Raw genomic sequence first — 52,935 nt, 5'->3', positions numbered from 1 at the left:
TTGACCACGCCGGCGATGGCGTCCGAACCGTACAGCGACGACTGGCCGCCCGGCAGGACTTCAATGCGCTCGACGATGTCGATCGGAATGCCGCTGATGTTGTTGAACGTATCGCCGCCGTTGTACAGCGCCGGATACGACATCATCGGACGGCCGTTGATCAGGTACTTGGTGTAACCCGGGTTCAGGCCGAACATGCCCGAGGCTTCCGCGCCCTGGGTGAAGGACGCCGAGGTCTGGCCGCCCTGGAGGCCGCCGGTGGTCAGCGAGGACTGCTGGAGGACTTCGGCCACGCTGGTGAAGCCGCGGGTCTGGATGTCCTGCGCGGTGATGGACATCACCGGCGTCTGGGTTTCGATATCGGTCTGCGGAATCAGCGAGCCGGTGACGGTGACTTTGTCCAGCGTCGTGGCTTTATCCTGTGCCATGGCCGGAGCGGCTGCGGTGGCGATCAGGGCGGAGAACAGTGCAGCGGCGAGCGTGTTGCGACGTGCGGTGGTGCTGTAATTCATTGATAGTCCATAGAACAAAACAGAAAGCACTGACGCCAATGATTCCCTCCCGGAACGCGCGGAAAACGCTCAACGTAGTGCGTTTCGACCGTAACATGAACTTAACGAAAATTGCATGGTTTCGTAGCAATCGGGATTTTCAGTCAGGTGCAGTCAAGGTTGTATAGTGTTGCGTCCAATTGTTGTGTTCCCGGAGTGCCCGCAGTGAGTGCCAGCCAAGTGCGTCGTCCCCACGCCAGCCAAGTGCAGAAGGGGTTGTCGCCGCATCCGCGCGTGCGCAACGTGATCGCAGTCGGGTCGGGCAAGGGCGGGGTCGGCAAGTCCACCACCGCGGTCAACCTGGCTGTCGCACTTGCCGCGCTCGGCGCGCGCGTGGGCCTGCTGGATGCCGATATCTACGGCCCCAGCGTGCCCGCCATGCTCGGTCTGAGTGGCCGTCCGGAAAGCCCGGACAACAAGTCGATCGAGCCGATGCGCGCGTTCGGGGTGGAGACCATGTCGATCGGTTACCTGATCGAGGACGAGACGCCGATGATCTGGCGCGGGCCGATGGCCACCTCGGCGATGACGCAGTTCTTCAATGACACGCTGTGGGACGACCTGGATTACCTGCTGATCGATCTGCCGCCGGGCACCGGCGACATCCAGCTCACCCTGACCCAGAAGATTCCGCTGGCCGGCGCGGTGATCGTCACCACGCCGCAGGACATCGCCACGCTGGACGCGAAAAAGGCGCTGAAGATGTTCGAGAAGGTGGAGGTGCCGGTGCTGGGCATCGTCGAGAACATGGCCGTGCATACCTGCAGCAACTGCGGTCAGGTCGAGCACCTGTTCGGCGAGGGCGGTGGCGAGCGCATGGCCGCCCAGTACGGGGTGCCGCTGCTGGGGTCGCTGCCGCTGGAGATCGGCATCCGCGAGCAGGGCGATGCCGGTACGCCGATCACTGCTGCCGCGCCGGCGTCTTCTGCGGCCCAGGCCTACCTGCGCGCGGCCGAGCGGTTGATCGAGGAAGTGGCCAAGCGGCCGCGGGCAGCCATCCCGATCCTGTCCTCGTTGCTGTAAGGCTTTTGTTCCCTGCAGAAAAAACCGCCGGCACGAGGCCGGCGGTCAAGAGAGAAAGCAACGCGGGTTTTCGACTTACCAGTCGTACTGCACCTGGAACCGGACATAGCGCGGATCGTTGAAGTACTTCGGCGTGTTGTAGTTGTAGTAGGTCCGGATGGTCGGTGCCGAGCTCGGGCGGCCGTACTTGGTTTCGTACACCTGGACCGGCTTGATGTTGTTGAAGGCGTTGATCACCGACACCTGCATGCTCAGCCCTTCCAGCCAGTTGGGCGTGTAGGTGATGTTCGGGCTGACGGTGAACTGCCACGGCGTGCGGCCAGCGCTGCCCACCTTGGAGATCTCGTCGGTACCCTGTTCGCAGGTGTGGAACACGCCGGTATAACCGTACTCGGTGTCGAAGCTGCCCCAGCCGCCACCGAGGCAGCTTTTCGGTGCGCCGGACTGGGCCAGCACGTTGACGCCGACCGACCACTCGTCGGTGAACTTGAAGCCGCCGAAGAGCTTGAAGCTGTGGCGGTGGTCGTTGAACAGGTAGCCGTCGGCGCCGTACATGATCTCGGCAAAGTCGAAGTCCGAGGTCGTGCCGGTGTCATCCTGGCCGTTGGTGCTCTTGACCAGACCTTCGTAGTTGCCCTCCAGCTTGGACCAGGTGTAGGAGAGGCTGGCGTACCAGCGCTCGGTCTGCTTGTCCGCGCTCAGGGTGACGGCCTTGTAGGTGCGCTTGGCCTTCGGGCCCAGCGTATCGCCCGGCACATTGATCTCTTCCACCGTGCCATCGCCGTCGACATCCAGGGTGACGTTCAGGTCGCTGCCCGGGTTGTAGATCCAGCAGCCCGGCAGGCCTTCCGGCACGGTCCACGGGTCGGACCAGTTGGACAGGTCATAGCCGGCGGCAACCGCTGCGTTGTAGAGCGAACGCGAATCGCAGGTGTCATCGATCGCATTGTTGATGCGACGGTAGGTGGCCTTGATGCCCACGGTCCAGTCGTTGAAGAAATCGACCGACGAATTGATCTGCTGCTGGTAGCCCAGGATGACTTCGTCCTGGGTGTACGGCTTCAGGCCCCGCGACGCGACCGCGCGCGGATCAGGCGTAGCACCGCTTTCGCCGTTGATCACTGCGTCATACGCACCGTCCTCGAAGCTGCCGGTGACGATCGGCGAGCCGTTCGGATTGATGCCGCTGTAGGTGAAATACTCGTCCAGATAGTACGAGGCACTGGCTGCGCGCAGCGCGACGTTGGCGGCGATCGGCAGCGAGTACCGGCCAACCGAGGCGAACAGCTTGCTGCGACCGTCGCCCAGGATATCCCAGGAGAAGCCTGCACGCGGCTGCCAGATGTCATCCTGCTTGACGAAGGAGATGCCGTCCGAGTTCTTGTTGTCGAACGAGTCGTTGCGGATGCCCGCATACAGCATGAAGTTCGGGGTGATCTGCCAGTTGTCCTGCAGGTACCACGACTGCTGCTTGATTTCGATGGAACCGCCGTTGCGGAAGTTCACCCGCTCGGCATAGTCATCTTCCAGATACCACAAGGCCCCGCCGGAGTAGGACGTGCCCTGCACCGAGGTCCATTTCTCGTCGCTGTAGCCGAAGCCGATCTTGTGGTCGCCCAGCTGCCAGTCGAGATCCAGGCGGGTGCCTTTGCGCTCGTTGCGGCCGCCGAAGATGCCGACGGTGCTGGCCACGGCGCAGCCGATCTGTCGGCCGGTTCCGCCAGTCTCGGACCGGTAGTCCAGAACGTAGGGGCAGCTGCCCTGCGGGCTGTTGATGTCGCCGTCGTAGGTGCTCATCACACCGTCGGGGCTGATCGTGTGCTCCGAGCTGCGGTTGCGCATCTGGCCGTACTGCAGCGATGCAGTCAGGTTGTCGGTCAGGTAGCTGGTCCACTTGAAGACGTCGGTCTGGCCGCCGGACTTGCCGATCAGCGCGCCGAGAGCGCTGGTCTTGGCCGGTTCGCCACCGCTGCTGGGATCATCATAGGCAGCGTTGTAGTAGTCGTAATTGTAGCGGCGGCTGTTGTCGAAACCGGTGTACTCGAGGTGGTTGCTGTCGTTGAGGTACCAGTCCAGCTTCAACAGCCAGTACGGGGTCTTGGACTCATAGTCGTAGGCCGACGTGGACAATGCGGTAGCGGAGGGCGGACGGCCATTGGTGGTGTACTGCGAGCCGCGGTTGCCGTAATTGCCGGTCTTGGAGTTGCTGAACTGGCCCATCGCAAACACGAACAGCTTGTCTTCGATCAGCGGGCCGCCGGCCCAGACGCTGTAGACGTTGGAGCTGCTGCTGTTGCGATCATAGGAACGGAAGAGCGAGCCATCGTCGTAGTACGTATCGGGCGCGCTCTCGCGAAGCGAATCCGGGGCGCCGGTCCAGCTGAAGCCACCCTTCCATTCGTTGGTGCCGCGCTTGATGTTGACGCTGGTCACGCCGCCGGTGGAGAAGCCGTACTGCGCGCCGTAACCGCCGGTCTGCACGTCCAGCTGGTCGATGGCCTGGTAGGGGATCTCGGAGAACGACAGGCTGTCGTACAGATTGGTGACGTTGAAGCCGTTGACGTAGTAGCTGTTCTCTGCGGCCGAGGCGCCGCCGAACGATGCCGGGCCGAAATATCCACTTGATGCAACGGTCCCGGGGGTGAGCAGCGAAACGCTCGTGATATCGCGTCCCACGGGGAGGGAATTGAGCTGGTCGGCGGTAAAGGTGGTGCGCGATTCCACGCTGCCGAGATCGATGGAATTGGCCGCGCCGAGCGCGCGCACATTGACCGTGTCGAGGGAGGTGGCGCCGCTGGATGCCGAGGCGAAGCTGGCAGTGGTCGACTGGCCGGCGACGACATTGACGCGCGTGGTGTTCACCGCACTGCCGCCACTGAAGGTGGTGACCTCATAAGTGCCGATGGGCAACTGCGAGAAGCTGAAGCGGCCGTCGGTTCCGACGGTGACTTCGCGGGTGGCACCGGAGGCCAGGCTCTTGACCTGAACCTTCTCCGCCGTAGCGCTGCCGTTGATGTTGCCGGAGGTGCTTTGTGCGAAAGAGGTGCCGATGCATGCGCTCAACATCAAGGCGAGTGCGGTACGGGCGAACTTGCGTCCATGGATGGTGTGTTTCATCAGATTCCTTTGCGTGATGCTTTACGGTGGCTGAATATTCCTACCTGAATCGAGTGTTCAGGCTTAATGGAACCATAATGAACAGTTCTTCGCGGCGCAACCATTCTGTAAAAATGAGATAATTAGAGGTTGTATGTCTCACTTTAGAGTGAGAGTGGTTAGGCTGATTCGAGCCTTTCCCGGTCACGCTGAAGCGCGTAGGCGAGCATCACAGGTCGCTGTAGAATCGCTGGCCCGGGCGTCTGTCCAATTGTTCCCAGCCAGGATCGAACATGAGCATCAAGAGTGACCGCTGGATCCGTCAGATGGCCGAGCAGCACGGCATGATCGAGCCGTTCGAAGCTGGCCAGGTCAAGCAGGCCAACGGCCAGCGCATCGTCAGCTACGGCACCTCCAGCTACGGCTACGACGTCCGTTGCTCGCGCGAGTTCAAGGTGTTCACCAACATCAACTCCACCATCGTGGACCCGAAGCACTTCGATCCGGGCAGCTTCGTGGACATCGTGGGTGATGAGTGCATCATCCCGCCCAACAGCTTCGCGCTGGCGCGCACCGTGGAGTACTTCCGCATCCCGCGCGATACGCTCGTGGTGTGCCTGGGCAAAAGCACCTACGCGCGCTGCGGCATCATCGTCAACGTGACCCCGCTGGAGCCGGAGTGGGAAGGGCATGTGACCCTGGAATTCAGCAACACCACGCCGCTGCCGGCGCGCATCTATGCCAACGAAGGCGTGGCCCAGATGCTGTTCTTCCAGGCCGACAAGGACGATATCTGCGAGACGTCCTACAAGGACCGCGGTGGCAAGTACCAAGGCCAGACCGGCGTGACCCTGCCGCGGACCTGATGATCACGCCGGTGGCGCGGCGCACCTGATCGATCCCCGGGCGTGCTGCCGCGTCCGCGCCTGGTAGAGCCGACCGTTGGTCGGCTGCTTCTGCGGTTACCGTGACCCATCAAGGGGCGACCACAAAAAAAGCGCGGAGTACTCCGCGCTTTTTTTGTGGCTTGGTCCGACGTGCGGCGTGGTGACCCAAAGCAGTGGACCCAAAAGCAGCGGACCGAAAAGCAGCGGACCAACGGTCCGCTCTACTTGCGGCCGAACAGCAGGCCGATGCCAACCGCCACCAGCACGACCGGCCACCAGGTGAGGATCAGCTTTCCCATGTTCATGTTGGTCCAGCCCAGATTGCTGGCCAGCAGGAACAGGCCGACAAGGATCAGGACGATGGCGGCGACAAGGTTGGAACGCATCAGGGGCAGGGTCCACTAGGGCTGGGGCGAATATCCTAGCCGTTCCTTCCAGAGTGCGACACGCTCGGCCAGCACCTCCGGGTCAAAACGGTGTGCCTGCCCCTGGCCCCAGACCGGGCCCGGCCATGCCGGATCGCCGACATGGCGCCCGATCACATGGAAATGCAGCTGGCGCACGATGTTGCCCAGCGAGCCGATGTTGATCTTCTCGACCCCATCGGTGCCCTTGAGCGCCTTGCACGCCCGGTTCAACTCGGTCCGCAGCTTGTCCTGCTGCTCGCCATCCAGGTCGATCCATTCGGTCACGCCACTCAGGCGTGGGACCAGGATCAGCCAGGGATACCTTTCATCGTTCATCAATCGCACTTGCGATAACGGCCCTTCTGCTACCAGTACGCTGTCGGTGGCCAGGCGTGAATCCAGTTCGAACTCGCTCATCCAAGATGCTCCGCAAAGAAGTCCAGGGTGCGTTCCAGCGCCAGGTGGGCGCTGTCTGGATCATACGCATGTCCGACGCTGCGGTTGAAGGCATGATCGGCCGGGTAGACGAACGTGGCCATCTGCGGCAGCTTCTCGCGGTGGGCCTTGATCGCTTCAGGCGGGATGCTCTTGTCCTGGGCGCCGAAGTGGAACATGACCGGCGCCTTGGGCGCTTCGTCCAGGTACTTCACATTGCGGGCGCCGTAATAGCTGACCGAGGGCAGGCCCAGGCGCAGCGCGGAGAGCAGGGCGATGCTGCCGCCCCAGCAGTAGCCCACCGTGCCGACCTTGCCAGCCGGTGCCAGCCGCGACGCGGCGGCCCGGACGATCTCCAGCGCTTTTTCCACCCCGAGTTCGTCCACCATCTGCAGGCCGGCGGCCACGCCTTCACTGTCATAAGGCAGTTCCGGCGGTTCGGTCCCGTCCGGGGCCGAATCGGCCAGGTCGAAGAACGAGGGGGCCAGCACCGCATAGCCCTTGGCGGCATAGTCGTCGGCCATCGCGCGGATGTGCGGGTTGGCGCCGAAAATCTCCTGGATCACCACCAGGCCCCCGCGCGGTTTGCCTGCCGGCGTTGCCTGCCAGGCGCGGACCGGTCCGTAATGCGTATCGAGCGTGATCCACTCACCCATGGTGCGAGACTCCGTTGGTTCAGGCATTCATTATCGGCCCCGCGCGGGTTAGCGTGATGTCAGCGGGCATGCGGTATCTGGCGGGATCGACCCGATCCGGTTCAGGGGCGCGGGCTGAACGCCGGTATACTTGCCGCCGTTTCCGGCCCCAGGTCCCCACGCCATTCCGGCATGGGCCCAGGCCCCCAGAGTCCTTGCGATCCATGTCCCAGCTGAACCCCAAAGTCGGCTTCGTCAGCCTTGGCTGCCCGAAGGCCCTTGTCGATTCCGAGCGCATCCTGACCCAGCTGCGGTCCGAGGGCTACGACATCGTTCCCTCTTATGACTCGGCCGACGTGGTGGTGGTCAACACCTGCGGCTTCATCGATTCGGCCGTGACCGAGTCGCTGGATGCGATCGGCGAGGCGATGAACGCCAACGGCAAGGTGATCGTCACCGGTTGCCTGGGCAAACGCCCGGAGCAGATCCGCGAGGCCTACCCGAACGTGCTGGCGGTGTCCGGTCCGCAGGACTACATGAGCGTGATGGAGGCCGTGCACGCCGCGCTGCCGCCCAAGCACGATCCCTTTGTGGATCTGGTGCCCGATTACGGCATCAAGCTGACCCCGCGCCATTACGCGTACCTGAAGATTTCCGAAGGCTGCAACCACAAGTGCAGCTTCTGCATCATCCCCTCGATGCGCGGCAAGCTGGTCTCGCGCCCGGTGGATGAGGTGCTGCGCGAAGCTGAGCGGCTGGTGCGTGGTGGCGTCAAGGAACTGCTGGTGGTGTCCCAGGACACCTCGGCCTATGGCGTGGACGTGAAGTACGCCGAGCGCATGTGGCGCGACAAGGCCTACCAGACCCGCCTGAAGGCGCTGTGCGAAGGCCTCTCCGAGCTGGATGCGTGGACCCGCATGCATTACGTCTACCCGTACCCGCACGTGGACGAGATCGTGCCGCTGATGGCCGAGAACCGGATCCTGCCGTACCTGGATATCCCGTTCCAGCATGCCAGCCCGCGCATCCTCAAGCTGATGAAGCGCCCGGGCGCGGTCGACAAGACGCTCGAGCGCGTGCAGCGCTGGCGCCAGCTGTGCCCGGACATCACGGTGCGCTCGACCTTCATCGTCGGCTTCCCCGGCGAGACCGATGCCGAGTTCGAGGAGCTGCTGAGCTTCCTGGACGAGGCGCAGCTGGACCGCGTCGGTGCGTTCGCTTACTCGCCGGTCACCGGCGCGACCGCCAACGATCTGCCCGGTGCGGTGCCCGAAGAAGTGAAGCAGGAGCGCCTGGCCCGCTTCATGGAGCGCCAGGCGGAGATTTCCGCCGCGCGCCTGGAAGCCAAGATCGGCACCCTGCAGCAGTGCCTGGTCGATGCCATCGAAGACGGCATCGCGGTGGCCCGTTCCAAGGCCGATGCACCGGAGATCGACGGTCTGGTGCATATCCAGAACGCGGAAGAAGCCAAGCTGCGCGTGGGTCAGTTCGTCGATGTTGAGATCACCGAGAGCGACGACCACGATCTGTTCGGTGACGCGATCCTCGCCGCCGAAGCGCGCAAGCCGTTCGATCTGCACGTGCTGTGATCGTATCGGCGTCGGCTGCCGATACTGGCGGTCGACGCCGCTTCATCGCACCACCGCGCAACGCGGTGGATGCGGCCTGCTTCGCACAGCCGATCTATGCCGGGCTGCGCGACTTCCAGGATCTGATGGGCGCGCCCGACTGGCCCACCATCGCTGCGCTCGACGCGCGCCTCGCGTTGCCGGACAAGCATCTGGCCGAGCAGGACGAGGCGTTGCTGGCCGACGGCCTGCATTATGAAGCGCGCATCGCCGGGCGCGGCCGGATCGCCACGCGTGCGGACAACTGGCATGACTTGTTCAACGCCCTGATCTGGGCGCGTTACCCTGCCATCAAGCGCGCGCTCAACCAGCAGCAATGCCGGCACATCGCGGCGATGGCGCCGGGGCAACGCAACCGTGCGCAGGCGGCACTGACCCAGTTCGACGAGACAGGCGTGATCGTGCGGGTGCGCGACCCTGCGCTGCTGGGCGCATGGGACCGGCACGACTGGCCGGCGCTGTTCGTGGACGGAGCAGGGCACTGGCGCAACGGTGATATCGCCGTCGCGGCGGTGATCGGGCATGCGCTGCTGGAGCAGGCCCTGCCGCCGGACCGCCTGCTGGTCGGCAAGTGCGTGCTGGTACAGGGCGATGACGATGCCAGTGCGGTCGCGGCGGTGGCGCAGGCCATCGCGGACGGAGAGCGGCTTGGTGATCCGTTGGAGCTGCGTCCGTTGCCGTTGGCGGGGATTCCCGGGTGGCACGCGCGGCAGGCGGCGACCTTCTATGCGCGGGCCGACTACTTCCGCCCGTTGCGCCCGGGGCGCGTGTATCCCGCTGCGCTGGGGTGATTCGGCGGCTGCAGTGATGACATGCATCTGGTAGCACGCCGGTGGCAATGCCGTGCGCAATTCGCGCATGGCGTGGCGCTACTGCCGCTGGTTTCCAACATCCCCGGTAGATCCACGCCACGCGTCGATGCACTTGCCGTCAGCCGGGATACGCCACCGACAGGATCGCAAACCCATGGCGGCCACTGGGCAGTTCCACTTCGAACTCATCGTCCACGCGCTTCTTCAGCAATGCGCGGGCCAGGGGCGAATCGATGCTGATCCAGCCGGCACCGGCGTCGGTCTCGTCCGGGCCGACGATGCGATACACATGGATGTCGCCCGAATCGACGTTCTCCAGCTCGACCGTCGCGCCGAAGAACACGGCGTTCGGATCGGTCGGCGCCGTATCGACGATGCGCAGCGCCTCCAGTCGCTTGGTCAGGTAACGCACGCGCCGGTCGATCTCGCCCAGCTGCTTCTTGCGGTAGGTGTACTCGGCATTCTCGGAGCGGTCGCCTTCCGCGGCGGCTGCGGCCAGGGCCTTCACTACCTCCGGGCGCTTGTGCCGCCACAGTTCATCCAGTTCGGTCTTCAGCCGCTGGTGGCCCTGTGCGGTGATCAGGGCCGTGCTTTTTTCCGCGGGGGGACGCCAACGCGACATCAGGTCTGCTTGTGCTCGTCAAAAGGTGCCGCGCCATGCGGCGCGACACGGAGTATCAGCGCTTTCCGCCGAAAATACCGCCCAGCAGGCCGCGCACGATCTGGTTGCCCAGCTTGGTGCCGACGGTGCGCGTGGTCTGCTTGGCCATGGTCTCGATCATGCCCTGGCGGCGCTTGGTGCCGAAGATCGCATCCTTGATACTCTGGCCGAAGCCGCCTTCCTGCGCCTCATCCTGCTGACGGGTGCGGGCCTTGGGCGCATCCGACTGCTCGACCGTCTTCTGCGCGCGCTGCGCCAGCCGTTCCGCAGCCGATTCGCGGTTGATCGCGGTGTCATAGCGCGTGCCGACCGGACTGCCGGCACGCACCTGCGCACGTTCGGCCTCGCCGATCGCACCCATCCGGCAGCGCGGCGGCGCGATCTGGGTCTGCTGCACGGGCGAGGGGATGCCCTTGTCCTGCAGGGTGGAGACCAGCGCCTCGCCGGTACCCAGCTTGGCCAGCGTGGCAGCCACATCCAGTTTCGGATTGGGCACGAAGGTTTCGGCGGCCACCTTCACCGCCTTCTGGTCGCGCGGGGTGAACGCACGCAGCGCGTGCTGCACGCGGTTGCCGAGCTGGCCAAGAATGTTGGCCGGCACGTCATCGGGGAACTGCGAGCAGAAATACACGCCCACGCCCTTGGAGCGGATCAGCCGGACGACCTGTTCGATGCGTTGCGCCAACGCCGGCGGTGCGTCATCGAAGAGCAGATGCGCTTCATCGAAGATGAAGACCAGCTTGGGCTTCTCCAGATCGCCCACTTCCGGCAGTGTTTCGAACAGCTCGGAGAGCAGCCACAGCAGGAAGGTCGAGTACAGCCGGGGTTTCAGTACCAGCTGGTCGGCGGCGAGGATGCCGATCACGCCGCGGCCGTCGTGGTTGACGCGCATGATGTCGGCCAGCTCCAGCGCAGGCTCGCCGAAGAAGGCCTCGCCGCCGTCCTGCGACAGGCGCAGCAGCGAACGCTGGATGGCCGCCACCGTCTGCGCGCTGACCAGCCCGTATTCGGTGGAGATGTCCTTGCGCTCTTCGGCGACTAGGCCGAGCAGGGCGCGCAGGTCATCCAGATCAAGCAGCAGCAGGCCGCGGTCGTCGGCAAGCTTGAACACGATGTCCAGCACGCCGGCCTGGGTGTCGTTGAGCTCCAGGATGCGGGCGAGCAGGGTCGGGCCCATCTCGCTCACTGTGGTGCGCACGGGGTGGCCGAGCTTGCCGTACAGGTCCCAGAAGATGGTCGGGCTGGCGGCGGGCGCGTAATCGGCCGCGCCGAGATCGGTCGCGCGCTGCAGCAGCGCCTCGGTCACGGCACCGGGCACGGCCAAGCCCGACACGTCACCCTTCACATCAGCCAGGAACACCGGTACGCCGATCCGCGAGAAGCCCTCGGCCAGCGTCATCAGGGTGACGGTCTTGCCGGTGCCGGTCGCGCCGGCCACCAGGCCGTGGCGGTTGCCCAGCCGCGGCAACAGGGTCACGGGGATATCGTCGGTGATGCCTTTGCCGAGCAGAATCGGATCCATGGTCAACTCGCAGTGTGAATAGGCGGGATTCTAAACGTCGGCGTTGGCCGGCCGGCAGACGGGTTGCCCGGATGCAAGCGGCGCGGCTACTCTGCCCCATCGTTCGCACACAGTGCCAAAAATGCCCGTTCCTGTCTTGCTTGTCCGTGGTTGGCCGCTGTTGGCCGTTGCCGCGATGCTGTCGATCGTCCCCGAGGCCCATGCCCAGCGCGTCTCCGCCCGCGACAAGGCCAAGGTGGAGGCGCTCGACCAGCGCATGACAGCCGCCGAAAAGCGCTACAACGCGGCGCTGGTGCTGGTGAACAATGCCGACCCGAAAGGCACCAACGAGGCCGACGCCGCGCTGGAGGACATGGAGGATGTGATCAGCGCCTGTGTGGCCCAGAAGGGCTGCCAGGTCAGCAACCTGCTGCCGACCTACAAGCGCCTGCTCAAGAGCAACGCCGACAGCCAGCAGGACAGCGAGGACGGCACGGCCATCGCCGACGGCACCTTGCTGGAGGCCGACCCGGACCATGTCGGCCCGCTGGCCGCCGACGTGCCGGAAGCCGCCCGCGCTGCAGCGCTGCTCAACGACAAGCGGCACGCCTTCGACACCATGGTCGAGTACAACCCGGCCGTGCAGGCCGGCATCCGCCGCTGGTTGACCGACATGCGCCCGGCGCTGCTCACCAGTTACGAGAACTACCAGAACCTGCGTGCGGTGATGTGGCCGGAGTGGGAAAAGCGCGGCCTGCCCGAAGCGCTGCTGTTCGGGATCATGGCCAAGGAATCCAACGGCCGCGTGCACGCCTCTTCGCGTGCCGGCGCCGCCGGGCTGATGCAGTTCATGCCCGCCACCGGGCGTCGCTTTGGTCTCGGCCCGGACGGCACCGGCTTTGATACGCGCTTTGATGCCCGCAGCGCGGCCGAGGCCAGCGCGACCTACCTCAACGAACGTATGCGTGAGCTCAACAACAGTGTCGAGCTGTCGCTGGCCGGTTACAACGGCGGTGAGGGCCGTGCCATCCGCGTGTTCCGCCAGTACCCGGGGCAGGGCTTCTGGACCGACAGCGTCTACAACCAGTTCCCGGGCGAGACAAAGGACTACGTGCCGATGGTGATCGCCGCGGCGTGGATCTATCTGCACCCGCAGCAGTACGGCGTGGAATTCCCGAAGATCAGCGCGCAGCCGGCGACCATCCGCCTGGCCAAGTCGACCACGATCTACGAGCTGACCATCTGCCTGGGCAGCACCGGTACCCGTGACGGCTACATGCGCGCGCTGCGCAACCTCAACCCGCGCTATGAGGCCGACGGCTGGATTCCGGCCGGCACCATCATCAACGCGACCACCCGCATCGCCGGGCTGTACAACCGCTTCTGTGTCAGCGGCCCGCGTGCCGATCTGGCCCGCACCCTGATCACCGCCGACCTCAATGCGGCGATCGTGCGTCCCACGGCCGTCAGCTACACCGGCAACGTGGCGGTGGGCAGCGTGGTCCCGGTCGCCCAGGCCCAGGCCATGCCGGCGGTGACCCCGGCTGCGCCCGTCGCCGTGCCGGTCGCCAAGCCGAAGGCCAAGCCGGCCCGCAGTTACAAGGTCGGCAAAGGCGAGACCCTTGGCAAGATCGCGGCCAGGTTCCAGTGCGACGTACCGACCCTGGCCCGGGCCAACGGCCTCAAGGCGCCGGCCTATTCGCTCAAGCAGGGCCAGAGCATCAAGCTGCAGGGCTGCGACAAGTAAGCCATAACCGGGTAGGCTCGCCGGCATCACGCCTGCGGCCGCCCGGCCCAGCACATCCATCGCAGCGTCGGCCACGGGTCGGTGCTCACCGCAACACGCAGACAGGACAGCAAGATGGATATCACCGCGATCAACGAGATGTTCGCCAACATCCGTGAAAACACCGATTGGGACCTCAACGGCCCGATGCTGTGGGGCTACTTCTTCGTCAACACCACCCCGGAGCCACTGCACGGCCTGGGCGAGAAGCTGGTCGAGATGGGGTACACCCTGGTGGAAGTGTTCGAGCCGGACCTGGAAGAGGGCGAGGCCCCGTACCACGTGCTGCACGTGGAGCGCGCCGAGGTCCACACCGAAGCCTCGCTGGATGCCCGCAACCACGAGCTGCAGGCGCTGGCCGAAGCGAACGGCGTGGAAGACTACGACGGTATGGACGTCGGCCCGGTCGAGGTCTGATCGAGCGGAACATCGCACACAAAAAAACGCCCCGGTTTCCCAGGGCGTTTTTTATGGGCGTGAGCCCGGGTAGTGCCGGCCATGTCCCGGCCCTACCGTCACTTCAGGGTGGCCAGCGCCTGCCCCAACTGCACCGCATGCTCGGCGTCCAGATGCGGCGCGAACTCGGCCACGCCCGGGGGCAGCAGCACGATCACGGTCGAGCCGTAATTGAAGCGCGCCATCTCCGCAAAGCGCTCCAGGGTGATGCCCTTGCCGCGGTAATCCTTGCGCGTGATCGTATCGCCGTAGGCCGGAATTTCCTCGCCGCCCCACACCGTCTCCACGCCGGAGACCAGCAGCGCGCCGACCATCACCGAGACCATCGGGCCGAAGTCCGTATCGAAGTGACAGACCAGGCGTTCGTTGCGGGCGAACAACCCCGGCACCCTGTTCACCGCGGCCGGGCCGACGCTGAACAACCGCCCCGGCACGTGCACGGTCTCGCGCAGCGTGCCGGTCCACGGCATGTGCACGCGGTGGTAATCCTTCGGCGAGAGATACACCGTGGCGAACAGGCCGTGGTGGAAGACTTCCGCATCCTTGGCATCGCCCAGCAGTTCGGCGGCGGTGAAGGACTGCCCCTTGGCCTGGAAGATGCGCCCGTCCTCGATCGTGCCCAGCTGGCTGATCCGGCCGTCGGCCGGCATGACCAGCGTGCGCGGATCGGCATCGGCCACGCGCGCGCCCGGCTTCAACGCACGGGTGAAGAACTGATTGAAGGTGCGGTAGCTGCGCGGGTCCGGGTTGGCGGCTTCGGCCAGGTTCACGCCGAACTTGGCGGTCACGGTATCGATCAGCCAGGGCGAGATCCGCGGGTTGCTCGAGTACGCCAGTCTGCGCGCCATGGACGACAGCAGGCGGTGGGGCAGGGCGTAGCTCAGCGTGGTCATCAAACTCATGGGGCGGATTTCTCGGTCAGCAGTTGCAGGTCGCGGGCGATCGCCTGCGCTTGGAAAGGAGGGCGGATCAGGCCGGCCAGGCGGCCTTCCGGGTCCAGCACGGCCAGGCTGGCCGAGTGCTCGAGGGTGTAGTCCTCGGGGTTTTCATCGAAATGCTTGCCCGGCACCTTCTGGAACACGAAGCCCAGCGAGGTGGCGAAGCGCTCCAGCGAGGGCACATCCGCCGTGGCCGCCAGCGTGTCCTTGTGGAAGGCGTGGACGTACTCGCCCAGCCGCGCCGGGGTGTCGCGCTCGGGATCGACCGAAATGAAGACCAGCCGCGGGCGCAGTGTTTCAGGCAGGGCTTCCCACTGCTTCTGGGCCTGGGCCAGATCGGCCAGCGTGGTCGGGCAGACGTCCGGGCAGAAGGTGAAGCCGAGGAACACCAGGGTCCAATGGCCCTTCAGCTCGCCGGGGATCAGGCGGGTGCCGTCGGACTGGCCGAGGTTGAAATCGGGCAGCGGGCGCGGCTGCGGGTAGAACGTGATCGATTCCGTGGCGGGGCGGTCACCGCCCGGCTTGGGCGCGAAGACCATCTGGGCCACGACCAGGCCCAGCCCGGCGGCCAGGGCGATCAGCAGGATGATGCCGACATTGCGATTGAACATAAGGGCCCCGTCCCGGAAGTGGCCACCATGATAGAGGGATGCGGGCGGTGGCGTCCCATGCGGCAGCCGCACCCGTTTCGACTGCAACGGATGCCCCGGCCCGCCCCAGCGCCTATAATCGAGGGCCACTTTGTCTGTTGCCCCGCCATGACTGCCGAAACGGCCGCCGAACTCCACACGATCATCGACCTGATCCGCTACGGCACCAGCCGTTTCAACGCCGCCGGGCTGACCTTCGGGCACAGCTACGACAACGCCCTGGACGAAGCCACCCAGCTGGTCCTGCACAGCCTGCACCTGCCGCACGACCTTGGCCCGGCCTATGGCCAGGCGCGCCTGCTGCAGGACGAAAAGGTCCGCGTGCTGGAGCTGTTCCAGCGCCGTATCGACGAGCGCATCCCGGCCGCCTACCTGACCGGTGAGGCCTGGTTCGCCGGCCTGAGCTTCAAGAGCGACGCGCGCGCCCTGGTGCCGCGCTCGCCGATCGCCGAACTGATCGAGTGCGGCTTCGAGCCGTGGCTGGCCGGCCGCGATGTCCATCGCGCCCTCGACCTGTGCACCGGCTCGGGCTGCATCGCCATCGCCATGGGCCACTACTACCCGAACTGGGAAGTGGACGGTGTGGATCTCAGCGACGAGGCCCTGTCGCTGGCCGAAGAGAACAAGGAACGGCTGCAGACGCCGAACGTCACCCTGCTCAAGTCCGACCTGTTCAACGGCCTGACCGGCCGTCATTACGACCTGATCGTCACCAATCCCCCGTACGTTACCAACGACGAGACCGATGCCCTGCCGCAGGAATACGCCTACGAGCCGGAAATGGGCCTGCGTGCCGGTGACGATGGCCTGGACCTGGTGCTGAAGATCCTGCGCGATGCCCCGCTGCACCTGAGCGAGGATGGCCTGCTGATCTGTGAAGTGGGCGAGTCCGAGCAGCACCTGTACAAGCTGCTGCCGGAAGTGGATTTTCGCTGGGTCGAGTTCAAGGTCGGCCAGATGGGCATCTTCGCCGTGGAGTGCCGCGAACTGATCGCGCACAGCGCCCGCATCACCGAACTGGCAGCGCAGCGGCCGTGAGTTCCAACAGCTTCGGCAAACTGCTGACCGTCACCACCTTCGGCGAATCGCACGGTCCGGCGATCGGCTGCGTGGTGGACGGCTGTCCGCCGGGGCTGGAGATCAGCGCCGACGAATTCGCCCACGACCTGCAGCGGCGGGCCACCGGCAAGAGCCGGCACACCTCCGCGCGGCGCGAAGCCGATGAGATCGAGATCCTGTCCGGGGTGTACGAAGGCCGTACCACCGGCACCCCGATCGGCCTGCTGATCCGCAATACCGACCAGCGCAGCAAGGATTACACCAACATCGCCCAGCAGTTCCGTCCGGGCCATGCCGACTACAGCTACTGGCAGAAGTACGGCATCCGCGATCCGCGCGGTGGCGGTCGTTCGTCCGCGCGCGAAACCACCATGCGCGTCGCTGCCGGCGTCATCGCCAAGAAGTGGCTGCTGCAGCGCCATGGCGTCACGATGCGTGGCTATCTCTCGCAGCTGGGCGAGATCACCCCGACCGGCTTCGACTGGTCGGCGGTGGAAGACAACCCGTTCTTCTGGCCGGTCGCCGATCAGGTGCCGGCGCTGGAAAGCTACATGGATGCGCTGCGCAAGTCCGGTGATTCGGTCGGCGCGCGCGTCAACGTGGTGGCTGACGGCGTGCCGCCGGGCTGGGGCGAGCCGATCTACGGCAAGCTCGATGGCGATCTGGCGGCCGCGCTGATGAGCATCAACGCGGTCAAGGGCGTGGAGATCGGCGACGGCTTTGCCAGCGCCGCGCAGAAGGGCACCGAGCACCGTGACCTGCTCACCCCGCAGGGCTTTGCCAGCAACCATGCCGGCGGCATCCTCGGTGGCATTTCCACCGGCCAGCAGGTCACCGCCTCGATCGTGCTCAAGCCGACCTCCAGCCTGCGCCTGCCCGGTGCCACGGTGGACGCCAGCGGTGCCTCGGTCGAGGTGATCACCACCGGTCGCCACGACCCCTGCGTCGGCATCCGCGCCACGCCGATCGCCGAGGCGATGATGGCACTGGTGCTGATGGACCAGGCGCTGCGGCATCGCGCCCAGTGCGGCGATGTGGGCGAGATCACCCCGCGCATCCCGGGCACGATCGATGGCTGACCCGCGCCCCAAGGTCTGGGTCAGCCAGCCCCTGTTCGACGATGTCGTCGAGCAGCTCGGGCAGCATTTCGACCTGACCATGACCGGCGACGTCACCCGCTATACGCCGCAGGGGCTGGCCGAGCAGTTGGCTGGCGTCGATGGCGCGCTGATCACCCTCAACGAACGCATCGGCGCGGCCGAGATCGCCAACGCGCCGCGGCTGCGCGCGATCGCCAACGTCGGTGTGGGCTACAACAACCTGGATATCGACGCGCTCAGCGCCGCCGGCATCCTGGCCAGCAACACCCCGGACGTGCTGACCGAAACCACGGCCGACCTCGGCTTCGCGCTGCTGATGGCCACCGCGCGCCGGATCACCGAATCCGAGCGCTGGTTACGCGATGGCCAATGGGGCCAGTGGTCGTTCCAGACCATGCTCGGTGCGGATATCCACGGCAGCACGCTGGGCATCCTCGGCATGGGCCGCATCGGCCAGGGCATCGCCCGCCGCGGCGCGCACGGCTTCGGCATGCGCGTGCTGTACCACAACCGCTCGCGGCTGCCCGAGGCCACCGAGGCCGAGGTCGGTGCGCAGTACGTGGACCTGGACACCCTGCTGGCGCAGGTGGATCACCTTGTCCTGGTGCTGCCGTACAACGCCTCCTCGCATCACATCATCGATGCCGCCGCGCTGGCGAAGATGAAGCCGACCGCCACCCTGGTCAACATCGCCCGTGGCGGCATCGTCGACGAAGTGGCACTGGCCGACGCACTGGCCAACGGCCGCCTCGCCGCGGCCGGCCTGGACGTGTTCGAAGGCGAGCCCACGGTGCGCCCGGAACTGCTGGCCCTGCACAACATCGTGCTGACCCCGCATATCGGCAGCGCCAGCCAGGCCACGCGCCGGGCGATGGTGCAGCTGGCCGTGGACAACCTCACCGCCGCGCTGGGGCTGGGCCCGAACGCGGGCCACCCGCCGAGCGCGATCAACGCCGACGCTGTCGCTGCCGTGAAAACCGGCGGCGCGACCGTGGGCGGCAAAAAAATCGACGACGCAAAACGATAGGGAACCGCGCTGGCCAACAGGCGAGGTTCCCGAACCGGAAGGTGCCGACCGTCGGTCGGTACACATCCCCAAGGCACGGCAGGTACCGATCGTTGGTCGGCACGCACATTCAACATTCCGGCAGGTACCGACCGTGGGTCGGTACACATCCCCCAAACAAGGCAGGTACCGACCGTTGGTCGGTACACCCAACACGAGGTTCCCCCATGAGCAATCCAGATCGTCGTTTCCACGTCGCCGTCGTCGGTGCCACCGGTGCTGTCGGCGAAACCATGCTGGCCATCCTGGCCGAGCGCAACTTCCCGATCGCCATGCTGAGCCTGCTCGCGTCCTCGCGCTCGGCAGGTGGCGAGATCGAGTACCAGGGCGAGAAGATCAAGGTCCAGGACCTGAGCACCTTCGATCCGAACGGCGTGGACATCGCGCTGTTCTCCGCCGGGGGCAGCGTCTCCAAGGAATTTGGCCCGAAGTTCGCCGCCGCCGGTGCGGTGGTGATCGACAACTCCTCGGCCTTCCGTTACGACGATGACGTGCCGCTGGTCGTCTCCGAAGTGAACCCGGAGGCGCTGAAGCACCGCCCGCGCGGCATCATCGCCAACCCGAACTGCTCGACCATGCAGATGCTGGTCGCACTTGCCCCGCTGCACCGCCAGTACGGCATCGAGCGCATCAACGTGGCGACCTACCAGTCCGTCTCCGGCGGTGGTCGCTCGGCGCTGGAAGAGCTCGGCAAGCAGACCGGCCAGCTGCTCAGCTTCCAGGACATCGACCCGCAGCGCTTCCCGGTGCAGATCGCGTTCAACCTGATCCCGCATATCGATGACTTCCAGGACAACGGTTTCACCAAGGAAGAGATGAAGCTGGTCTGGGAAACGCGCAAGATCCTCGGCGATGACAGCATCCTGGTGAACCCGACCGCCGTGCGCGTGCCCGTGTTCTACGGTCACTCCGAAGCGGTCACCATCGAAACCCGCGACAAGGTCACCCCGGATGCCGCGCGCGAACTGCTGGCGCGTTCGCCGGGCGTGGAAGTGGTGGACAAGCACGAGGCCGGTGGCTATCCGACCCCGGTCACCCATGCCTCGGGCACCGATGCCGTCTACGTTGGGCGCATCCGCGAGGATCTGTCGCACCCGCGTGGCCTGAATCTGTGGATCGTCTCGGACAACATCCGCAAGGGCGCGGCCCTCAATGCCGTGCAGCTGGCTGAGCTGGTCGCCGCCGAAGGCTGATCGCGTGGCTGTCGGCGGCATGGGGATGCCGCCGACAGCCCGCATTGAAACATCGCCGATCACGGGGGGAGCCGTTATATTGGCCGCCATGAAGAACCGGGCTCCGGGCGCAGTGCGTCCGCTCAAGTATGTATCGACGCTGCTGCTGGCCCTGGCCAGCAGTTCGGCCATGGCCCTCGGCCTGGGCGATATCCGGGTGCTGTCCAAGCCGGGCCAGCCGTTGCTGGCCGAAATCCCCGTCATTTCCGCCGATCCGTCCGAGCTGGAAAACCTCCGCGTCGCGCTGGCCTCGCCGGCGACGTTTGCCCGAGTCGGGCTGGAGCCGCCGTCCGGGCTGGTCAGCGAGCTGCAGTTCGAGTTGACCCGCAATGCGCAGGGCCGCGCCGTGGTGCGCGTGAGCAGCCAGGCACCGGTCGCCACGCCCTCGTTGAATTTCCTGATCGAAGCCGACTGGGGGCAGGGCCGCCTGGTCCGTGAGTATTCCGCCCTGGTGGACGCGCCCAACAGCGCCGCCACCGTGGCCGAGCCGGAGATCGTCGCCCCTGCCGGCGCGATGTCCAACGCCATCATCCGTGAGCCCGCACCGGAGGCCGCACCTGTTGCCGCCACGCCGTCGCGTGGTGCGCAACCGGCCACCATGCCGCGCCCGGCCGCGCCACGTGCTGCACCCACTGCGCCGGTCGCCGCTGATGGCAGCGTCACGGTGCAGCGTGGGCAGACCCTCTCGCAGATCGCCGGCTCGCTGGCCCGCGAGCAGGGCATCAACCGCGACCAGGCGATGATCGCGCTGCTGCGGGCCAATCCCGATGCCTTCATCCGTGGCAACGTGAACCTGCTCAAACAGGGCGCGGTGCTGCGCACGCCGGGCGCCGACGGGGTGGCGCAGATCGATGCAAAGCAGGCTGCGGCGATCGTGCGCGAGCACACCGCGCAGTGGCGGCAGTCGCGTGCGGCGATCCCGCAACCGGCCGACAGTGGCGTCGCCGCAGCGCCGGCACCCGCCACCGCGGCCCCGGCCGCCACCCAGGGCGCTCGCCTTGAAATCGCGCCGGCCGTTGCCGCCGCAGGCACCACCGCAGGCACAACCACCGGCACCGCTGCCGGCACCGAGGGCGACATGCTGGCTAACGAACAACTGCGACAGGCCAAGGAAGACGTGGCCACGCGCGATGCCGAGATCCAGGAACTGCGTGAGCGCGTGGCCGAGCTGGAAAAGCTCAAGGCGCAGCAGGCCTCGCTGATCGAGATGAGGGACACCGACCTGGCTGCCGCGCAACAGCGTCTGGAGCAGGCGCCCGGTACGCGCGACAGCGCCGGCGGTGGCTGGTACTGGCTGGGCCTGGTCGCGCTGCTGCTGGTGGTCGGGGGCTGGGCGCTGGTGCGTCGCCGCAAGCCGTCGCCGCTGCCGCCACTGGCGCGTGATGGGCTCGACGGCGCCTCGCTGGCCGCGGCCGTGCCGGCGGCCGATCAGGGGGACGAACTGGCCGCACAGCGCGATGACGCGCACCGCTTGCCCGACGAGCAAGCCGTTGCCGACGCCGACGTCTATGCCGGGCTGCGCCGTGAGCCGGTCTTCTCGCCCACGCCTTCCATGCACGACGCCGAGCCGCAGGTTCCTCTCGATGATCCTCGCTGGAGCGCCCCCGCGACGGACGAAGCGCCGGTGTTGCCGGAGGTCGAGGCCACCGCTGCATCCGCCTACGGCATCGAGGCCGACGCGCAGCATGTGACCGTGGACGATGCGCTGTTCCGTGACCCGGCACCGCTGATCGAGCCGCCGGCGCACGCGTTGGAAGCCCAAGCGCACCCCTCGTTCCGCGGCGTCTTCGAATTCCCGGACGAATCCGCGGCGGGTGAAGCGCACGGTTCAGAGGCGAGCGATCATCCTGAGGGTCTCGACGCTGCGCCGGCCATCGCCAGTGCGGACCACACGGCCCGCGCGGATGACATTGCCGATGCCGATGCCGACGCCGCTGCTCCGCCGGCCGACGAGGCCCCCATCGCCCCGGTCGGCAGCCCTGGCCGCGACCGCCTGGAACTGGCCATTGCCTATCTGGACCTCGGCGACGCCGAGACCGCGCGCACCCTGCTGCACGAAGTGGCCGTCGGTGCCGACCCGCACAGCCAGGCCGAGGCGCGCGAACTGCTGGCGCGGCTGGGATGAGCCACGTCCGCCCGATGGCAACCCGCGCACGCCCGCTGGAGCACGTCGCGTTCGCTTCCAGCGAACCGGCTGTGTGGTCCGAGCGCGACGCTGCCTGATGCACCACCCGGCGCCTGCGCCGGTCCCCCAAAACACAGAGGTTCACCATGCGCTACGCACTGGGCGTGGAATACGACGGCAGCGAATTCAAAGGCTGGCAGCAGCTCGGTGAGAGCGGCTGCCCGAGCGTGCAGGCCAGCCTGCAGGAAGCGCTGTCCTCGGTGGCCAATGCGCCGATCCAGGTCGTGTGTGCCGGGCGTACCGATGCCGGCGTCCACGGCGAATGCCAGGTCGTGCATTTCGATACCGATGTCGTGCGCGATCCGCGCAGCTGGATGCTGGGCACCACCACCCGCCTGCCGCGTTCGATCGCCGTGCGCTGGTGCGTTCCGGTGGCCGATGAGTTCCATGCGCGCTTCGCCGCGCGCGCGCGCCGCTACCGCTATCGCCTGCTCAATCGCCAGGTCCGCCCCGCGCTCTACCGGCAGACCTTGAGCTGGGAGCGCCGGCCGCTGGATGCCGGGCTGATGCATGCGGCAGGGCAGGCCCTGCTGGGCGAGAACGACTTCAGTGCCTTCCGCAGCGTGCAGTGCGAGGCCCTGCACGCGCGCCGGAACATGCAGTCGCTCTCGGTGACCCGCCAGGGCGAGGTGGTGGAGGTCGCCGTTCAGGCCAATGCATTCCTTCATCACATGGTGCGCAATATCGTCGGTTCACTGATTCTGGTCGGTTGTGGTGAGCAACCGGTCTCGTGGATGGAGCAGTTGCTGGCCGGGCGCGACCGTACCGTCGCCGGCCCGACCGCTCCGCCGCAGGGATTGGTCTTCGTTGGTCCCCTGTACCCCGACAACTGGCAGCTGCCTGCCGAGGTCACCTTATGAGCCGCTCCTTCTACCGCACCCGTATCAAGTTCTGCGGCATGACCCGTGCCGGTGATGTGCGCCTGGCCGGCGAGCTCGGCGTGGACGCGGTCGGCTTCATCTTCGCCCGCGAGAGCAAGCGCCGGGTCGCCCCGGCCGAAGCGCGCGCGATGCGCCAGGCGATCGCGCCGATGGTGGATGTGGTGGCCTTGTTCCGCGACAACAGCAAGGAAGAGGTGCGCGAGGTACTGCGTACCGTCCGGCCGACCCTGCTGCAGTTCCACGGGGACGAAGACGAGTCGTTCTGCCGCAGCTTCAACATGCCCTACCTGAAGGCCGTGGCGATGGGCGGCAAGGATGAGGTCAACGCCCGTCAGCTGCAGCTGCGATACCCCAGCGCGGCCGGGTTCCTGTTCGACAGCCACGCTCCCGGCGGCGGCGGCGGAACCGGCGTGGCCTTCGACTGGACCCGCCTGCCGACCGGTCTGCACCGGCCGTTCCTGCTGGCCGGGGGAATCACCCCGGACAACGTGTTCGATGCGATCGTGGCGACCCTGCCATGGGGGGTGGATGTCTCCAGCGGCATCGAGTCCGAGCCGGGCATCAAGGACGGCTACAAGATGCGCAAGTTCGTGGAAGAAGTGCGCCGCGCCGATTGCCACGAAGCGGATTGATCCGCAGGCCCCACGCGTAGGCCACGACCGTTGGTCGTGGCGGCGTCATTCCGCCCGCTGCGCGGTAGTGCCGGCCGCTGGCCGGCAACCTGATAAATCTGCGGCCGACCCGTTGGCCACGACCGTTGGTCGTGGCGCGCTCATCCCGCCAGCTGCGCCGTGAGCCAGTCCGCCAGCGCATCCACCCGGGGGTCCGCCGCGCCCTCCGGGGTCGCCAGAACCCAGAACCCGCCGGTCGCGCCGAATCCCCACGGTGCCAGCAACCGACCTGCGGCCAGGTCATCGGCGACCAGCGGCTCCGGCGCGATCGCCACGCCAAGGCCCGAGACCGCCGCTTCCAGCAGGTAGTACAAATGCTCGAAGCCGCTGCCCAGCTGCAGCTGCGCCGGGTCCAGCCCATGCGACAGCGCCCATGCCGGCCATGCCTGCGGGCGCGAGGTGGTGTGCAGCAGGGGCTCGGCCAGCAACGCTGCCGGCGGCTGATGGCGCAACCGTGCCGCCGATGGGTGGTGGGGGCTGATCACCACGCCCACGCGCTCGGGGGCCAGTTCCCGCACCTGCCACCCACGCGGCCACGGTGGCTGGGCCAGCAGCAGGACCGCATCCAGGCCCTGCTGTTCGCTGGTGAAGCTGCCGTCCTGGGCAGACCAGTGCAACGGCAGCTGGGGCAGGGCGCTCTGCAGCGCCTGCAGGCGCGGAATCATCCAGCGCGCCAGGATGCTGCCACTGCAGCCGAGCACCAGCGCTTCGGGCCGCTGTTGGCGCTTGAGCGCCACGACCGCCTCGCGGATCTGTTCGAAGGCGCCTTCGCAGGCGGCCTGCAGGTCCTTGCCGGCGCGGGTCAGGCGCAGCCCACGGCCTTCCCGCTGGAACAACGCAACGCCCAGGTACTCTTCGAGCAGACGCAACTGGCGGCTGATCGCGCCATGGGTGACATGCAAGGCGTCGGCCGCCCGGCCGACCCCGCCCAGGCGGGCGGCCGCCTCGAAGCTGCGCAGCGCATTGAGCGGGGGCAACGGTCCGTCGGTCATGTGAGTTTTCCTGACAGGTCGCGACAGATATTATCGATATTCCTGTCATGACAGGTGCGTTAAATTGGCAGCCTGTCTCCACCGGCTGTCGCGCTATGTCCGCTTCCCCCACTTCCCCCATCGTCGATTTCCACGCCTACCCCGATGCCAACGGCCATTTCGGCCGCTATGGCGGAAGTTTCGTCGCCGAGACCCTGATCGGGCCGTTGCAGGAGCTGGCCGCCGCCTATGACCAGGCACGTCGCGATCCGGCCTTCATCGCCGCCTATGACAAGGACCTGACCCACTACGTGGGCCGTCCCAGCCCGATCTACCATGCCGAGCGCCTGAGCCAGCAGGTCGGCGGTGCGCAGATCCTGCTCAAGCGCGAGGACCTCAACCACACCGGCGCGCACAAGATCAACAACACCATCGGCCAGGCGCTGCTCGCCGCGCGGATGGGCAAGAAACGCATCATCGCCGAGACCGGCGCAGGCCAGCATGGCGTGGCCAGTGCCACCGTAGCCGCACGCCTGGGCCTGGAATGCGTGGTCTACATGGGCGCCACCGACATCGAGCGGCAGAAGATCAACGTTTACCGCATGAAGCTGCTCGGCGCGACAGTGGTGCCGGTCACCTCCGGCTCGGCCACCCTCAAGGACGCGCTCAACGAGGCGATGCGCGACTGGGTCACCAACGTGCGCGACACCTTCTACATCATCGGCACCGTGGCCGGCCCGGATCCGTACCCCCGCATGGTGCGCGATTTCAACGCGATCGTCGGCCGAGAAGCCCGCGCGCAGATGCTCACCGACTACGGTCGCCTGCCCGATGCGATCACCGCCTGCGTCGGCGGTGGCAGCAATGCGATCGGCCTGTTCCACGCGTTCCTCAACGATCGCGACGTGCGCATCGTCGGCGCCGAAGCGGCCGGCGATGGCATCGAGACCGGCCGTCACGCCGCCTCCATCGCGGCCGGCCGCCCGGGCGTGCTGCATGGCAACCGCACCTATGTGATCTGCGATGACGACGGCCAGATCACCGAAACCCATTCGGTCTCGGCCGGCCTCGACTACCCGGGCGTCGGCCCGGAGCACGCCTTCCTGGCCGATGCCGGGCGCGCCGAGTACGTGGGCATCACCGATGACGAAGCGCTGGCCGCGTTCCACCAGCTGGCGCACAGCGAAGGCATCCTGGCAGCGCTGGAATCCAGCCATGCGGTGGCGCAGGCGATCAAGATCGCCCGCGAGCTGCCGCGCGACAAGCTGGTGCTGTGCAACCTGTCCGGCCGCGGCGACAAGGATGTACACACCATCGCTGCGCGCGAGGGTCTGGTGCTGTGAATCCGCTGCTGCGCCAGGGAAGTGCGCTGCTGATGGTGGTCGGCCTGACCGGATGCACGCCGCCGGATCCGCCGGTGCTGCCGGCACCTGCCGCAGCGGTCGGTGCGGTCGTACCGGCGCGGCAACGGGCCAGCAATGACGATGACATCGCCAATCGCCCGATCGAGGACGAGCCGGCGCCGCCTGCCGCGGCGGAGGCCACCGTGGCTGACGAGGCCGCCCCTTCGGTGGTCTCGGTCGCGCTGGATCATGCAGGCGATGTGCTGATCGGGCAGCGCTTCACCGAGCTCGCCGCCGATGGCCCCTGGCATTCGGCCGGGCTGAGCGAGGGCGAGCCGAGCGGTGCGTGCGAGTACTACGAGCGGGGCAACCTGCCCGAGGGCGTGTCGATGATGGTCGAGGACGATCACGTGCAGCGCTTTGAACTGGCCCCGATCGAGGACTCCTACGAGGCCATCACCCAGCCGGGGCCGTTCGGGCTGCGCCTGGGCATGACGCTGGATGAAGCGCTCAAGCGCTTGCCGCCGGGAAGTACGCGCGCACCGCATGCCTATGACCCGGAAACGGGCGAATACCTGACCTGGCAGGACCCCGGCTCGGATCTGGCGATCCGGCTGGAGATCTTCGACGGGGTGATATCGAAGCTGTACTGGGGCGCCAGTGGCGCCGTTGAACTGATTGAAGGATGTGCCTGAGATGTCCGTGGACCGTATCGATGCCTGTTTTGCCCGCCTGCGCGATGAAGGTCGCAAGGCGCTGATTCCCTTCATCACCGCTGGTGACCCTGGCCTGGACGCCACCGTGCCGGTGATGCACGCCCTGGCGGCTGCCGGTGCGGACGTGATCGAACTGGGGGTGCCGTTCTCCGACCCGATGGCCGACGGCCCCACCATCCAGCGCAGCTCCGAACGCGCGCTGGGCCGCGGGGCAGGGCTGCGCTACGTGCTGGAAACGGTCGCAGCCTTCCGGCGGGACGATGCCACCACCCCGGTGGTGCTGATGGGCTATCTCAACCCGATCGAGATCCATGGCACGGCCCGCTTCGCGCAGTCGGCGATCGCCGCGGGTGTGGACGGCATCCTGCTGGTCGACCTGCCGCCGGAAGAAGCCGCCGAAACCCGTGAGATCTTCACCGCGGCCGGTCTGGCGCTGATCCTGCTGGCCTCGCCGACCACGGCCGACGCTCGTCTGGATACCTTGTCCGCGATGGCCGAAGGCTACCTCTACTACGTCAGCTTTGCCGGTGTGACCGGCGCATCCGAACGCCTGGACAGCAGCGCCGCCAGTGCCCGCCTGCGCGACCTGCGCAGCCGCTCCAGCGTGCCGGTGGTGGCCGGCTTCGGGATCAAGGATGCGGCCAGTGCGGCGGCCATGGCCGTGGAGGCCGATGGCGTGGTGGTGGGCAGTGCACTGGTGGCCGCATTGGGCGAGGCGCCCGATGCCACGGGCGCAGCACGGACCGCGCAGGCATTCCTCACGCCGCTGCGACGCGCTCTCGACGCCGCCTGAAGCACGCAAACGTACGTACCAGAATGGTTTACGTCAGCCCCCCGGCAACCGCCGGGGGGTGCCCGAGCACGGAAACGGTGAGCTAGACTGTCCGCCTTTGCGGCCCCCGGGCCGCCCTGAACGGAAGTAGCATCCCGCATGAGTTGGCTCAGCAAGTTGATGCCGTCTGGCATCCGCACCGACAACGTCCCCAGCAAGAAGCGCAGCGTCCCCGAGGGCCTGTGGGAGAAGTGCAGCAGCTGCGGCAGCGCGCTCTACCGTCCTGAGCTGGAAGAGAACCTGGAAGTCTGCCCCAAGTGTGGCCACCACATGGCCATCCGCGCGCGTGCGCGCCTGGCCGCGCTGTTCGATGCGGACAGCACCACCGAGATCGGTGCGCGCCTGGGGCCAACGGACCTGCTCAAGTTCAAGGACCAGAAGAAGTACAGCGAGCGCATCAAGGCTTCGCAGAAGAACACCGGCGAGTACGATGCACTGATCGCCATGCAGGGCCTGATGAAGGGCCGCCCGCTGGTCGCCTCGGCGTTCGATTTCGCCTTCATGGGCGGCTCGATGGGCTCGGTGGTCGGTGAGCGTTTCTCGCTGGCTGCGGAAAAGGCATTGGAGATCGGTGCGCCTTACGTGTGCTTCTCCGCCAGTGGCGGCGCGCGCATGCAGGAAGGCCTGTTCTCGCTGATGCAGATGGCCAAGACCTCGGCCGCGCTGGGTCGCCTGCGCGATGCCGGCCTGCCGTACATCTCCGTGCTGACCCACCCGACCACCGGTGGCGTGTCGGCCTCCTTCGCGATGCTGGGCGACATCAACATCGCCGAGCCGCAGGCACTGATCGGCTTCGCCGGCCCGCGCGTGATCGAGCAGACCGTGCGCGAAAAGCTGCCGGAAGGGTTCCAGCGCTCGGAGTTCCTGCTCGAGCACGGCGCGATCGACCAGATCTGCGACCGCCGCGAGATGCGCGACCGCCTGTCGGAGCTCCTGGCCATGCTGGCGCGTCAGCCCGCACCGGCACCGGACGCGGCGGCCTGATGGCGTCGCGCAAGTATTTCGGCACCGACGGCATCCGCGGCAAGGTCGGTGAGGGCGTCATCTCCGCCGATTTCGTGCTGCGCCTGGGCAATGCGCTCGGGCGCGCGCTGACCGAGCGCAACGGGCACCGCCCGGTGGTGGTGATCGGCAAGGACACCCGCATCTCCGGCTACATGTTCGAAGCCGCGCTGGAGGCCGGGCTGGTCGCGGCCGGTGCGGACGTGCAGCTGCTCGGCCCCATGCCAACGCCGGCGGTGGCCTTCCTCACCCGCACCCTCGGTGCGGATGCGGGCATCGTCATCAGCGCCTCGCACAATCCGCATTACGACAACGGCATCAAGTTCTTCTCCGCCGATGGCGAAAAGCTCGATGACGCCACCGAGCTGGCCTTGGAAGCGGCGCTCGATGCGCCTTTCACCACGGTCGAGTCCGAGCGGCTGGGCAAGGCCATGCGCGCGCGTGATGCGGTCGGCCGCTACATCGAATTCTGCAAGGCCAGCGTGCCGCGCGGGTTCGATCTGCGTGGGCTGAAGATCGTGCTCGACTGCGCGCACGGTGCCACCTACCACGTTGCCCCGCTGCTGTTCCGCGAGATGGGCGCGCAGGTGGTCAGCATCGGTGATGCACCCAACGGGCTGAACATCAACGATGGCGTCGGCTCGATGCACATCGACAATCTGGCCGCGAAAGTGCGCGAAGTCGGCGCTGATTTCGGCATCGCCTTCGACGGTGATGGCGATCGCGTGCTGATGGCTGATGACCAGGGCAATCCGGTCGATGGCGATGACCTGCTGTTCGTGCTGGCCCAGGCCTGGCAGCGCAGCGGTCGCCTGCATGGCCCGGTGGTCGGTACGTTGATGACCAACTTCGGCCTGGAGCAGGCACTGGAACGGCTGAACATCCCGTTCCAGCGCAGCAACGTCGGTGACCGGTACGTGCATCAGGCGCTGGTCGAAAACAACGGCGTGCTCGGCGGCGAAGCGTCCGGCCATCTGCTGTGCCTGGACCGCGCCACCACCGGTGATGCGATCGTCAGTGCGCTGCAGGTGCTGGAAGTGCTGCGCCGTGACGGCACCTCGCTGCGCCAGGTGCTGTCGGTACTCAACGAGGTGCCGCAGAAGACCGTCAACGTGCGCCTGCAGGGCGCTGCCAAGGCCACCGTACAGGCCGAGAGCGTGCAGGCTGCGCTGCTGGCTGCACAGCAGGCAGTGAAGGGGCGCGGCCGCGCGTTCCTGCGGCCCTCGGGCACCGAGCCGGTGGTGCGTGTCACCGTCGAGGCCGACAGCGCCGAGTTGATGCAGTCCACGCTGGACAGCCTCTCGGCGGCGGTGAAGGCGGCGGCCGCGGCCTGAGCCGGGCAGCGAGGCCGGAAACTGGAAACGCCCCGGGAACCGGGGCGTTTTCGTTGCGGCGGGGTAGCGCGTTACGGCCCCGGCACCATCTTCTTTTTCTTCGCCTTGAAGCGGTTGAACAGCGGCGCGATCAGTGGGTGGTAACTGTAGGCGATGCGCTTGCGCAGCCAGCTCGCCGGGCGGTTGCGGATCGCGAAGCGGTAGATGTGTTCTGGATCGCCACCGACCACGTTGCGGCCGAACGGATGGGTGGTATGCAGGTACTTGAAGCCGTGCGCCCGCGCGATCTGCACGTAGTCCTCGTCGAAATCGCCGTACGGCCAGCACAGGGTATCCGAGACCTCGCCCAGCTGCTGCTGCAGGACATCGCGCGCCACCGACAGGTCGCCGGCGGTGCCCTGGCGCTTGTGCTCGCGGGAGATCGCCTGCCTGAGCCAGCGGGTGTGCGTGTGCGTGTGGCAATGCACTTCGAAGGTGCCGGCGGCGATCATCGCGCGCGCCTCGCTCCAGCGCATCATCACCTCGTCCGGGCGGTTGTCGCGCAGGATCGCCTCCTCGCAGCCGCGATGGTCCGGTGTCGCGGGCAGGGTGGCGCCGGGCTGGCCCGCATGCGGGCGGACATCGCCTTCGCCCATCCAGCCGGTCACCACGAACACGACCGCGTGCATGCCGTACTTGGCCAGGATCGGATGCGCGTACACCCAGTTGTCCAGGTAACCGTCATCGAAGGTGATCACGATCGACCTGGCCGGCGTCGGCTTGCCCGCGAGGAAATCCGCGTACTGGTCCAGCGTCAGCGAGGTCCAGCCATTGGCCGCCAGCCAGGCGATCTGGCTTTCGAAGTTTTCCGGCGAGACCGTGATCATCCCCGGGGACGGGGAGACATGGTGGTGCATCAGCACCGGGACGGATCTAGCGTTGGCCATGGCCCAGTTCCTTCAACCACTGGTGGTAATAGTGTTCGGTCGCTTCAGTGTGACCGGTCGGGGTGAAGCGGTGCGCGCTGCGCATCCATTCCCAGCCCGCCAGGCCCATCTGCTGGCGGCGGTCGGGGTGTTCGATCAGGGTACGCAATGCGTTGGTCAGCGCGGCCTGGTCGCCCAGCGGCGCGAGCAGGGCATTGCTGCCTTCCACCACCATCTCCGGTACGCCGCCCACGCGCGTGGCCACGATCGGCACGCCGACGTAGGCCGCCTCGAGGAACACCGTGCCGGCCGCTTCCTTGTGGGTGGCCAGCGCGAAGATATCGAAGCCGGCCATCAACCGGCAAGCGCCCTGGCGGTAGCCCAGCAGGTGCACCTGCGCGGCAATGCCGAACTGCTCGCGCAGGGCGATCAGGCGATCCATCACCGGCTGGCCATCACCGACGATCACCAGCTGCACGCGCGGGTTGGCCTGGCAAAGTGGCGCCATCGCCTTGAGCAGCTCCAGGTGGCCCTTGGGTTCGCGCAGCACTGCGACACAACCGACCACGATCTGCTCGTCGCTGAAGCCCAGTTCGGCGCGCACGTCGGCGCGGGTGTCCTGCAGGCACTGCCACGGGTCGCGCTTGGCGATCTGCGACCACTGCGGCGGCACCGCGATCGGCGGGACGATTCCCACGCGCGCATCGTCGATGCCGCGGCTGACCATCAGTTTCTTGACGAAGCTGCTCACGGTCATCACCCGGTGGGGCAGGCCGGTGTAGGTCAGCAGCGAGTTGATCGGGCTCATCAGGTGGCGCGAACGCACCACCAGCGGCGTGCCGCCCAGGCGGGCGCCGGCGGCGGCAATCAGGCTGTCCCGGCGGCTGGTGGTGTTGACCACGTCATAGCCATGGCGACGTACCAGGCGCGAGACCGACCAGATGCCGCGCAGCATGCGCAGCAGGCCGCCCATCCTGAGCGCGTGCACGGTGAAGCCGGCTTCGCGTGCCATCTCGCCCAGCCGCGCGCCGGGCTGGCACAGCAGCGAGACGTCATGGCCGCGATCGCGCATGGCCAGCATGTGGCGGTAGATGTAGATCTCCTGCCCGCCCAATCCCTTGGCAGCCTCGGTATGGAGAATTTTCAGTGGAGCGTTCATCGGTGGACAGTCCATGTGTGGAAACGCGCCCGCGGCAGGCGCGGGCGGCGGTCGTCATTGCCTGCGGAATCGCGCCAGCGCATCCCATGCGCTGTGCGGTGCCGTGGGTGGGAGGTCGTGCGTGCACATCGGCCACGGGGTCGGCCCTGCCGGCGTGAGCCGGCGCAACGCCATCGGCGATGGGGGGGAGGGCAGGGCATCCATCAGGCGGGCGGGGCAAGGAGTAAAGGGGGCGGCGCATCAGCGTCACCGTTGGCCCGTTCTGGCCGTCTGGGCGCGCGCATTGTATCGGTTTGTATCAATGTATCGGTGGCGGGGTTGGCCCGATCTGGCACAATGTTCAGCCGGGCCACAGCTGGCCCACCGACCACCATGAACAAGCAGGAATCGCTGTGAGCCAGATCCCCACCCTCGACATCACCCGTTTCGACACCGACCGCGATGCGTTCGTGGCTGAGCTGGGTGCGGCCTACCGCGAATGGGGCTTTGCTGGCATCCGCAACCACGGCATCCCGCAGGCCGACATCGACGCCGCCTACGAGGTCTTCAAGGCCTTCTTCGCGCTGCCCGAAGAGACCAAGCGCCAGTACCACGTGCCGGGCAGTGGCGGCGCGCGCGGCTACACGGCCTTCGGCGTGGAGACCGCCAAGGGCTCGCAGCACTTTGATCTGAAAGAGTTCTGGCACATCGGCCGGGAGATCCCGGACGACTCCCCGTACCGCGAGGTGATGGCCCCGAACCTGTGGCCGAGCGAGGTGCCGGGCTTCCGCGAGCGGGGTTACGGGATCTACCAGGCGCTGGACAAGCTGGGCTCGCGCGTCCTGTCGGCGCTGGCGCTGCACATTGGCCTGCCGGAGGACTTCTTCGCCGACAAGACCAACAACGGCAATTCGATCCTGCGCCCGATCCATTACCCCCCGATCACGGCGGAGAACATCCCGAACGTGCGCGCCGGGGCCCATGGCGACATCAACTTCATCACGCTGCTGGTCGGCGCCAGTGCGGCCGGCCTGGAAGTGCAGTCGCACGAGGGCAAGTGGGTGCCGTTCACCTCCGACGCGGACACCATCGTGGTCAACATCGGCGACATGCTGCAGCGCCTGACCAACCATGTGTACCCCTCCACGATCCACCGCGTGGTCAATCCCCCGGGCGAGCAGGCGCGCCAGCCGCGCTACTCGGTGCCGTTCTTCCTGCACCCGAACCCGGATTTCCTGATCGACGTGCTGCCGACCTGCATCACCCCGGAGAACCCGAGCCGCTACCCGGAGCCGATCACCGCCCACGGCTTCCTGGAAGAGCGCCTGCGCGAGATCAAGCTGAAGTAAGCGATCTGCCGGGGCAAGAACGAGGGCCGCCGAAAGGCGGCCTTCTTCATTCCGGGTCGTGCCGGCCGCTGGCCGGCTTGCTCCAACGCACTCCGATGCGCGCCAACCCACCTGCGCCCGCCCAGCCCGGGCGCCCCCGCCGCCGCTGTCGCCCTTGCACTTGCCTTTCGTCCGCAGCGAAAAATAAATATCCAATTGAAATGTAAGCGTTTTCCCACCAACGCCATTTCGTTGCATCCGTTATCATGGCCGGCTGATACCCAAAGGAGCCCCCGCCATGCGCCGCAAGATCGTCGCCGGTAACTGGAAGCTGCACGGCAGCCGCCAATTCGCCACCGACCTGGTCAGTGACCTGGTTGCCGACCTCCCGCTGCAGGGCGTCGACGTCGTGGTCCTGCCGCCGCTGCCGTATCTGGGCGAGCTGGTCGAAGCCTTCGAAGGCCGCGCCGTCGCGTTCGGCTCCCAGGATGTCAGCAGCAATGAAAAGGGCGCCTACACCGGTGAAGTCTCGGCCACCATGCTGGCCGAAGTCGGGGCCCGCTACGGCCTGGTTGGTCACTCCGAGCGCCGGCAGTACCACGCTGAAAGCAGCGAACTGGTCGCCCGCAAGTTCGCCGCCGCCCTGCACGCCGGCCTGACCCCGATCCTGTGCGTCGGTGAGACGCTCGAGCAGCGCGAAGCCAACCAGACCGAGGCGGTCATCGCCGCCCAGCTGGCCCCGGTGCTTGATCTGGTCGGGGCGGCAGGGTTCGCGCAGGCCGTGGTCGCCTATGAGCCGGTCTGGGCCATCGGCACCGGCCGGACCGCCTCCAAGGAGCAGGCCCAGCAGGTCCACGCGTTCATCCGTGGCGAAGTGGCCAAGCTCGATGCTAGAATTGCGGATTCACTGTCGATCCTCTATGGCGGCAGCGTGAAGCCCGACAACGCCGCGGAACTGTTCGCACAGCCCGATGTCGATGGTGGGCTGGTGGGCGGCGCCTCGCTGGTGGCCGCGGACTTCCTTGCCATCGCCGCCGCGGCGGCGGGGCGCTAATTAGTTACGTTGTCGGCCCAACCGCCGGCACGACATGTCCGAGGACGGATTCGAAATGCTGATGTTGATCCTCAATGTGGTCTACGTGCTGGTCGCAGTGGCCATGATCGCGCTCATCCTGATGCAGCGTGGTTCCGGCGCGGCCGCAGGGTCGGGTTTCGGTGCCGGCGCCTCGGGCACCGTGTTCGGCGCACGTGGTGCGTCCAATTTCCTGTCCAAGTCGACCAAGTGGCTGGCCGTGGTGTTCTTCGGCATCAGCCTCTTCATGGCCTGGTACGCCAGCCATGGCTCGCGCCCGGCGGCGCAGCAGGACCTCGGCCTGATGTCGGCGCCGGCCGCCACTGCGCCGGCCGCACCGGCAGGCGAGCTTCCGGCCGTGCCCAAGGCCCCGGAAACCCCGGCGCAGCAGCCTGTTCCGTCGGCCACTGTGCCGGCTCAGGCGGAAACTCCGAAATCTGGTGAAGAAAAGCCTTCGGAAGGCACCCAGACTCGCTGAAGACGGTTACAATATGCGGCGCACTGGAGAACAACCGGTGCGATCGTAAGCCCAGGTGGCGGAATTGGTAGACGCACTACCTTGAGGTGGTAGCGACGAGAGTCGTAGGGGTTCGAGTCCCCTCTTGGGCACCATTTGTTTGTAAGCGGGTTCGTCTGGCGCGCAAAGCGCCAGGTAGCGGTATCCGTCCACTCCCCCATGCCAAAGCGCCTGCAGGCGCAGCGGCAGAGGCAAGAGAGAATCGCTGTGCTGGCCGAATATTTGCCGTCTCTGCTGTTTCTGATCGTTGCCACCGGTATCGGCGTTGCGCTGATGCTGGTTGGCCGATTCCTCGGTCCCCGACGTCCTGATCTTAAAAAGCTCTCGCCGTACGAATGCGGCTTCGAGGCTTTCGAGGACGCGCGCATGAAGTTCGATGTGCGCTACTACCTGATCGCGATTCAGTTCATCGTATTTGATCTGGAAATCATCTTCATCGTGCCGTGGACCCAGGTCTTCATGGAACTGGGCGCACGTTCGCTGGTCACGATGGGCCTCTTCGTAGGCATGCTTTTCCTCGGTTTCATTTACGTCTGGAAGAAGGGAGCGCTGGAATGGGAGTAATTCAGACGCTCGACGGCCTGATGAACAACCCGGTCCCGGAAGGGCGGGTCGATGACATCCTGCGCCCCGAAGGCGACAACCCCCTGCTCGAAAAGGGCTACGTGACCACCAGCGTCGATGCGCTGTTGAATTGGGCGCGTACCGGTTCGATGTGGCCGATGACCTTTGGTCTGGCCTGCTGCGCAGTGGAAATGATGCACGCCGGTGCGGCGCGCCTGGATCTTGACCGTTACGGCGTGGTGTTCCGCCCGTCGCCACGTCAGTCCGACGTGATGATCGTGGCCGGCACCCTGGTCAACAAGATGGCTCCGGCCCTGCGCAAGGTCTATGACCAGATGCCGGACCCGAAGTGGGTCATCTCGATGGGCAGCTGCGCCAACGGTGGCGGCTACTACCACTACTCCTATGCAGTAGTGCGTGGCTGTGACCGCGTGGTGCCGGTGGACATCTATGTCCCCGGCTGCCCACCTACCGCCGAAGCGCTGGTGTACGGGATCCTGCAGTTGCAGAAGAAGATCTGGCGTACGCAGACCATCGCCCGCTGACATCCCTCCTGACAAGAGCACGCCAAGCCCCCATGGCAGAGCAAGCACATTCCTTCATCGACCGACTTTCCGCACGTTTCGCAGGTGCGCAGGTCTTCGTGGTCGAACCCCGCGGCGAAGTGACGCTGGAAGTGCCCGCCGCTGACTGGCATGCCACCGCTCTGGCGCTGCGCGACGAATTCGGTTTCGAGCAGGCCGTTGACCTGTGCGGCCTGGATTATCTCGGTTATGGCAGCGACGAATGGGATACGGCCGATGTGTCGTCCCAGGGTTTCAGCCGTGGCGTCGAGGGCAAGTCCGTCGGCCGTTTCGCCTGGGGTGAATTCCCCACCCGCGAAACCAGCGATGGCGCCCAGCCGCAGCCGATCCCGCTGCAGCGGTTTGCCGTGGTCGCCCAGCTGCGTTCCTACCAGCACAACCTCACCATGCGCATCCGCTGCTTTGCGCCGAACGAGGAACTGCCGGTGGTCGCTTCGCTGACCAACATCTGGCCGGGCCTGAACTGGTTCGAGCGCGAAGCGTTCGATCTGTTCGGCGTGATCTTCGAAGGTCACCCGGACCTGCGCCGCATCCTGACCGACTATGGCTTCGTCGGCCATCCGTTCCGCAAGGATTTCCCGCTGATCGGCAACGTCGAAGTGCGCTACGACGAAGAAAAACAGCGCGTCATCTATGAACCGGTGACCTCGGTCGAACCGCGTGTCGGCGTGCCGCGCGTGATCCGTGACGACGCCCGTTTCCAGACCGCTGCCGGTGAATCCGCGCAGTCGGAGGCAAGCAAGTGAGTGAATTCACCCAGGCCAGCCAGGCCTTTGCGAGCAACCCGGCCGAACTGCGCCAGGAGATCCGCAACTACACGATGAACTTCGGTCCGCAGCATCCGGCCGCGCACGGTGTGCTGCGCCTGATCCTGGAAATGGACGGCGAAACCATCATGCGTGCCGACCCCCACGTGGGCCTGCTGCACCGTGGTACCGAAAAGCTGGCCGAGTCCAAGCCGTTCAACCAGTCGATCGGCTACATGGATCGCCTGGATTACGTGTCGATGATGTGCAACGAGCACGCCTACGTGCGTGCGATCGAGACCCTGATGGGGATCGAGGCGCCGGAGCGTGCGCAGTACATCCGCACCATGTTCGACGAAATCACCCGCATCCTGAATCACCTGATGTGGCTGGGATCCAACGCGCTCGATCTGGGCGCGATGGCGGTCATGCTGTATGCCTTCCGTGAGCGCGAAGAGCTGATGGACTGCTACGAAGCGGTCTCCGGCGCGCGCATGCACGCAGCGTACTACCGTCCGGGCGGCGTCTACCGTGACCTGCCGGACCACATGCCCAAGTACAAGGAATCGCGCTGGCACAAGGGCAAGGCCCTGAAGAACCTCAACGCCTCGCGCGAAGGTTCGCTGCTGGACTTCCTGGAGAACTTCACCGTCGAGTTCCCCAAGCGCGTGGACGAATACGAGACCCTGCTGACCGACAACCGTATCTGGAAGCAGCGTACGGTCGGCATCGGCGTGGTCACCCCGGAACTGGCCCATGCCTGGGGCATGACCGGCGTGATGCTGCGTGGCTCGGGCATCGCCTGGGATCTGCGCAAGAAGCAGCCGTATGCCAAGTACGATGCGGTCGAGTTCGACATCCCGCTCGGCAAGGAAGGTGACTGCTACGACCGTTACCTGTGCCGCGTGGCCGAGATGCGCGAATCCAACCGCATCATCAAGCAGTGCGTCACCTGGCTGAAGGCCAACCCGGGCCCGGTCATGGTCAAGAACTTCAAGGTCGCGCCGCCCAGCCGCGAAGACATGAAGGACGACATGGAAGCGCTGATCCATCACTTCAAGCTGTTCAGTGAAGGCTACTGCGTCCCGGTCGGCGAAACCTACGCCGCCGTCGAAGCGCCCAAGGGCGAGTTCGGCTGCTACCTGATGTCCGATGGCGCCAACAAGCCGTTCCGCGTGCACCTGCGCGCGCCGGGTTTTGCCCATCTGTCCTCGATCGACTCGGTCGTGCGCGGGCACATGCTCGCCGACGTGGTGGCCATGATCGGCACCTACGATCTGGTGTTCGGTGAGGTGGACCGGTGATCGCATCCGCTTGCACGACGCCTGACACCCGCCGGCTGCTGCCGGCGCTGCAGGTTCTGGTTTTTAACGATTTCGTATTCGCTGAGGTCGGCCGATGAAGGCGACAGGTAATTTCGAGGCGGCGCGCGACGTCGACCCGATGGTGGTCTTGAGTGACAAGACCCGTGCGCACATCGATCACTGGCTGGCCAAGTTCCCGCCGGATCGCAAGCGCTCGGCTGTCCTGCAGGGCCTGCACGCCGCACAGGAACAGAATGCGGGCTGGCTGACCGACGAACTGATCGCCGGCGTCGCCAAGTACCTGGACCTGCCGCCGGTGTGGGCCTACGAGGTCGCCAGCTTCTATTCGATGTTCGAACTGGAGAAGGTCGGCCGCCACAACGTCGCCTTCTGCACCAACATCAGCTGCTGGTTGAACGGCGCCGAAGACCTGGTCGCGCATGCCGAGAAGAAGCTCGGCTGCAAGACCGGTCAGTCCACCGCCGATGGCCGCATCTACCTCAAGCGCGAAGAAGAATGCCTGGCCGGTTGCGCCGGTGCGCCGATGATGGTCATCAACGGCCATTACCACGAGCGCCTGACCGTCGAGAAAGTCGACGAGCTGCTGGACGGGTTGGAGTAAGACATGGCACATCATCACGCACCCAGTGGTCCGGTCGGTCCCGCACCGTTGCCGCACCAGGTGGTCTACACCACCCTGCATTACGACACTCCGTGGTCGTATGAAAACTACCTCAAGACCGGCGGTTACGCCGCCCTGCGCAAGATCCTCGAAGAGAAGATCTCGCCGGAGCAGGTCATCGAGATGGTCAAGCAGTCCAACCTGCGCGGCCGTGGCGGCGCGGGCTTCCCGACCGGCCTGAAGTGGTCCTTCATGCCCAAGGGCACGATGCAGAAGTACATCCTGTGCAACTCGGATGAATCCGAGCCGGGTACCTGCAAGGACCGCGACATCCTGCGTTACAACCCGCATTCGGTGGTGGAAGGCATGGCGATCGCCTGCTACGCCACTGGCTCGACCGTGGGCTACAACTACCTGCGTGGCGAGTTCCACCACGAGCCGTTCGAGAACTTCGAGCAGGCCCTGGCCGACGCGTACGCGAACGGCTGGCTGGGCAAGGACATCCTTGGCAGCGGCGTGGACATCGACATCTACGGTGCGCTGGGCGCCGGCGCGTACATCTGCGGCGAAGAAACCGCGCTGATGGAATCGCTGGAAGGCAAGAAGGGCCAGCCGCGCTACAAGCCGCCGTTCCCGGCCAACTTCGGCCTGTACGGCAAGCCGTCGACGATCAACAACACCGAGACCTATGCCTCGGTGCCGGCGATCATCCGCAACGGTCCGGAGTGGTTCCAGGGCCTGAGCCTGACCAAGAACGGCGGCCCGAAGATCTTCTCGGTCTCCGGCTGCGTGCAGAAGGGCGGCAACTTCGAAGTGCCGCTGGGCACCACCTTCGACGACCTGCTGGAAATGGCCGGTGGTCTGAAGCCGGGCCGCACGCTCAAGGGCGCGGTCCCGGGCGGCGTCTCGATGCCGGTGCTGAAGGCTGAAGAGCTCAAGGGCCTGCAGATGGACTACGACACCCTGCGTGCCCTGGGCACCGGTCTGGGGTCGGGCGCGATCGTGGTGCTGGACGACAGCGTCTGCTGCGTCAAGTTCGCCTGCCGCATCAGCCAGTTCTTCCACAAGGAATCCTGTGGGCAGTGCACCCCGTGCCGTGAAGGCACCGGCTGGATGCACCGCGTGCTGGAGCGCATCGTCGCCGGCAAGGCCACGATGGAAGACCTGCATCAGTTGAAGACGGTGGCCGGCCAGATCGAAGGCCACACCATCTGTGCGTTCGGTGAAGCGGCGGCATGGCCCATCCAGGGCTTCCTGCGCCAGTTCTGGGACGAATTCGAGTACTACATCGTCAACGGTCATTCGATGGTTGACGGCAAGAAGGTGGAGGCAGCCGCCGCATGAGCGCGCAACCCGTAAACCCGAGCGTGCCACCGGATCATGTGACCGTCGAAATCGACGGCCAGTCCCTGGTCGTGCCCAAGGGCTCGATGATCATCCAGGCCGCCGACAAGGCCGGCATTCCGATCCCGCGCTTCTGCTACCACGAGAAGCTGCCGATCGCCGCCAACTGCCGCATGTGCCTGGTCGACGTGGAAAAGTCGCCCAAGCCGGCACCGGCCTGCGCCACACCGGTCATGGATGGCATGAAGGTCGCCACCCGCAGTGAAAAGGCGCTGAAGTTCCAGCGCTCGGTGATGGAATTCCTGCTGATCAACCATCCGCTGGACTGCCCGATCTGCGATCAGGGCGGCGAGTGCGAGCTGCAGGACGTTTCGCTGGGCTATGGCCGTTCGGTCAGCCGCTTCAACGAGCGCAAGCGCGTGGTGCCCGACGAGGACATCGGTCCGCTGGTGGCCACTGAAATGACCCGCTGCATTCAGTGCACCCGCTGCGTCCGCTTCACCGCCGACGTTGCCGGTACCTATGAGCTGGGTGGCATGTACCGCGGTGAAAACCTGCAGATCGGCACCTACGACGGCAAGCCGTTGACGACCGAGCTGTCCGGCAACGTCGTCGATGTCTGCCCGGTCGGCGCGCTGACCAACAAGGTGTTCCAGTTCCGCGCCCGTCCGTGGGAACTGACCGCGCGTGAGTCGCTGGGTTACCACGACGCGATGGGCTCGAACCTGTTCCTGCACGTGCGTCGCGGCGAAGTGCTGCGCGCAGTGCCGCGCGACAACGAAGCCGTCAACGAATGCTGGCTGTCCGATCGCGACCGCTATTCGCACCAGGGCCTGTACAGCGATGACCGTGCGGTCAAGCCGCTGCGCAAGGTCAACGGCGAGTGGAAGGAAGTGAGCTGGGCTGAAGGCCTGGCCGCCGCCAAGGAAATCTTCGCCGCGAACCAGGGCGACGACCTCGGCGTGCTGGTGCACCCGTCGGCCTCGAACGAGGAGGGCGCGCTGCTGGCCCGCCTCGCCAGCGGCCTGGGCACCACCAACATCGATCACCGCATCAACAACCGCGACTTCTCCGACGCCGCCACCGCCGAAGTCTTCGGCCTGCCGCTGGCCGAGATCGAAGGCGCGGACAGCATCGTCGTGCTCGGCAGCAACATCCGTCACGAGCTGCCGCTGCTGCATGCCCGCCTGCGCAAGGCACAGACCACGCGCAACGCGAAGATCCATGCCGTCAATCCGGTCGACTTCGATTTCGCGTTCAAGCTGGCCAGCAAGCAGATCGTTACCCCGTCGGCCTTCATCGACGCGCTCGGCAATGCCGACCTGCGCGACGCGGTCAAGGGCGCCAGCAATGCCGTGCTGATCGTCGGTGGCATCGCCGAAAACCACCCGCAGGCTGCCGCGATCCGCGCCGCCGCGCGTGATTTCGCTGCCGCGACCGGTGCCAAGCTGTGCCGCATCCCGCAGGGCGCCAATGCCGTGGGCCTGACCCGCGCCGGCGTGCTGCCGGCCGGCAAGGACGTCAACGCCATGCTGGCGCAGCCGCGCAAGGCCTACGCAATCTACGGCATCGAGCCGGGCCTGGACTTCGCCGACGCCGCCGCTGCCCGCAAGGCACTGGCCGGTGCCCAGGTGGTGGCCTTCAGCCAGTTCGCCTGTGCCTCGACCCGCGATGTGGCCGACGTGATCCTGCCGATCGGCGCGCTGCCGGAAGTGGATGCCACCTTGACCAACCTCGATGGTCGCGAGCAGTCGGCACGTGCCGGCGGCAAGCTGCCGGGCGAGGCGCGTGAAGGCTGGCGCGTGCTGCGTGCACTGGGCGGCGAACTGTCGCTGGCTGGTTTCGAGTTCACCGATCTGGCCGGCCTGCGCGCCAGCCTGGCCCCGGTCAGCGTCAACGTGTCGTCTTCGGCGGCCACGCCGGTGGCGGGCGAGGGCCTGGAAGTGACCTCGACCGCCGCGATCTACCGCACCGATGCGGTGGTCCGTCGTGCCCAGGCGCTGCAGTCGCATCCGCTCAACAACGCCCCGCGCATCGTGCTCAACGCCGACGACGCTGCCCGCCTGCAGTTGGTGGAAGGCCAGATGGCCAAGGTCGGCACCGATGCCGGCCGTGCCACCTTGCCGGTGGTGGTCGACGCCCGCGTTGCCGCTGGGTCGGTCTGGATTGAATCGGGCCACGGTGCAACCGCACCGCTGGGTGCCGCACGCGTAACGGTGGTGGCTGCATGAACGAATTGCTGTTGAACGCGGTCGACCCGCTGCACCAGTGGCTGCTGTCACTGGGCGACATCGGCGCGCTGCTCTGGATCATCCTGAAGATCCTGGTGATCGCCATGCCGGTGATCATCTCGGTGGCCTTCTACGTGGTCTGGGAGCGCAAGCTGATCGGCTGGATGCACGTGCGTCATGGCCCGATGTATGTCGGCATGGGCATCTTCCAGGCCTTCGCCGACGTCTTCAAACTGCTGTTCAAGGAAATCATCCAGCCGAGCAGCTCGCACAAGGCGATGTTCATCCTGGCGCCGCTGATCACGCTGGGCCCGGCCTTCGCGGCCTGGTCGGTGATTCCCTTCGACGCCCGGATCGTGCTCTCCAATGCCAACGCCGGCCTGCTGTACCTGCTGGCGATGACCTCGCTGGGCGTGTACGGCATCATCCTGGCCGGTTGGGCCTCCAACTCGAAGTACGCGTTCCTCGGTGCGATGCGCGCCTCGGCGCAGATGATCAGCTACGAAATCGCGATGGGCTTTGCCCTGGTCGGCGTGATGATCGCCTCGGGCAGCCTCAACCTGAGCAACATCGTGATGGCGCAGGCGGGCAACTCCGGTCTGTTCGACTGGTTCCTGCTGCCGCTGTTCCCGCTGTTCATCGTGTACTGGGTGTCCGGCGTTGCCGAAACCAACCGCGCGCCGTTCGACGTCGTGGAAGGTGAATCGGAAATCGTGGCCGGCCACATGGTCGAATACTCCGGTGGTGCGTTCGCGCTGTTCTTCCTGGCCGAATACGCCAACATGATCCTGATCAGCTTCCTGATCTCGATCTTCTTCCTCGGTGGTTGGCTGAGCCCGCTCCAGGGTTGGATCACGGCAGACATCTCGCCGTGGATCGACTGGATCTGGAAGGGCGGCTGGCCGTGGCTGCTGCTGAAGGTCTTCTTCTTCGCCAGCTCCTACATCTGGTTCCGTGCCAGCTTCCCGCGCTTCCGTTACGACCAGATCATGCGTCTGGGCTGGAAGGTCTTCATCCCGCTCACCATCTTCTGGATTGCAGTGACGGCGTTGATGGTGTTTTACGGCGTGATCCAGAAGGGCGTCTAAGCGATGAACCGAATTACCCATTACTTCAAAAGCCTGCTGCTCCTTGAGCTGCTCGGTGGTCTGTGGCTGACCCTGAAGTACGCCTTCAAGCCCAAGTACACGCTGATGTACCCGATGGAGAAGTTCCCGCAGTCGCCGCGTTTCCGCGGCCTGCACGCGCTTCGCCGCTACCCCAACGGCGAGGAACGCTGCATCGCATGCAAATTGTGCGAAGCGGTGTGCCCGGCGCTGGCGATCACCATCGATTCGGCAAAGCGCGAGGACGGCACCCGCCGTACCACCCGTTACGACATCGATCTGTTCAAGTGCATCTTCTGCGGCTTCTGCGAAGAAAGCTGCCCGGTGGACTCGATCGTCGAGACCCACATTCTCGAGTACCACTTCGAGAACCGTGGCGAGAACATCGTTACCAAGCCGCAGCTGCTGGCCATCGGTGATCGGCTTGAAGCCGAGATCGCCGAGCGTCGCGCCGCCGATGCCGCTTTCCGCTGAGGTCGAATGATGGATTGGGTAAATATCAGTTTCTGGGTCTTCTCCATCGTGGCGGGCATTTCCGCTGCGGCGGTGATCAGCGTGCGCAATCCGGTCTATGCCGTGTTGTGCCTGATCCTGACCTTCTTCTCCGTGGCCTGCATCTGGATCCTGGTCGGCGCCGAGTTCCTGGGCGTGGCCCTGGTGCTGGTCTACGTCGGCGCGGTCATGGTGCTGTTCCTGTTCGTGGTGATGATGCTGGACATCGATCCCTCCAACCTGCGTGAGGGCTGGGTGCGTTACCTGCCGCTCGGCCTGGTGGTGGCGGTGACGATGCTGGTGCAGATGCTGGTGCTGATCGGCGTGAAGGGCAGGGCGGTCAATCCGTTCCCGGCCGACAACGCTGCCGCGCTGGCTGCCGACACCTCCAACATCACCTGGCTGGCCCGCAGCCTGTTCACCGAATACCTGCTGCCGTTCGAGTTCGCCGCCGTCATCCTGACCGTGGCCGTGGTTGCCGCCGTGATGCTGACCCTGCGTCGCCGCACCGGCCTGAAGACCCAGAACCCGTCCGAGCAGACCATGGTCAAGGGCAGCGACCGCCTGCGCGTGGTCAAGATGGACGCGGAGAAGCCGGTCGTGCACACCAACATCAAGCCGTCCAGCAACGAGGAGGCGCAGCCATGATCACGCTTGGCCACATTCTGGCGCTCGGCGCGGTGCTGTTCTGCATCAGCCTTGCCGGCATCTTCCTCAACCGCAAGAACATCATCGTGCTGCTGATGTCCATCGAGTTGATGCTGCTGTCGGTCAACATCAATTTCGTCGGGTTCTCGCGTGAGATGGGTGATACGGCCGGACAGCTGTTCGTCTTCTTCATCCTGACCGTGGCCGCGGCCGAGGCCGCCATCGGCCTCGCGATCCTGGTAACCCTGTTCCGTACTCGCCGCACCATCAATGTCGGCGAAGTCGATTCGCTGAAGGGCTGATCCGTAGATGGAAATCACTCTCTCCAAGAGTCTGTTGATCGCAGTGGTGCTCGCACCGCTGTTCGGCAGCATCATCGCCGGCCTGTTCGGTCGTCAGGTCGGTCGCGCTGGCGCGCAGGCGGTCACCATCCTCGGCGTGGCGGTCAGCTGCGTGCTGTCCAGCTATGTGCTGTACATGCTGCTGTGGGGCGGCGCCCAGCCGTTCAACCAGAACATCTATACGTTCTTCGAAGTGGGCCAGTACTCGGCGCACGTCGGCTTCATGGTCGACAAGCTCACCGCGATGATGATGGTCGTGGTGACCTTCGTGTCCTTCCTGGTGCACGTGTACACCATCGGCTACATGCAGGACGACCCGGGCTACCAGCGGTTCTTCAGCTACATCTCGCTGTTCACCTTCTCGATGCTCACCCTGGTGATGAGCAACAACTTCCTGCAGCTGTTCTTCGGCTGGGAAGCGGTGGGCCTGGTGTCGTACCTGCTGATCGGCTTCTGGTTCAAGCGCCCGACCGCCATCTTCGCCAACATGAAGGCCTTCCTGGTCAACCGTGTCGGTGACTTCGGCTTCATCCTCGGCATCGCTGGCGTGTTGTGGGTGTTCGGCACCCTGGATTACGCCACCGTGTTCGCCAACGCGCAGGTGCTGGGCCACCCGGATGCGCTGATCCAGATCTGGTCGGGCACGATCAACCTGTTCGGCACCTCCATTCCGGTGATGAGCGAGCCGGTGATCTGGTCGGTCGCGACCGTCATCTGCATCTGCCTGTTCATCGGTGCGATGGGCAAGTCGGCCCAGGTGCCGCTGCACGTCTGGCTGCCTGACTCGATGGAAGGCCCGACCCCGATCTCGGCCCTGATCCACGCCGCGACCATGGTCACCGCGGGCATCTTCATGGTCACCCGCATGTCGCCGCTGTTCGAGCTGTCGCAGACCGCGCTGAACTTCGTGCTGTTCATCGGTGCCACCACCGCGTTCTTCACCGGCCTGATCGGCATCGTGCAGAACGACATCAAGCGCGTCGTCGCGTACTCCACGCTGTCCCAGCTGGGCTACATGACCGTCGCCCTGGGTGTGTCGGCCTACTCGGCGGCCGTGTTCCACCTGATGACCCATGCCTTCTTCAAGGCGCTGCTGTTCCTCGGCGCGGGCTCGGTGATCATCGCCATGCACCACGAGCAGGACATGCGCAAGATGGGCGGCCTGCGCAAGTACATGCCGATCACCTTCATCACCATGTGGATCGGTACGCTGGCCCTGGTCGGCACCCCGTTCTTCTCCGGCTTCTACTCCAAGGACACCATCATCGAGGCCGCGCAGCACCACGCGCATGTGTCCTCGAGCTGGGTGGCGACCTACGGGTACTGGGCGGTGCTGGGTGGCGTGGTCGTCACCAGCTTCTACAGCTTCCGCCTGCTGTTCCTGACCTTCCATGGAAAGGAACGCTTCCGCGATGCGCATGACGATCACGGCCATGGCCATGACGATCATCACGCCGCAGACGCGCACGCAGCCGACGCCCACCATGGCGACGCGCATCCTGACGATCATGGCCACGGCCATGGCGCGCATGAGCCGCACGAAACCCCGTGGGTGGTGACGCTGCCGCTGATCCTGCTGGCGATCCCCTCGATGGTCATCGGTTTCTTCAGCATCGGTCCGATGCTGTATGGCACCGACTGGGCCGGCCACCACGCCGACACCGCCATCCCGGGCCAGGTGCACTCGTTCTTCACCGGCATCGTTGATTTCTACGACCCGGCGCGCAACACCATTGGTGCGCTGGCCGAAGAATTCCACGGCCCGGTCGCCTTCGCGATCCACGGCATGATGGCCCCCGCCTTCATCCTGACGGTGGTCGGCTTCCTGCTGGCGGCGCTGTTCTACCTGTGGAAGCCGGAACTGGCCGGCAAGGCCCGCAAGACCTTCGCGCCGATCGTGTCGGTGCTGGAGAACAAGTACGGCTTCGACAAGCTCTGGATCGGCGGTTTCGCCGGCGGCGGTATCAAGCTCGGCAAGGTTTCGCGCGCGATCGACACGAATGTGGTCGATGGTGTGGTGGTCAACGGTTCGGCGCGCCTGATCGATCTGGCGGCCAACCTGCTGCGTCGCACCCAATCCGGTTTCCTCTATCACTACGCCTTCGCGATGATCATCGGCCTGATTGCCCTTCTGGGCGTCCTGATGCATTACCTGCGTTGATGACCTGTACGGAATAAGAAGACGTGTCGAACTGGCCCCTACTTAGTGTTCTCATCTGGCTGCCGATCATCGGCGGTGCATTGATCCTTGCCATCCGGGATGCCCAAACCGCCCGGTGGGCGTCCCTGGGCGTCGCGGTGCTGACCTTCGTGGCCAGCCTGTCGCTGCTCAGCGGCTATGACACGGGAATCGACGCGCTGCAGTTCGTCGAGACCCGCGCCTGGATCCCCGCCTACGACATCGGCTACAACCTCGGCGTCGACGGCATTGCGATCGCGCTGATCCTGCTGACCACGCTGGTCTCGGTGCTGGCCCTGATCGGTGCCTGGAGCGCGATCGACAAGCGCGTGAACCAGTACGTGGCTGCCTTCCTGATCCTGGAAGGTGTCACCGTCGGTATCTTCTCGGCGACGGACGCGATGCTGTTCTACGTGTTCTTCGAAGCGATGCTGATCCCGATGTTCCTGATCATCGGTGTCTGGGGCGGCCCGCGCCGCATCTACGCTGCGCTGAAGTTCTTCCTGTACACCTTCCTCGGCTCGGTGCTGATGCTGGTGGCCCTGATCTACCTGTACCTGAAGGGCGGCAGCTTCCAGCTGGCCGACCTGTACCAGCTGCAGCTGTCGGGCAAGGAACAGACGTGGATCTTCTTCGCCTTCCTGATCGCCTTCGCGGTCAAGGTGCCGATGTTCCCGGTCCACACCTGGCTGCCGGACGCTCACGTGGAAGCGCCGACCGCCGGTTCGGTGATCCTGGCTGCCATCGCCCTGAAGATCGGTGGCTACGGCTTCCTGCGCTTCAACCTGCCGATCGTGCCGGACGCCTCGCATGAGTGGGCCTGGCTGGTGATCGCGCTGTCGCTGGTGGCGGTGATCTACGTTGGCCTGGTCGCCCTGGTGCAGGACGACATGAAGAAGCTGATCGCCTATTCGTCGATCGCGCACATGGGCTTTGTGACCCTGGGTACCTTCATCGCCATGTGGCTGGTGCGCGACGCCGGCAACCCGGATGCCGCCCGTCTGGGCCTGCAGGGCGCGATGGTGCAGATGGTCTCGCACGGCTTCGTGTCCGGCGCGATGTTCTCCTGCGTCGGCGTCCTGTACGACCGCATGCACAGCCGCCGCATCGCCGATTACGGCGGCGTGGTCAACGTGATGCCCTGGTTCGCCACCTTCGCCATGCTGTTCTTCATGGCCAATGCCGGCCTGCCGGGTACCAGCGGCTTCGTGGGTGAGTTCATGATCATCATGGCCAGCTTCCAGCGCAATCCGTGGCTGGCACTCGGCGCGGCGAGCACCCTGGTGATCACCGCGGCGTATACGCTGTGGCTGTACAAGCGCGTGTTCTTCGGTGAAGTGGCCAACGCCCATGTCGCCGAACTGAAGGACATCAACGGTCGCGAGTGGCTGGTGTTGGGTGTATTCGCCGTGGGCACCCTTGCCCTGGGCCTGTACCCCAAGCCGCTGACCGACCTGATGGAGCCCTCGATCGCGAAGCTGGCGATGCAGATCGCATCCAGCAAGCTGCTGTAATCGGGCCGTCGAGAGTATTGATTCCAGGATTTGATGATGACCACCTCGCCGCTGTTGCCACTGACCGCCGCTGACCTCCCGCCGCTCGCTCCCGAGCTGGTGCTGGTCGGCAGTGCGTTCGCCCTGTTGATGCTGGATCTTTTCATCAGTGAGAAGAACAAGATCTGGACCCACCTGTTCTCGATCGCTGCGCTGGCGGTCGTGTTCTTCATGCTCGCCACCGGAGTGGGCGGGCAGGGCGAGGTCTTCCACGGCATGTTCGTCCGCGACAACGCGGCGGACGTGATGAAGACCGTGATCGTGCTGTGCAGCGGCCTGACCCTGATCTACGGCTGGAGCTACCTGCGCGAGCGCAAGCTGTACCAGGGCGAGATCCCGGTGCTGATCCTGTTCGCCACCGCAGGCATGATGATCCTGGTCTCGGCCGGCAGCCTGCTGATGGTCTACCTCGGCCTGGAACTGCTAGCGCTGTGCTCCTACGCACTGGTCGCCAGCAACCGTGAAAACGGCCTGGCCTCGGAAGCGGCGATGAAGTACATCGTGCTCGGTTCGCTGGCCTCGGGCTTGCTGCTGTACGGCATGTCGCTGATCTACGGCGCCACCGGCTCGCTGCATCTGGATGCGATCAACGCTGCCATTCCGCACACCGAAGAGAAGATGCTGCTGCTGACCGGCGCGGTGTTCATGATCGCCGGCGTGGCCTTCAAGCTGGGTGCCGCCCCGTTCCACATGTGGCTGCCCGACGTGTACCAGGGTGCCCCTGCACCGGTCGCGCTGTTCATCAGCTCGGCCCCGAAGCTGGCCGCGTTCGGCATGGCCTACCGCCTGCTGGAGATGGGCGTGGGCCCGCTGGCCGACGAGTGGAAGTACCTGATCGGTGGGCTGGCCGCACTGTCGCTGGTGATCGGCAACCTGATGGCGATCGCGCAGACCAACCTGAAGCGCATGCTGGCCTTCTCGACCGTTTCGCACATCGGCTTCCTGCTGATGGGCATGGCCGGCGGTGGCGAGCGTGGCTACTCGGCGGCGCTGTTCTACGCCCTGAGCTACGCGATCATGTCCACGGCCGCCTTCGGTGCGATCATCGCCTTGTCGCGCAATGGCTTTGAAGCCGAGAAGATCGAAGACTTCAAGGGCCTCAACGCCCGCAACCCGTGGATGGCCGGCCTGGTGCTGTGCATCATGGCGTCGCTGGCAGGCATCCCACCGTTCCTCGGCTTCTGGACCAAGCTGGCCGTCCTCGGCGCGGCGATCCAGGGCGACATGCTGTGGCTGGCCATGGTCGGCGTGATCTGCGCCGTGATCGGCTGCTTCTACTACCTGCGCGTCATCAAGGTCATGTACTTCGATGAGCCGGTGGGCGAGCCGCTGCCGGCCAACAACGACCGCGTGCTGGGCGTGGTGCTGGGCGTGAACGCGCTGGCGCTGCTGGCCCTGGGCGTGGCGTGGAACCCGATCATGGTGTGGTGCCAGCAGGCATTTGCACAAATTTCGTAAAAAACGATACAAACGTGCGCAACTCGTGTAATATTCATCTCCTGAGTTGTTGATGCAGCGGTTTCGCCAGAAGATCGTTGCTAGGAAGTCCCCCGGGCCTTCCGCACTCATCCGCTTCTGCTGCGGGGTGGAGCAGTCTGGCAGCTCGTCGGGCTCATAACCCGAAGGTCGCAGGTTCAAATCCTGCCCCCGCTACCATATAGCTCCGGTGCAAACCGGAGGCAGTGGACGAATCAAGCGATACCGGAGACGGTGTCGCTTTTTTCGTTCCAGGCCCGGTAGAGCCGACCGTTGGTCGGCAGCTCTCCTGGGCAGGGGAGGAAACCGTCCTCCGGCTGCCGTTCCCCGATGCGGGTATTCGTTTCAACACGGGGTTGCACGGGAATGAAAACTCCCTTACAATTCCGCTTCTGCTGCGGGGTGGAGCAGTCTGGCAGCTCGTCGGGCTCATAACCCGAAGGTCGCAGGTTCAAATCCTGCCCCCGCTACCACAGAAAATCTGCAGTGCAGATGCAGTAGACGAAAAGGCGATCTCGGCAACGAGGTCGCTTTTTTCGTTGGGTCACGGCGCCTTCTTCGGACCTGCCCGCGCCGCTGCCCACGATGAGGGTTACACAGCCGCTTGGCTGTTCAGCTTTTCGAACAGGGACGCCAGAGGCCACCCCAACCATTGCACCAGCGCGGTGCAACGGCTATCATCAGTGGCTTAGCGGACTGTCTATTCCTATCCCCTCAAGGGATATGAACAGGCCCCGCGACCGGCTTCCAGGAACGGCAACCTGTACCCAGGCCGCCGTGACCCCCCGGAACGCTGGGCTCGCAGACTCGCACCACGTGCGCATCTGCACCGGAATCCAGCATGACCGGAGTTGTACCGGACAGGGGCCCAACGGGCCCTTTGTTGTTTCCGGAAGGTGGTCCAAGCCATGGACCAGACCGTATTTCTTTTCAACGAATCAAGGCCGACTGTGAGCGACAAGGCAACCGAAATCGCGAATCTGCTCGCCCCCACCGTTCAGTCGCTGGGTCTCGAGCTGCTGGGCGTGGAATATCTGACCGCCCCGGGTGGTGCCACGCTGCGCCTGTACATCGACGTGCCGCTGGCCGAACAGCCCGAGCGCATCGTCAACATCGACGATTGCGAGCGCGTCAGCCGCGAAGTGTCCGCCCAGCTGGACGTCGAAGACCCGATCACGGCGAACTACACGCTGGAAGTGTCTTCGCCGGGCGTGGACCGCCCGCTGTTCACCGGTGAGCAGTTCCAGCGCGCCATCGGCGAATCGGCCAAGGTGACGCTCAGCCTGCCGCAGGACGGCCGCCGCCGTCTGCAGGGCGAGATTCTCGCCGTGGATATCGAACAGGGCACGGTGACCTTCAAGGTCGACAATGCTCCGTTCACCGCCGACATCGAAAACATCGACAAGGCACGCATCATGCCGGACTGGGCCGCCCTCGGCCTGGCTCCGACCAAACCGACTGGCCCGGCACCCAAACAGGGTGGCAAGGCGAACAAGAAACCATCCAACGAGCCGGCGGCCAAAAAGCCGCGCGCGGAGTGAGCCAATGAGCAAGGAACTTTTGCTGGTAGTGGATGCGGTCGCCAACGAAAAAGGCGTCCCGCGCGAAGTCATCTTCGATGCCATTGAGGCAGCGTTGGCTTCGGCTGCCAAAAAGCGTTACCCGGAAGAAGAAGTGCTGGCCCGTGTGTCGATCGACCACAAGGACGGCAACTACGAAACCTTCCGCCGCTGGGAAGTGGTGGCCGATGACGTGGTCATGGAGTCCCCGGACCGCCAGATCCGTCTGATGGACGCCATCGATGAAGCCGACGGCGTGGAAGTCGGCGATTTCATCGAAGAGCAGATCGAAAACCCGGACTTTGGCCGTATCGCCGCACAGGCCGCCAAGCAGGTGATCGTCCAGCGCGTGCGCGAGGCCGAGCGTCAGCAGGTGGTCGATGCGTGGAAGGATCGCGTTGGCGAACTGGTCACCGGTGTGGTCAAGCGCGCCGAGCGCGGCAACATCTATGTGGACCTGGGCGGCAACGCCGAGGCCTTCATTCCGAAGGACAAGGGCATTCCGCGCGACGTGCTGCGCGCTGGCGACCGCGTGCGCGGTTACCTGGCCGAAGTCCGTTCGGAACCGCGTGGCCCGCAGCTGTTCATCAGCCGTGCCGCCCCGGAATTCATGATCGAACTGTTCAAGCTCGAAGTGCCGGAAGTCGGCCAGGGCCTGGTCGAGATCAAGGCCTGCGCGCGTGATCCGGGCGACCGCGCCAAGATCGCCGTGCTGGCCCATGATTCGCGTACCGATCCGATCGGTGCCTGCATCGGCATGCGCGGTTCGCGCGTGCAGGCCGTGTCCAACGAGCTCAACGGCGAGCGCGTGGACATCGTGCTGTGGAACGAGAACCCCGCCAACTTCGTCATCAATGCGATGGCGCCGGCGGAAGTGCAGTCGATCATCGTCGATGAAGAAAAGCACTCGATGGACCTGGCCGTGGCGGAAGAGCGCCTGGCCCAGGCGATCGGCAAGGGCGGCCAGAACGTCCGTCTTGCCAGCCGCCTGACCGGTTGGCAGCTCAATGTGATGACCCAGGACCAGGTGACCGCCAAGTCCGAGGCAGAGCAGGGCGTTGCCCGCCAGCTGTTCATGGACAAGCTGGAAGTGGATGAAGAAATCGCCGCCATCCTGGTGACCGAAGGCTTCAACACCGTGGAAGAAATCGCCTACGTCCCGGTCGGCGAACTGCTGGCCGTGGAAGGCTTCGACGAAGACATCGTCGAAGAGCTGCGTGCCCGTGCCCGCGATGCGCTGCTCAACGAAGCGCTGGCGGTGGAAGAAGGTCTGGAAGACGGCTCGCCGTCGGAAGACCTGCTCGCCCTGGAAGGCATGGACGAGGCAACCGCCTACGCTCTGGCCGGTCACGGCGTGCGTACCAGTGA

Annotated in this window: 48 protein-coding genes, 3 tRNA genes and 1 pseudogene (1 of these 52 cut by a window edge); 40 read left to right on the top strand and 12 right to left on the bottom strand. The window is 65.6% G+C overall.

Annotation, left to right across the window (positions count from 1 at the left end; all coding sequences use genetic code 11):
- A pseudogene (locus HMPREF3113_RS18900) lies at positions 1–512 on the bottom strand (Plug domain-containing protein); the annotation flags it as partial.
- Positions 513–731: 219 nt separating this feature from the next.
- Between HMPREF3113_RS18900 and apbC the strand changes: the two are divergent.
- Positions 732–1,574: an iron-sulfur cluster carrier protein ApbC gene (gene apbC, locus HMPREF3113_RS04145; protein WP_102788256.1), complete on the top strand. Its 843-nt coding sequence runs from the start codon at positions 732–734 to the stop codon at positions 1,572–1,574.
- Between the two features lie 75 nt (positions 1,575–1,649).
- Here apbC and HMPREF3113_RS04140 read toward each other — a convergent pair whose 3' ends face one another.
- Entirely contained in the window at positions 1,650–4,691 is a 3,042-nt protein-coding gene (locus HMPREF3113_RS04140) for a TonB-dependent receptor (protein WP_070470955.1), read from the bottom strand.
- 272 nt (positions 4,692–4,963) lie between these two features.
- Here HMPREF3113_RS04140 and dcd point away from each other — a divergent pair, with 272 nt between their 5' ends.
- Positions 4,964–5,536, top strand: a complete 573-nt coding sequence (dcd, locus tag HMPREF3113_RS04135; RefSeq protein WP_019182646.1) for a dCTP deaminase — start codon at positions 4,964–4,966, stop codon at positions 5,534–5,536.
- 242 nt (positions 5,537–5,778) lie between these two features.
- On the opposite strand, the gene HMPREF3113_RS18750 is transcribed toward dcd, so the two are convergent.
- The 3 genes from HMPREF3113_RS18750 to HMPREF3113_RS04125 are packed head-to-tail and all read right to left on the bottom strand — an operon-like array spanning position 5,779 to position 7,055.
- Complete coding sequence (locus HMPREF3113_RS18750) at positions 5,779–5,943, bottom strand: LiaI-LiaF-like domain-containing protein (protein WP_167390309.1); 165 nt, start codon at positions 5,941–5,943, stop codon at positions 5,779–5,781.
- 15 nt (positions 5,944–5,958) lie between these two features.
- Positions 5,959–6,381 (bottom strand): HIT domain-containing protein, encoded by a 423-nt coding sequence (locus HMPREF3113_RS04130; protein WP_019182648.1) that lies wholly within the window; start codon positions 6,379–6,381, stop codon positions 5,959–5,961.
- Positions 6,378–7,055, bottom strand: a complete 678-nt coding sequence (locus tag HMPREF3113_RS04125; protein WP_070470953.1) for a dienelactone hydrolase family protein — start codon at positions 7,053–7,055, stop codon at positions 6,378–6,380. The genes HMPREF3113_RS04130 and HMPREF3113_RS04125 overlap by 4 nt, the downstream gene beginning before the upstream one ends.
- 203 nt (positions 7,056–7,258) lie before the next feature.
- On the opposite strand from HMPREF3113_RS04125, the gene rimO reads away from it, so the two are divergent.
- Entirely contained in the window at positions 7,259–8,623 is a 1,365-nt protein-coding gene (gene rimO / locus HMPREF3113_RS04120) for a 30S ribosomal protein S12 methylthiotransferase RimO (RefSeq protein WP_070470951.1), read from the top strand.
- Entirely contained in the window at positions 8,623–9,453 is an 831-nt protein-coding gene (locus HMPREF3113_RS04115; protein ID WP_139146292.1) for a DUF3025 domain-containing protein, read from the top strand. The genes rimO and HMPREF3113_RS04115 overlap by 1 nt, the downstream gene beginning before the upstream one ends.
- A 139-nt stretch (positions 9,454–9,592) precedes the next feature.
- Here HMPREF3113_RS04115 and greB read toward each other — a convergent pair whose 3' ends face one another.
- Positions 9,593–10,096, bottom strand: a complete 504-nt coding sequence (greB, locus tag HMPREF3113_RS04110; RefSeq protein WP_019182651.1) for a transcription elongation factor GreB — start codon at positions 10,094–10,096, stop codon at positions 9,593–9,595.
- Between the two features lie 55 nt (positions 10,097–10,151).
- On the bottom strand, positions 10,152–11,657 hold the full coding sequence (locus tag HMPREF3113_RS04105; RefSeq protein WP_070470947.1) for a helicase HerA-like domain-containing protein: 1,506 nt from the start codon (positions 11,655–11,657) through the stop codon (positions 10,152–10,154).
- Between the two features lie 121 nt (positions 11,658–11,778).
- Here HMPREF3113_RS04105 and HMPREF3113_RS04100 point away from each other — a divergent pair, with 121 nt between their 5' ends.
- Together HMPREF3113_RS04100 and HMPREF3113_RS04095 are read left to right on the top strand one after the other, a co-directional pair.
- The gene (locus HMPREF3113_RS04100; RefSeq protein ID WP_070470945.1) at positions 11,779–13,383 is read left to right on the top strand and encodes a transglycosylase SLT domain-containing protein; all 1,605 of its coding nucleotides are present in this window, start codon (positions 11,779–11,781) and stop codon (positions 13,381–13,383) included.
- A gap of 114 nt (positions 13,384–13,497) precedes the next feature.
- A complete protein-coding gene (locus HMPREF3113_RS04095; protein WP_070425601.1) occupies positions 13,498–13,839 on the top strand; it encodes a ribonuclease E inhibitor RraB in 342 nt (113 codons plus the stop codon).
- Between the two features lie 98 nt (positions 13,840–13,937).
- On the opposite strand, the gene asd is transcribed toward HMPREF3113_RS04095, so the two are convergent.
- On the bottom strand, positions 13,938–14,780 hold the full coding sequence (asd, locus tag HMPREF3113_RS04090) for an archaetidylserine decarboxylase (RefSeq protein ID WP_070470943.1): 843 nt from the start codon (positions 14,778–14,780) through the stop codon (positions 13,938–13,940).
- Complete coding sequence (locus tag HMPREF3113_RS04085; protein WP_070470941.1) at positions 14,777–15,427, bottom strand: SCO family protein; 651 nt, start codon at positions 15,425–15,427, stop codon at positions 14,777–14,779. The genes asd and HMPREF3113_RS04085 overlap by 4 nt, the downstream gene beginning before the upstream one ends.
- Before the next feature lie 147 nt (positions 15,428–15,574).
- On the opposite strand from HMPREF3113_RS04085, the gene prmB reads away from it, so the two are divergent.
- The 7 genes from prmB (at position 15,575) to HMPREF3113_RS04050 (ending at position 23,621) form a co-directional block, all read left to right on the top strand.
- A complete protein-coding gene (gene prmB / locus HMPREF3113_RS04080) occupies positions 15,575–16,504 on the top strand; it encodes a 50S ribosomal protein L3 N(5)-glutamine methyltransferase (protein WP_070470939.1) in 930 nt (309 codons plus the stop codon).
- Positions 16,501–17,604 (top strand): chorismate synthase, encoded by a 1,104-nt coding sequence (aroC, locus tag HMPREF3113_RS04075; RefSeq protein WP_070470937.1) that lies wholly within the window; start codon positions 16,501–16,503, stop codon positions 17,602–17,604. Before prmB ends, aroC begins: the two co-directional genes overlap by 4 nt.
- Positions 17,597–18,652, top strand: coding sequence for a 2-hydroxyacid dehydrogenase (locus tag HMPREF3113_RS04070; protein WP_070470935.1), 1,056 nt, complete (start codon positions 17,597–17,599; stop codon positions 18,650–18,652). The genes aroC and HMPREF3113_RS04070 overlap by 8 nt, the downstream gene beginning before the upstream one ends.
- A gap of 206 nt (positions 18,653–18,858) precedes the next feature.
- Positions 18,859–19,884 (top strand): aspartate-semialdehyde dehydrogenase, encoded by a 1,026-nt coding sequence (locus HMPREF3113_RS04065; RefSeq protein WP_070470933.1) that lies wholly within the window; start codon positions 18,859–18,861, stop codon positions 19,882–19,884.
- An 88-nt stretch (positions 19,885–19,972) separates the two neighbouring features.
- Complete coding sequence (locus HMPREF3113_RS04060; protein WP_070471070.1) at positions 19,973–22,048, top strand: motility hub landmark protein FimV; 2,076 nt, start codon at positions 19,973–19,975, stop codon at positions 22,046–22,048.
- Between the two features lie 146 nt (positions 22,049–22,194).
- Positions 22,195–22,968, top strand: a complete 774-nt coding sequence (gene truA / locus HMPREF3113_RS04055) for a tRNA pseudouridine(38-40) synthase TruA (protein WP_046273243.1) — start codon at positions 22,195–22,197, stop codon at positions 22,966–22,968.
- Positions 22,965–23,621 (top strand): phosphoribosylanthranilate isomerase, encoded by a 657-nt coding sequence (locus tag HMPREF3113_RS04050; RefSeq protein ID WP_019182664.1) that lies wholly within the window; start codon positions 22,965–22,967, stop codon positions 23,619–23,621. The genes truA and HMPREF3113_RS04050 overlap by 4 nt, the downstream gene beginning before the upstream one ends.
- Positions 23,622–23,761: 140 nt before the next feature.
- On the opposite strand, the gene HMPREF3113_RS04045 is transcribed toward HMPREF3113_RS04050, so the two are convergent.
- Positions 23,762–24,652 (bottom strand): LysR family transcriptional regulator, encoded by an 891-nt coding sequence (locus tag HMPREF3113_RS04045; protein ID WP_070470931.1) that lies wholly within the window; start codon positions 24,650–24,652, stop codon positions 23,762–23,764.
- Positions 24,653–24,747: 95 nt separating this feature from the next.
- Here HMPREF3113_RS04045 and trpB point away from each other — a divergent pair, with 95 nt between their 5' ends.
- The 5 genes from trpB to glmM all read left to right on the top strand — a co-directional run bounded on the left by trpB (position 24,748) and on the right by glmM (position 29,858).
- On the top strand, positions 24,748–25,974 hold the full coding sequence (gene trpB, locus HMPREF3113_RS04040; RefSeq protein WP_019182666.1) for a tryptophan synthase subunit beta: 1,227 nt from the start codon (positions 24,748–24,750) through the stop codon (positions 25,972–25,974).
- Positions 25,971–26,669 carry a hypothetical protein gene (locus HMPREF3113_RS04035; protein WP_070470929.1) on the top strand — a complete coding sequence of 233 codons (699 nt, stop codon included), beginning with the start codon at positions 25,971–25,973 and terminating at the stop codon, positions 26,667–26,669. The genes trpB and HMPREF3113_RS04035 overlap by 4 nt, the downstream gene beginning before the upstream one ends.
- A gap of 1 nt (position 26,670) precedes the next feature.
- Positions 26,671–27,483 (top strand): tryptophan synthase subunit alpha, encoded by an 813-nt coding sequence (trpA, locus tag HMPREF3113_RS04030; RefSeq protein WP_070470927.1) that lies wholly within the window; start codon positions 26,671–26,673, stop codon positions 27,481–27,483.
- Between the two features lie 138 nt (positions 27,484–27,621).
- Positions 27,622–28,506 (top strand): acetyl-CoA carboxylase, carboxyltransferase subunit beta, encoded by an 885-nt coding sequence (gene accD / locus HMPREF3113_RS04025; RefSeq protein ID WP_070470925.1) that lies wholly within the window; start codon positions 27,622–27,624, stop codon positions 28,504–28,506.
- Entirely contained in the window at positions 28,506–29,858 is a 1,353-nt protein-coding gene (glmM, locus tag HMPREF3113_RS04020; protein WP_070470923.1) for a phosphoglucosamine mutase, read from the top strand. Before accD ends, glmM begins: the two co-directional genes overlap by 1 nt.
- A 71-nt stretch (positions 29,859–29,929) precedes the next feature.
- Here the strand turns inward: glmM and HMPREF3113_RS04015 are convergent, their stop codons facing one another.
- Positions 29,930–30,784: a polysaccharide deacetylase family protein gene (locus HMPREF3113_RS04015; protein ID WP_070470921.1), complete on the bottom strand. Its 855-nt coding sequence runs from the start codon at positions 30,782–30,784 to the stop codon at positions 29,930–29,932.
- On the bottom strand, positions 30,771–31,922 hold the full coding sequence (locus HMPREF3113_RS04010; protein WP_070470919.1) for a glycosyltransferase family 4 protein: 1,152 nt from the start codon (positions 31,920–31,922) through the stop codon (positions 30,771–30,773). Before HMPREF3113_RS04010 ends, HMPREF3113_RS04015 begins: the two co-directional genes overlap by 14 nt.
- 392 nt (positions 31,923–32,314) lie before the next feature.
- Between HMPREF3113_RS04010 and HMPREF3113_RS04005 the strand changes: the two genes are divergently transcribed.
- The 22 genes from HMPREF3113_RS04005 to nusA all read left to right on the top strand — a co-directional run.
- Complete coding sequence (locus HMPREF3113_RS04005; protein WP_019182673.1) at positions 32,315–33,250, top strand: isopenicillin N synthase family dioxygenase; 936 nt, start codon at positions 32,315–32,317, stop codon at positions 33,248–33,250.
- Positions 33,251–33,527: 277 nt separating this feature from the next.
- Positions 33,528–34,283 carry a triose-phosphate isomerase gene (gene tpiA / locus HMPREF3113_RS04000; RefSeq protein WP_046273238.1) on the top strand — a complete coding sequence of 252 codons (756 nt, stop codon included), beginning with the start codon at positions 33,528–33,530 and terminating at the stop codon, positions 34,281–34,283.
- A 55-nt stretch (positions 34,284–34,338) separates the two neighbouring features.
- On the top strand, positions 34,339–34,779 hold the full coding sequence (secG, locus tag HMPREF3113_RS03995; RefSeq protein WP_026069698.1) for a preprotein translocase subunit SecG: 441 nt from the start codon (positions 34,339–34,341) through the stop codon (positions 34,777–34,779).
- A gap of 49 nt (positions 34,780–34,828) precedes the next feature.
- Positions 34,829–34,913, top strand: a tRNA-Leu gene (locus HMPREF3113_RS03990).
- Positions 34,914–35,025: 112 nt separating this feature from the next.
- Positions 35,026–35,382, top strand: coding sequence for an NADH-quinone oxidoreductase subunit A (locus HMPREF3113_RS03985; protein WP_026069699.1), 357 nt, complete (start codon positions 35,026–35,028; stop codon positions 35,380–35,382).
- Positions 35,373–35,927: a NuoB/complex I 20 kDa subunit family protein gene (locus HMPREF3113_RS03980; RefSeq protein WP_019182677.1), complete on the top strand. Its 555-nt coding sequence runs from the start codon at positions 35,373–35,375 to the stop codon at positions 35,925–35,927. Before HMPREF3113_RS03985 ends, HMPREF3113_RS03980 begins: the two co-directional genes overlap by 10 nt.
- A 32-nt stretch (positions 35,928–35,959) precedes the next feature.
- Positions 35,960–36,712: an NADH-quinone oxidoreductase subunit C gene (locus HMPREF3113_RS03975; RefSeq protein ID WP_019182678.1), complete on the top strand. Its 753-nt coding sequence runs from the start codon at positions 35,960–35,962 to the stop codon at positions 36,710–36,712.
- Positions 36,709–38,016, top strand: coding sequence for an NADH-quinone oxidoreductase subunit D (locus tag HMPREF3113_RS03970; RefSeq protein ID WP_070470917.1), 1,308 nt, complete (start codon positions 36,709–36,711; stop codon positions 38,014–38,016). Before HMPREF3113_RS03975 ends, HMPREF3113_RS03970 begins: the two co-directional genes overlap by 4 nt.
- A gap of 94 nt (positions 38,017–38,110) precedes the next feature.
- Positions 38,111–38,638: an NADH-quinone oxidoreductase subunit NuoE gene (gene nuoE, locus HMPREF3113_RS03965; RefSeq protein ID WP_019182680.1), complete on the top strand. Its 528-nt coding sequence runs from the start codon at positions 38,111–38,113 to the stop codon at positions 38,636–38,638.
- Positions 38,639–38,641: 3 nt separating this feature from the next.
- Positions 38,642–39,982: an NADH-quinone oxidoreductase subunit NuoF gene (gene nuoF, locus HMPREF3113_RS03960; RefSeq protein ID WP_019182681.1), complete on the top strand. Its 1,341-nt coding sequence runs from the start codon at positions 38,642–38,644 to the stop codon at positions 39,980–39,982.
- Positions 39,979–42,213, top strand: a complete 2,235-nt coding sequence (nuoG, locus tag HMPREF3113_RS03955) for an NADH-quinone oxidoreductase subunit NuoG (protein WP_070470916.1) — start codon at positions 39,979–39,981, stop codon at positions 42,211–42,213. The genes nuoF and nuoG overlap by 4 nt, the downstream gene beginning before the upstream one ends.
- Complete coding sequence (nuoH, locus tag HMPREF3113_RS03950; protein ID WP_070470914.1) at positions 42,210–43,301, top strand: NADH-quinone oxidoreductase subunit NuoH; 1,092 nt, start codon at positions 42,210–42,212, stop codon at positions 43,299–43,301. Before nuoG ends, nuoH begins: the two co-directional genes overlap by 4 nt.
- Positions 43,302–43,304: 3 nt before the next feature.
- Positions 43,305–43,793 carry an NADH-quinone oxidoreductase subunit NuoI gene (nuoI, locus tag HMPREF3113_RS03945; RefSeq protein ID WP_017355930.1) on the top strand — a complete coding sequence of 163 codons (489 nt, stop codon included), beginning with the start codon at positions 43,305–43,307 and terminating at the stop codon, positions 43,791–43,793.
- Positions 43,794–43,802: 9 nt separating this feature from the next.
- Positions 43,803–44,459 (top strand): NADH-quinone oxidoreductase subunit J, encoded by a 657-nt coding sequence (locus HMPREF3113_RS03940; RefSeq protein WP_026069700.1) that lies wholly within the window; start codon positions 43,803–43,805, stop codon positions 44,457–44,459.
- Positions 44,456–44,761 (top strand): NADH-quinone oxidoreductase subunit NuoK, encoded by a 306-nt coding sequence (gene nuoK / locus HMPREF3113_RS03935; RefSeq protein ID WP_019182685.1) that lies wholly within the window; start codon positions 44,456–44,458, stop codon positions 44,759–44,761. Before HMPREF3113_RS03940 ends, nuoK begins: the two co-directional genes overlap by 4 nt.
- Positions 44,762–44,768: 7 nt before the next feature.
- Positions 44,769–46,961, top strand: coding sequence for an NADH-quinone oxidoreductase subunit L (nuoL, locus tag HMPREF3113_RS03930; RefSeq protein WP_070470912.1), 2,193 nt, complete (start codon positions 44,769–44,771; stop codon positions 46,959–46,961).
- Between the two features lie 23 nt (positions 46,962–46,984).
- Positions 46,985–48,493 carry an NADH-quinone oxidoreductase subunit M gene (locus HMPREF3113_RS03925; RefSeq protein ID WP_019182687.1) on the top strand — a complete coding sequence of 503 codons (1,509 nt, stop codon included), beginning with the start codon at positions 46,985–46,987 and terminating at the stop codon, positions 48,491–48,493.
- A 36-nt stretch (positions 48,494–48,529) separates the two neighbouring features.
- Positions 48,530–49,990 carry an NADH-quinone oxidoreductase subunit NuoN gene (gene nuoN, locus HMPREF3113_RS03920; RefSeq protein WP_046273236.1) on the top strand — a complete coding sequence of 487 codons (1,461 nt, stop codon included), beginning with the start codon at positions 48,530–48,532 and terminating at the stop codon, positions 49,988–49,990.
- 121 nt (positions 49,991–50,111) lie between these two features.
- Positions 50,112–50,188: transfer RNA gene (locus tag HMPREF3113_RS03915), tRNA-Met, on the top strand.
- Positions 50,189–50,404: 216 nt separating this feature from the next.
- A tRNA-Met gene (locus HMPREF3113_RS03910) sits at positions 50,405–50,481 on the top strand.
- Between the two features lie 477 nt (positions 50,482–50,958).
- The gene (gene rimP / locus HMPREF3113_RS03905) at positions 50,959–51,549 is read left to right on the top strand and encodes a ribosome maturation factor RimP (RefSeq protein ID WP_019182689.1); all 591 of its coding nucleotides are present in this window, start codon (positions 50,959–50,961) and stop codon (positions 51,547–51,549) included.
- Between the two features lie 4 nt (positions 51,550–51,553).
- Positions 51,554–52,935 carry the 5' portion of a transcription termination factor NusA gene (nusA, locus tag HMPREF3113_RS03900; RefSeq protein ID WP_019182690.1) on the top strand. Its footprint extends 130 nt past the window's final position, so 1,382 of the gene's 1,512 nt are visible here — the first part of the coding sequence; it begins with the start codon at positions 51,554–51,556; the stop codon falls past the right edge of the window.

The sequence above is a fragment of the Stenotrophomonas sp. HMSC10F06 genome (assembly GCF_001807865.1).
GTDB classification, from domain to species: domain Bacteria; phylum Pseudomonadota; class Gammaproteobacteria; order Xanthomonadales; family Xanthomonadaceae; genus Stenotrophomonas; species Stenotrophomonas bentonitica_A.
Note: the sequence above shows the minus strand (reverse complement) of the source record. Positions and strands in the feature narration are given on the sequence as shown.

Coding starts and splice junctions, on each gene's coding strand:
- HMPREF3113_RS04015 (WP_070470921.1), bottom strand. CDS start 30,784: ATGGCCAACGCTAGATCCGTCCCGGTGCTGATGCACCACCATGTCTCC.
- nuoK (WP_019182685.1), top strand. CDS start 44,456: ATGATCACGCTTGGCCACATTCTGGCGCTCGGCGCGGTGCTGTTCTGC.
- greB (WP_019182651.1), bottom strand. CDS start 10,096: ATGTCGCGTTGGCGTCCCCCCGCGGAAAAAAGCACGGCCCTGATCACC.
- tpiA (WP_046273238.1), top strand. CDS start 33,528: ATGCGCCGCAAGATCGTCGCCGGTAACTGGAAGCTGCACGGCAGCCGC.
- HMPREF3113_RS04095 (WP_070425601.1), top strand. CDS start 13,498: ATGGATATCACCGCGATCAACGAGATGTTCGCCAACATCCGTGAAAAC.
- HMPREF3113_RS04050 (WP_019182664.1), top strand. CDS start 22,965: ATGAGCCGCTCCTTCTACCGCACCCGTATCAAGTTCTGCGGCATGACC.
- trpB (WP_019182666.1), top strand. CDS start 24,748: ATGTCCGCTTCCCCCACTTCCCCCATCGTCGATTTCCACGCCTACCCC.
- HMPREF3113_RS04065 (WP_070470933.1), top strand. CDS start 18,859: ATGAGCAATCCAGATCGTCGTTTCCACGTCGCCGTCGTCGGTGCCACC.
- HMPREF3113_RS03980 (WP_019182677.1), top strand. CDS start 35,373: ATGGGAGTAATTCAGACGCTCGACGGCCTGATGAACAACCCGGTCCCG.
- nuoI (WP_017355930.1), top strand. CDS start 43,305: ATGAACCGAATTACCCATTACTTCAAAAGCCTGCTGCTCCTTGAGCTG.
- HMPREF3113_RS18750 (WP_167390309.1), bottom strand. CDS start 5,943: ATGCGTTCCAACCTTGTCGCCGCCATCGTCCTGATCCTTGTCGGCCTG.
- HMPREF3113_RS04125 (WP_070470953.1), bottom strand. CDS start 7,055: ATGGGTGAGTGGATCACGCTCGATACGCATTACGGACCGGTCCGCGCC.
- nuoF (WP_019182681.1), top strand. CDS start 38,642: ATGGCACATCATCACGCACCCAGTGGTCCGGTCGGTCCCGCACCGTTG.
- HMPREF3113_RS04140 (WP_070470955.1), bottom strand. CDS start 4,691: ATGAAACACACCATCCATGGACGCAAGTTCGCCCGTACCGCACTCGCC.
- HMPREF3113_RS04070 (WP_070470935.1), top strand. CDS start 17,597: ATGGCTGACCCGCGCCCCAAGGTCTGGGTCAGCCAGCCCCTGTTCGAC.
- HMPREF3113_RS04105 (WP_070470947.1), bottom strand. CDS start 11,657: ATGGATCCGATTCTGCTCGGCAAAGGCATCACCGACGATATCCCCGTG.
- HMPREF3113_RS04010 (WP_070470919.1), bottom strand. CDS start 31,922: ATGAACGCTCCACTGAAAATTCTCCATACCGAGGCTGCCAAGGGATTG.
- accD (WP_070470925.1), top strand. CDS start 27,622: ATGAGTTGGCTCAGCAAGTTGATGCCGTCTGGCATCCGCACCGACAAC.
- nuoL (WP_070470912.1), top strand. CDS start 44,769: ATGGAAATCACTCTCTCCAAGAGTCTGTTGATCGCAGTGGTGCTCGCA.
- HMPREF3113_RS03975 (WP_019182678.1), top strand. CDS start 35,960: ATGGCAGAGCAAGCACATTCCTTCATCGACCGACTTTCCGCACGTTTC.
- HMPREF3113_RS03940 (WP_026069700.1), top strand. CDS start 43,803: ATGGATTGGGTAAATATCAGTTTCTGGGTCTTCTCCATCGTGGCGGGC.
- nuoG (WP_070470916.1), top strand. CDS start 39,979: ATGAGCGCGCAACCCGTAAACCCGAGCGTGCCACCGGATCATGTGACC.
- nuoE (WP_019182680.1), top strand. CDS start 38,111: ATGAAGGCGACAGGTAATTTCGAGGCGGCGCGCGACGTCGACCCGATG.
- rimO (WP_070470951.1), top strand. CDS start 7,259: ATGTCCCAGCTGAACCCCAAAGTCGGCTTCGTCAGCCTTGGCTGCCCG.
- HMPREF3113_RS04085 (WP_070470941.1), bottom strand. CDS start 15,427: ATGTTCAATCGCAATGTCGGCATCATCCTGCTGATCGCCCTGGCCGCC.
- HMPREF3113_RS04060 (WP_070471070.1), top strand. CDS start 19,973: ATGAAGAACCGGGCTCCGGGCGCAGTGCGTCCGCTCAAGTATGTATCG.
- nuoN (WP_046273236.1), top strand. CDS start 48,530: ATGACCACCTCGCCGCTGTTGCCACTGACCGCCGCTGACCTCCCGCCG.
- dcd (WP_019182646.1), top strand. CDS start 4,964: ATGAGCATCAAGAGTGACCGCTGGATCCGTCAGATGGCCGAGCAGCAC.
- nuoH (WP_070470914.1), top strand. CDS start 42,210: ATGAACGAATTGCTGTTGAACGCGGTCGACCCGCTGCACCAGTGGCTG.
- prmB (WP_070470939.1), top strand. CDS start 15,575: ATGACTGCCGAAACGGCCGCCGAACTCCACACGATCATCGACCTGATC.
- trpA (WP_070470927.1), top strand. CDS start 26,671: ATGTCCGTGGACCGTATCGATGCCTGTTTTGCCCGCCTGCGCGATGAA.
- glmM (WP_070470923.1), top strand. CDS start 28,506: ATGGCGTCGCGCAAGTATTTCGGCACCGACGGCATCCGCGGCAAGGTC.
- HMPREF3113_RS04100 (WP_070470945.1), top strand. CDS start 11,779: ATGCCCGTTCCTGTCTTGCTTGTCCGTGGTTGGCCGCTGTTGGCCGTT.
- HMPREF3113_RS04045 (WP_070470931.1), bottom strand. CDS start 24,652: ATGACCGACGGACCGTTGCCCCCGCTCAATGCGCTGCGCAGCTTCGAG.
- secG (WP_026069698.1), top strand. CDS start 34,339: ATGCTGATGTTGATCCTCAATGTGGTCTACGTGCTGGTCGCAGTGGCC.
- truA (WP_046273243.1), top strand. CDS start 22,195: ATGCGCTACGCACTGGGCGTGGAATACGACGGCAGCGAATTCAAAGGC.
- asd (WP_070470943.1), bottom strand. CDS start 14,780: ATGAGTTTGATGACCACGCTGAGCTACGCCCTGCCCCACCGCCTGCTG.
- HMPREF3113_RS04130 (WP_019182648.1), bottom strand. CDS start 6,381: ATGAGCGAGTTCGAACTGGATTCACGCCTGGCCACCGACAGCGTACTG.